A 57,671-nucleotide genomic window follows, 5' to 3' on the forward strand; every position below is an offset into this window, starting at 1 on the left:
ATGTGATAACGGGATCTTTTAGTTCTCCGGTAAGTAACTTTTCTACATACTCTTCTGCTGTTAGGTCTTTTGCATGTTTATGGAAACCTGGCATTCTCCCTCCACCAAGCAGTCGTTCTAATTTTAAGTGCACAACGGTTTCGTACATGGACTGCATAAGCCATTTGCCTAGTCCAAGTTTACGATAACTTGGACTAACACTGATGTCTACTATGTAAAGGGAGTTACCGTTTGGGTCATGGTTTCGAATATAACCATCATCTGTGACTTCAGACCAACTATGATCTGAACTTACACTAAAATAGTTCATGAGTAAGCCTGTCATGGATCCACATATTTTACCTTCTACTTCTACACATAATGCTCCTTCAGGAAATAATCTCACATGATTATCAAGTTGTTCTTGATTCCACAGTAGATCTTCAGGAAAGGGTGGAGGAAAAGCTTCACGTTGAATTCTGATTAACTCATGGAAGTCAGCTTTTGTATAGTTTCTAATGATTGCTTTTAAAGGTTTTCCTTCGTTAAAAACAAATATTTCTTTTTTGTACATGGAACTCCTCCCAGACTTATTTTTCTTTAATTGTAGAATGTTTCAAATTCTCGGTCAAACGTGTGGTCCTCCTTACTAGGCATTTTCCTGCGATACTCTAGAAGTAGTGCCCTCTCAGTCCAAAGGATGAGAAAAATACCATCCAATGATTGTTTTTTATTTTTGCCATTTTTTCTAAAATAAGGTTACAAGGAAACGAAAGGAAGATGAAACATGGTATCAATGATTATAAGTTTCTTGTACCAAGATAAATATATAAATATTAAAAGTAAACAAAGAAATGAACTTTACGAAATTCAAAGCTCATTTATAACTAGAGTATTACACTAATCATGCCCCCCAGAAATATTTTATATAGACAATGGTTCCTAACTTTATTTAGGAACCATTTTTGTTTTACTGGGGGCTAATGTAAGTAATTATAAAGGATTTATACTGGAGGATTTTGTATAATAGGAGTAGTAGTATTATATTCACTATGTTGTTATTGAATATGAAGGGGGATTACACAAATGGATTTTAATTTGAGTGGAAAAACAGCTTTAGTAGTAGCTTCTAGTCAAGGGTTAGGAAGGGCTATTGCAGAGGAACTTCTTAAAGAAGGAGCTAACGTAGTGATCTCCAGTAGAGATGAGAATAAGTTAGCGAGGGTAAAAGAAGAGCTTGAGAAATTGGGTACTGGAAAAGTGCATTATATAAAAGCTGATATATCCAAACTGGATGAAATTGAGAACTTAGTAAAAGGCACAGTAGAAACATTTGGAGACCTTCATATTCTTGTTAATAATGCAGGAGGTCCACCAGCTGGAACGATTGAGTCTATTACGGACGAAGAGTGGCAAAGTGCCTTTGAACTTAATTTATTATCATATATAAGGTTAATAAAAAACTCCCTTCCATTCTTAAAGAAACAAGGTGGGAAAATTATTAACATTGCTTCCTCTTCTATAAAGGAGCCCATACCGGGATTAATTTTATCTAACACTTTTAGAACAGGAATTATTGGCCTATCTAAAACGATTGCCGGGGAGCTAGCTAATGACGGAATATTAGTTAATACGGTTGCTCCTGGAAGAATCGCAACAGATAGGGTTAAACATCTTGATGAAATAAATGCAGGAAAACTAGGAATTAGTCGTGAGGAGATGGAGGAAAAGGTGAAAGGTACGATTCCTCTGAAGCGTTACGGGACACCGGAGGAATTTGCTAAGGTAGTTACTTTCCTTGCATCAGATGCAAATACCTATATGACAGGCAGTGCGTTTTTGGTTGATGGTGGAATGGTAAAATCAATCTAAATTTTAGTACTTCATACAATATTTCAAACGATTCAATGATGTTATCTTTACTGAAGTAAAAACCAAATATAAGAGGTGTGGACTAGTGTTAACAGTTGAAAATACAGTGATTGGTTTTGTAGGTACTGGTGTAATGGGGAAAAGCATGGTTAGAAATTTATTAAAGGCAGGCTATTCTGTTATCGTTTACAACCGTACAAAGGAAAAAGCAGCAGACTTATTGGATGAGGGAGCTAAGTGGGCCGATTCACCAAAGGAATTAGCAGGTAAGGCAAATGTTATTATAACGATTGTTGGATATCCTTCTGATGTAGAAGAAGTCTATTTAGGGGAAAATGGGTTAATCCCAAATGGGAAAGAAAATACATACTTAATTGACACGACAACATCAACGCCTAGTCTGGCTGTCAAAATTTTTAATAAAGCAAAGGAACACAATATGAAAGCCCTTGATGCTCCTGTATCTGGAGGAGATATTGGTGCTCGTGATGGGAAACTTTCTATCATGGTAGGGGGAGATGAGGAAGATTTTATAGAAGTGAAACCTATCTTCCATGTACTTGGAGCTAATATTGTTTTTCAAGGAAAAGCAGGGTCTGGGCAGCATACAAAAATGTGCAATCAAATTACGATTGCATCTAATATGATTGGTGTTTGTGAAGCCGTCATTTATGCTGAAAAAGCAGGGTTAGACCCTAAAAAAGTATTGATGAGTATATCTTCAGGAGCGGCAGGAAGTTGGTCACTATCTAATCTTGCACCTAGAATGATAGATGGAGACTTTAATCCAGGTTTTTATATTAAGCACTTTATCAAGGATATGAATATAGCATTACAAGAAGCTGTTAATATGGGAATGGACACCCCAGGATTATTATTAGCTAAAAAAATGTATGCCGAGTTAGCTGAACAAGGTGAGGAAAATAGCGGTACTCAAGCATTATATAAGTATTGGAAGTGATCTTGAGAATCCCTCACTATGAGGGATTCTTTTTTACGCTACTTTAATAGCTTTACCAAAAGGAACTCTTGGCAAGAAATCATCTGGAACTAGCCAAAACATTTCATAGTCTACATTGTTCATGTCTTCTGCAAAATAACCAGTTACATCTGTGATATAAAATAAAGTATCTATTTTTTCCTCTGCTGCCCACTCAAGCACCAATGTATATGAAGCCTTCCCATGTGTATAATATTTAATTGTATCACTTTTTACTGGTTCAACACTTCTTATTTTAAAGTCTGCTTGAACCAGGAGCGCATCAGGTTTTACTTGTTCAAATAATTTCACTATGTTATTAATCAAAATGGTCGGGACCTCATTCGTAGAAGTGTCTACAGCTAAAGCAACTTTTTTTCCTTGACGCTGTTGTAGCATGGATAAAATGGTTTTATGCCATCGCACGTTTGACCAACTCCTTATGTTTGAATGAGCAAGCCATATTATTTTGGGTTTTATAGGTACAGTTTATGATTGGGTAATATCGGTAAATCACAACATTAATAGAAACCATATTTAATTAGATATACGAAGATTAAAAAGTGGATAAACAGCAATAGACTGCCATGTATAGAGTGTTTTCTGGAACTCCAAACTAATAACGTGATATAAGTCAAAGTCACAAAGGAGGAATATACATGGCTAAGCGCACAAAGAAAAACGACCCTCAGCAAAAGAACAAAAAAGGGTTTGATTCCGCTGTACTAAACGAAGAGTTTGCACACGAAACAGGTAGTGCTGCTACAAATAAAATTCATAAAGATAAAGCAAAAAAGGAAAAAGCTCCAAAGAACAACGGAGAGTATAAAGGCCAATAAAAAGGGAAAGCTGATCGCTTTCCCTTCAAAAACATGTTTTATCGATTATTATTTAAGTATCTCTCCATCCGATTTAAACCCTCTTCTAAAGTTTCCATTGAATAAGCAAATGAAAGTCTGAAATAACCTTCACCTAATTCCGAAAAAGCACTCCCAGGTACAACTGCTAATCCAACCTCTTTCACTAATGCGAGAGCAAAATCAAATGATGAAAGCTGTATGTGACTAGGTATCTTTACGAAGAAATAAAAAGCTCCATCAGGTTTAACCACTTCAAAATTCAGCTTTACTAACCGATTATAAACATATTCTCTTCTCTGTACATATTCACTTTTCATAACTAATGCATCATCAATCCCAACTGTTAAAGCTTGTAAAGCAGCCATTTGTGAGATAGATGTTGCACAGGATACGTTGTATTGATGAACTTTTAATATATGGTTACATACATATTCAGGTGCAAAAATGATACCTATTCGCCAACCCGTCATGGAATGAGATTTAGACAATCCATTAATGACAATCGTTTTTTCCCTAAGAATGGTTCCTATTGAAAAGTGTTCTTGGTCATAAACGAGCTCGCTATAAATTTCATCAGCTAGTATAAATATATTTTTATTAGAAAGTAATTTTGCAATCTCAGTTAATTCCTCTTTCGTTAAACTAGCTCCTGTAGGATTAGATGGGTATGGAAGTACAATACAACGTGTTTTTTCCGTTATGTATTTCTCAATGACAGAGGCAGTCATCCGGAATTGATTTTCTCTAGTATCTGCATATACCGGTGTCGCACCACATAATTTAATGATGGGTTCGTAGCCTGGATACACAGGACCAGGTAAGATCACCTCTGTACCAACATCTAGAATTGTCCTGAAGGTAATATCAATGGCTTCACTGGCACCAGTGGTGATTATGATTTCATTCTCGGGGTTATATGTAAGTTGATATTTTTTCCCAACAAAAGCAGCAGCAGCCTTACGCAACTCAAGGACTCCAGCATTATGTGTATACGAAGTGAAGTTCTCATCAATGGCCCTTTTTCCAGCTTCTTTTACATGTGCTGGTGTAGGAAAGTCAGGTTGGCCAATGGTTAAAGAAATCATATCTTTTGTATCAGCTACCATATTGAAAAACTTTCGAATACCAGATATTTCAATGTTCTTTACCTTTTTGTTAATTAAATGTTCCAAAGTATTCATCCTCCTATGGCATACCTTATTTTATCATGTTTGAAAAAAAACGAAAGATGCTGAATTGTATAATTAAATCTAAAAAGTCTATTATGTATAATTTATCTTCTGTAAGATTTTTTACAAATAATTTTATATAATCATTTTGTACGTTATAATTAGAGTTAAAATGTGTCATTTTATCATAACATTGTACAGTAGTTGATTAATTATTTAGGAGGTTATTAGGTGGAAAATCAATTTGAAAGTGAAAAAGGGTTATTCGAAGAACCAAAAGAATACGCTAGTTTTTGGCAGCGCTTTGTTGCTTACTTAATCGATGGTGTTGTGTTAGGGATTCCATTAGCTATTTTAACTATTATCATTATTACTATTTTCTTTGGATCTACTGGAGCAACAGACATCTTAATGAGTAGTGCCTATGGGGGAGAGTTAACAGATGAAGAAGCATTAACCTTTTTGGGGACATATCTTAGTGCTGTTTTTGTCTCCATTCTTATTAACTTTGTTATAGCTGTTGCGTATTATGCTGGCTTACATGCTTCTAAATGGCAAGGTACAGTTGGAAAGAAGTTACTTGGAATTAAAGTGACAGACTTACATGGAAATCGAATTTCATTCTGGCGTGGGCTGGGTCGTTATGCTGCAATGGGCTTTTTGTCCGGCATTTTTATGATTGGTTTTATTATGGCAGCCTTTACAGAGAAAAAACAAGCTCTACATGACATGATTGCTGGTACATTAGTAGTTAAAAAATAATAGTATTAGGTAAAAAAAAGACTGCACCGTTTAAATCTGAACGGAGCAGTCTTTTTCTAAAATTGAACCATTTGAAATATAACAGCTTTGAGTGTTTGATTTACAAAATCCTTTTAATCTAGTGGCTTCTTCACTAATTTCTTCAATACTTTTAAAGTCCTTCCATTTGTTCGTAATGACAGCTATAGATAAAGAACAAAGAGGAGTTTGTTCTACTATACCCTTTCTGTTTTTAACCGTCACATAGCCATTTTTTAAGTCTTCTTGATCGTAATAATGAAGAACAATTTGTTTGAACTCCTCAAGAATAGCCTGACAAATGCTTTCATACTCGTAGTGAGGAAGGATAGCGATGTAATCATCTCCACCAATATGACCAACAAAGGCTTTTTCTCTTTGCTTTAACAAAACATACTTATTTAGGAGATTACCAGTTTCTCTTATTAAGTCATCTCCTTTAGAAAAACCATAAATATCATTATATGCTTTAAAATTATCCAAATCAGCATACATTATAGTGTAGTTCCTCTGACTGCCAAGGGTTTCATTAAGCTGTTCTTTAATTAGAGTATTACCTGGTAGCCCTGTTAATGGATTCGTATTATGTGCAATAAATACTTGGTCCTCTGCTATTTTTATTAAAAGGTTCTTAATGTTTACAACTCCATAGTATTCTTGATTCTTCACAACAATAATAGAATCATAAATGTCGTCTTGTTCTCTTGCCATTGCAAGTGAACTGACTTCTGTTACCTTCATATAATAATCGACTATAAGCGGTGTCTTTTCCATTAAGAGTTCGACATTTCTTCCCATATAAATGTCGAATCCATACTTTGAAGATAACTTGTGATAGTATTTAGTCTTCATTACTAAGCCTACCGGCTGGCTCTGATTGGTGACAACTAGTCCTTCTAACGACAGGTCTCTTTCAAATAGGTCATATATTTCGGAACTTTTTTGATGTGCTTCTACGCATGGGACACTTTCAGCTATATCTCCAATAAAGGTGATCACACCTAACACCCCTTAAAAACTAGTATTAGCTTTAATGTATTGATTGATACTATTTTACTATGAATCTAACTATTCTAAATGTTAAATATATGTAAATTTGCAATAGTTTGACTAATGGTAGAGGATTAATATAACTGTTGTTGAATATTTTACAGTAAAGAAAATTTTAAGGAGATGAAAAAATGGAGGTTGAAACAAAGACATCTCAAAAAAATAAAGAGCTGAATTCATGGGGATTATACTTCTCTTTACCCATTCTTTCGTGGGCTTTTTATGATTTTGCAAATACGATTTTTTCTTCTAATATTAACACCATCTTTTTTCCGTTCTACCTACAGGAAGTAATTGGAGAAAATGAAGTATTAAATCAAATTGCTAGTACATTTGTTTCCTATTCAAATGCCATTGCCAGTTTCTTTTTAGTTATTTTTTCTCCTTTATTTGGAGTAATGATTGACCGAACAGGTAAGAAAAAGAAGTATATTGTAATATTCACTTTTATAACCGTTTTAGCTACAGCCTTGATGGGGGTCTTTGGTCAAGGAAATTTATTTTCGGGAACTATATTTGGCCTCCCTATTTATTTAGCAGCTGTCATTCTCTGTTTTATTATTGCAAAGTTTTTCTTTCATTCTAGTTTAGTATTTTATGATGCTATGATTTCCGATCTAGGTACAAAAAAACAAATCCCACTCATTTCAGGTTTTGGTGTAGCAGTCGGTTATGTTGGTACGTTAGTGGGTCTAACCGTTTATCCTTTTGTTGGGGATTCAGGCTTTCATAACGCATTCATCCCTACAGCCGTATTGTTCTTTGTGTTTTCATTGCCCTTATTTTTCTTTGTGAAAGATAGGCCACATCCTGAGCCTAAAAAAGGTTCTTTTTTATCAGGGTATAAGGAAATCATACAAACATTTAAAGAAATGAGAACTTATAAAGCCGTTTTTACTTTTATGATTGCGTATTTTTTCTTGAATGATGCGATTGCCACAACAATAGCTATGATGGCCGTGTATGCAAAGGCGATTATTGGCTTTTCAACAGGACAATTTATTTTGCTTTATCTTGTTTCAACGGTTTCAAGTATTATTGGCTCATTCATTTTTGGCTATGTGACAAAAGCAAAAGGGGCCAATAAAGCAGTGAAATATGTAGGGATATTATTACTAGTGGCTCTCGTGATTGCGACTCTAGCTGTTAATGAACCGATGTTTTGGATTGCAGGAAGTATGTTTGGAGTAGCACTAGGTTCTATGTGGGTAACGACACGAACGTATATCGTGGAATTGACACCAGAAGACAAGAGAGGACAGTTCTTTGGATTATTTGCCTTTTCCGGGAAAGTTTCTTCCATCTTAGGCCCAGCTATTTATGGAACCATTACACTTGTATTTGCAGACTATGGTAATATAGCAAGTCGTCTAGCACTTGGATCGTTAATTATTCTCACTTTAATTGGTCTACTTATTCATAGAACCATTAAAGAGGATCATAATGTAAAGCAAGCGTAAATTAGCTTGCTTTTATTTTATCGTATTAATAGGTAAAAATTCCTATCTGTAATTTTTCACGAAATCTTAAAAATGCTCTAAGCAAATCTTACTATTAAGTGTTATAGTATTGTATATACTATTTATTTTTGATAAAAGGAAGGTAGAAGGGGAATGGATAATCATAAAGGGATTCTATTAGAAAGTGGTACCAATGAACTAGAAATTGTTGAGTTTGGTATTGGTAGAAATAAATTTGGAATAAACGTTATTAAGGTAAAAGAAATTATTAATCCTGTTCCTGTTATTCAGGTTCCACATGCCCATCAAAATGTTGAGGGGATTATTGAACTCAGAGGTGAGGTTCTACCAGTTGTAAATGTAGCAACTGCTTTAGGTTTTCCTCCTTCAGAAAATCCTCAACAAGATAAATTTATTGTAGCAGAGTTTAACAAACAAAAAGTTGTTTTTCATGTACATACGGTTACACAAATTCATCGTATTTCTTGGAATCAAATTGAAAAACCGTCTGATATGTACCAAGGTTCTGAAAGTCAAATCATTGGAGTAATTAAACTGCATGGTGAAATGATTCTATTACTAGACTTTGAAAAGATTGTAGTAGAAATTAATCCAGAATCAGGTATTAATGTTCAACAAGTAAAGAAATTAGGTAAACGTGAGCGTTCTAATAAAAGATTAGTCGTAGCGGAAGATTCACCTTTACTAAGAAAATTACTTCATGACACGTTAACAGAAGCAGGCTTTCAATATATAGAATTCTTTGAGAACGGGAAAGATGCATTAACATATTTAGAAAACCTATCTGTCAGTGGTAAAAATGTAGCTGATGAAGTTCAGTTAATCATTACTGATATTGAGATGCCACAAATGGACGGGCATCATTTAACGAAAAGAATTAAAGAAAACAAAGAGCTTTCAAAATTACCTGTTATTATTTTCTCTTCGTTAATTACAGATGATTTACGTCATAAAGGACAAATGGTTGGGGCTGATGCTCAAGTAAGTAAACCAGAAATAGCTGAACTTGTTCTATTAATTGACGAGCATGCCTTATAAAAATCAACCTCAGGACATAGTTAAAATGGCTACTGAATTCATAATACTGCAAAATAAATTAACAAAAAAAAGCTGATTTTTTAAAATCAGCTTTTTTTTGTGCCATCTTACCCTTAGTGTGGCTTAATAATAACTCTCACCCAGTTTTTTAAATACTGGTTTTTCATATACTCGTTTTTGAGTTTTAACAGCCATTTCTTTTTCCTTCAAACCAGTAAAAGACATTAATAACTTTTTTGACTGATTTAATGAAATACTTGCTTTAGGGTTTCTAACCCTATTATCTAACTTTCCTAAATGAGGTAATGATGAAAAGTCATTTTTTGATGGAGGTAGGTGGAATGAATATTCACCGCACACTACTAATACATCAGACTGTTGTTGACTATATTTAGGATTTTCTGAGAAATGTAGGCCGACTTTTTTAGCTTTTCCTTCTTTTATAAGCCTTTGTAAAGCATCATGCTTTAATTTATATAAAAATTTTGGGTTTGGAGCAGTTTTGGCATGACGGTTCACAATGAAGATTGCTTGTGAGAGGTTCTCAATCGTTGGATTTAATGGAGGAGTATGATTCCTTTCCCGATTCAAAAGTATTAGCTCCTTTCGAGTATTAGTACTTGCCTCGATATTAAAATATGTTCCATTATGTATTATAACCTTATTTAACAATAAAAGAAAAGATAGTTATAAATAATCATGAGTCCTCTCCTTAAAATCAGTACGAAAAAGTGGAAAGGAAGGATTCTCCCAGTCCACTCATCCTTCGAGACCTTTTGCTTTTAAACTGGTTGTTGCATGTTTTTTTAAGATGAATAATAGGACCATTAATCCTAGACAAATGGTGATGACACCAGCAAATATCATAACAAGTGAAACACCAATTGCTTTAGCAATTAAAGCACCTATCGCTGGGGCGATTAACATAGAGAAAGTTTGAATGGCCATTGCAGCAGATGAAACTCTCCCCATCATTTCTTTTGGGGTTTCCGACTGAAGTACATATCCATAAGGAATAGATTCTCCTGATGCTAGTAATCCTAAGCAGAAAGCACCGATGATCCAAATAAACTTAGGAAATATCATAATTCCCAGACTACCTACCCCTATTGAAATAATTAATAAGCCGCTAATAACGGAAGAGCTAGACATGAAGTGTATGGGTTTATTCTTCCAATTAGTCCATTGTCCTAATAATAATGCACCAACGACACTACCTAAACCTACTGAACTAACAAGTAGACCATAACTAGTTTCGTTAAAACCTAGTTTTTGTCCAACAAATATTAGAAGGCCATCGTAAAGGAAGATAATAAATAGCGCAATGGATGAAATGATGATGGATAAGTATAATAATTTTGTTTGTTTTATATGGTTTAATCCCTCTAATAGCTCTTTCCAAAATTCTCTCTTTTTACTATTGTTTTGCGAAGTTCTTCCCCATTCTTCATCTATTTTTGGCATCATTAGTAAAAATATAATGGCAATGGTAAAACCGATTATCTCAAAGACCAAGGGGCTCTTAATTCCAAAAAGCGCAATCATGCCGCCACCGAGGGCTGGACCAATAATTTTCATCGTGTTAACAGAAAGTTGACTTAAAGTTACCGCCTCGGGAAGCAGTTTCTCTGGGACGGTTAAACGGATGGCACTCTGCCTAGCGGGATCAAATAGGGAAGAGACCGTTCCTTTAAGAAAAACAAATAATAGTAGAACATAGAGATTGGGTGAGTAATATAAACCGACAACAAAGATAATTTTAAAGAGGAGACTTAATATCATAATAGTCTTCTTCGGTAAACGATCAACAAATACACTAGCAAATGGACCAATTAATACCCAAGGTAACCCTATAACGATAATAACGGAGGCTATTGCTGAAGCATCGAGTCCCCAATGGTATACAACAATAATCTGTAAAGTTAAAAAATCAAGCCAATTGCCTAGGTCTGAAAACACCTGTGCTCCAAAAAGTGAACGATAGGAACGAGTCTTTAACGGTTTAAAAATACCAGGCTTCATGATTTCAACTCCTACTCTTGAAGAGTCTTTCTTCTTCGTGTAATCATTTTTTCTGCGTTTCCTCTAGTATCCTGGGCTTTTGGTAGATCTCCCGATTGAATCATTTCTATTGTACGATCAATCCATAATAACTCTGTTTCTAAGCGCATTTTAGCATACTGAATGGCTAGCATACCGACTTGGTCAATATAGGAGACCCCATTTTTAGGCCATTCAGTCACAAACCTCAATAAATGCTCAGATTGTTTCTTTCGTTCTAAAAGATGGTTAACAAGTATTTTTAAATCCATATCACGATGCCAAGAGCCCATTTTCATGAATAATTCATCTTTAATAATGGGGTACGAGGGAGTTTCACCTAGCCACTGTTCTAACTCAAGCCAGCCCTTTTTGGTTAGTTCATACAGTTTTTTCTTCCTACCTTCATCCTCTTCTTCCAGTGCAAAAATATAGCCAGTTTCTTCTAACTTTTTAAGTTTAGGGTAAATACTTCCATAGCTAGCGCCCCAAAATAAACCTGATGCTTCATGTTCAAACTCTGACTTAATATCATATCCAGAACTAGGACCAAAGCTTAATACAGCTAATATTGAATGTTCAATACTCAAGTAGTAGCCCCCTTCAATAATGTATCAATCTGATATATCAATATGATATATAAAAAAGTGAAGGAATTCAATGGTTTATGGAAAAATAATAAAAAATAGGCAATTAATGAGGATCTAATGCGAATACAAAAAAAGAGAAGGATTTCTCCTTCCCTTAACGATGAATAATCACTCTTGTTCCGTTTGGTACGATGGATGAGAGTTCCAATACATCTTTGTTATACATTCTTATACAACCTTTTGAAACGGATTTACCAATGGATGATGGATTATTGGTGCCATGTATGCCATAGCCAGCTTTTGAAAGGGTAAGCCACATAGCACCATAGGGGCCGCCTGGATTTGGGGCGCGATTGACGATGACATATTCTCCAACTGGAGTGGCCGTTAGCATTTTCCCTGTTGCAATGGGATACTTTTTAATCATGGTGTTATTTCTATAAAGAGTTAAAAGTTTACTATCAACTGAAACATCAATTCTATAAGGGATAGAATTAGGATCAGGCAAGCCAGGGATAAGAATTAATTGGTTAGGAACAATGATATTTGGATTGATGATGTTAGGGTTTGCCTTCAGAATCTCTTGTAATGTTCGACGGTAGTTAACAGCAATTGTAGCCAAAGTTTCCCCAGGCTTTACTTTGTGATACAACATTAAAAATCAACTCCTTTTCAAGGGAAACAGAGCAAAAATAGGTTTTTGTTTAATGTATAAATATTCTAGCTTCATAACATTTGTGTAATATTTAGAGGATATTTACTAAGAGGGAAATTTTACTCAGTACTAAAAATTATATAAAATAAAGAAATAATTTATTGATTAAGGAGAACTTTCAATGGATCTCACCAAAAAATGGGCAATTATTGATATAGGTTCAAACACCATTAGACTCGTTATTTATAAAGAGAATAATTCTGGTATTTTAAAAGAAACGAATAATATAAAATCTCCGGCAAGGCTAAGACGTTATTTGAACGAGGATAATGTGTTAATGGAAAAGGGGATAAAAAAACTGATTGAAATCTTAACTGGATTTAAGGAAATATTAGCTTATCATGAAGTTGAGAATGTACAGTGTGTTGCTACAGCAACTATTAGACAAGCCGTCAATAAGGAACGCATATTAAAGAATGTAAAAGAACAAACAGGCTTAACAATAGAGATTTTTACAGAAGAAGAAGAAGCCTATTACGGCTTTTATGCGGTAACCCAAACAACACCGATTGCAGAAGGTGTAACGATTGATATCGGTGGTGGAAGTACAGAAATTACTTATTATAAAGACAGGAAGCTAAAGCACTTTCATAGTTTTCCTTTTGGTGTTGTCTCTCTGAAGGAGCAGTACATAAAAGGGGATACCGTAACAGAGGAAGAGAGAGAGACATTAAGTCAGTTTATCATCCATTCTTTACAAAGCTTACCTTGGTTAAAAGATCTCCATGTGCCTATTGTAGCAATTGGAGGCAGCGCTAGAAATATAGCTCAAATGGATCAACATTTAAAGAAATACCCACTAGCTGGAATCCACCAATATACCATGAATATCAATGACTTATATGGAATACGTTCTTATATGGAATCTTTAAATTTCTCCGAATTAGAGAGGTTAGAAGGACTATCAAAGGATCGGGCAGATATCATTTTTCCTGCACTGGAAGTTTTTATACATCTATGTGAATATGTTCAATCAAAGGCGTTTATGTTTAGTCGCAAAGGATTGAGAGACGGAGTTTTCTTAAAGAAGTTCGGTGAAAAGCTTATTTTAACAAATACAGAAGAGATTATCAGTAGAAGTATCAATCAATTACGGCAGGACTATGACATAGATGAAGAACATTCTAATCATGTAGCTTTTTTAGCTGGCCGGCTTTATAAAGAAGTGATTGCACTATGTAACAGAAATGAAAGTTTAGAGCACTTAAAGATTATTGATAGGAGTGCAAGAGTCTATTTTATTGGTGAATACATGGACGCTGATATAAGCAGTCAACATACATTCTATCTACTAGCTAATCAGTCGATAGATGGTTTAGATCATAAAGAACGTCTTAAACTGGCAATGGTCTCTTCATTTAAAAATAAGACTCTGTTAAGACAGTATATCGAACCTTTTTTAGACTGGTTTACTAAAGAGGAATTAGAAGAGATACGAATAGGTGGAGCGCTGACAAAACTTGCATCCTCCCTTGATGCATCTAAGAGAGGAATTGTAAAGGATGTTAAATTATCATTTGAAGAAAATGGAGATGTTACGCTTACTGTTCTATGTACAGGGAACTTCTTTGTAGAGAGATATCAGGTCGAAAAACAAATACGTCATCTTGAAAAAGCAATAAAACAAAGCATCTTAATCAAATTTATACTCAGTCCATAAATTTACAAAATATATACAATTCTGTAATAAATTTAAGGAATTTGTCTGTTAAGATAAAAACAAATAATGACGAAGTAGACAAAAGGTGTGAAAGAATGATACTAGAATCCACGTTAAACCTTCCCTCCTACTATAATAACCGGGAATTAAGCTGGCTTGCTTTTAATAAACGTGTGTTAGAAGAGGCATTAGACCAAAGGAACCCATTATTAGAACGTCTAAAGTTTTTATCCATTTTCAGCTCAAACTTAGATGAGTTTTTTATGGTGAGAGTAGCAGGATTAAAAGATCAAGTGAAAGCCGGATATAATAAACCTGAAAATAAAGCTGGAATGACTCCAAGAGAACAATTATTAGAAATTTCTGAGCGAACACATAAGTTAGTAAAAGTTCAATGCGAAACATTAATGAACGTCATTTTACCTGAGATGAAAACGGAACAAATTCAATTGTTAAAGATGGAGGAATTGGAAACGAATCAGCTTTCCTATTTGGAAAACTACTTTGATGAACAAATCTTTCCAGTCTTAACTCCAATGGCTATTGATGCTTACCGCCCATTTCCCATGCTATTAAATAAAAGTCTAAATTTAGCCGTTTGTATTGAAGAAGATGATTATGGGATAAATAGCAGTAGATTAGCTATCGTTCAAGTTCCATCCGTGTTAGAACGATTTGTAGAGCTTCCTACAACGAACGGGACGTCTTCCTTCGTTTTATTAGAAAATATTATTTGTCACTTTATTAAGAAAATGTTTAGGGGCTATGATGTCCATTCGGTCACACAATTCAGAATTACAAGAAATGCTGATTTAACGATTCATGAAGAGGGTGCTCGCGATTTACTATTAGAAATTGAAAAGGAACTGAAGAAACGGAAGTGGGGAGCAGCCGTTCGGTTAGAAATTAAGGATGAAGACTATGATGAAAAAGTGGTATCTTACCTGCTAGAGGAACTAGAAATTACAGAGGAAGATACTTACTTAATCTATGGTCCTCTTGATTTAACCTTTTTGTTTTCTTTATATCGCTATTTAGGTAAGAGAAGAGAGGACCTTTGCTACGAAGCTTTTATTCCTCAGCCTCCTTTAGATGGGAATTATGAAAATCTGTTTACTAAACTATTAAAACAAGATATCTTGTTACATCATCCTTATGAATCCTTTCAACCAGTCATTGATTTTGTTACAGAAGCGGCTGATGACCCAGATGTACTTGCAATTAAACAAACCCTATATCGTGTAAGCGGTGATTCACCGGTCATTGAAGCATTAAAAAGAGCTGCGGAGAAGGGGAAGCAAGTCACTGTGTTGGTTGAGTTAAAGGCCAGATTCGATGAAGAGAATAATGTGCAATGGGCGAAGGAGCTAGAAAAAGCAGGCTGTCATGTTATCTATGGTATGACCCATCTTAAAACGCACAGTAAAATCACTTTAGTAGTAAGACGAAGGAATGGTAATATTGAGAGGTTTGTTCACCTCGGTACAGGTAATTATAATGACCAAACGGCAAAAATATACACGGATATAGGATATCTGACCTCCAAGAGGAAGTTCGGAATTGATGCAACCAACTTCTTTAATTTTCTAAGTGGTTATACGGAAAAGCCACACTATAATCATTTGGTTGTTGCTCCATATGATATACGTGGAGAGTTCATCAATCTCATTAATAAAGAAATCGAGTTCCATAAAAAATATGGGAACGGGAGAATCATTGCCAAGATGAATTCCCTTACCGATAAGCAGTTAATAATGAAATTATATGAAGCTTCCGTTACCGGAATAAAAGTCGATTTAATCATTAGAGGTATCTGTTGTTTAAAGCCTGGAATAAGTAAAATCAGTGAGAATATTAGAGTCATTAGTATAGTGGGGCGGTTCTTAGAACATAGTAGAGTTTATTATTTCCATCATAACGGTGAAGAAAAAATGTATTTATCTTCCGCAGATATGATGACCAGGAACATGGAAAAAAGGGTAGAAATCCTATTCCCCATCTTTGAAGCCGATTTGAAAAAGAGATTGAAACAAATATTAGAACTGCAAATGAGCGATAATGTAAAAGCACGAGAACAAGACCACACGGGAAAATATCATTATGTTGACTGGGATGTTAATGGTGTAATAGATAGCCAACTTCAGTTAATGGAGGAAGCTTACAGACTCAATGAAGATGAAGAATAATGTAAAAAAGACTCATCGTAGACTAAAACGATGGGTCTTTTTCATTTGTTAGTTTAATTCATTACCAATACTATTCAAATTAAGGTAATGTATGAACTATTTTAGTAAATAATCTTTATCATTCATCAGTTTTCGTATATAGTTATAACTAAAAGAATATTTAAAATATTATTTTAATAACATTTGGTTACTTTACAGCTGTCAGAATGAGAGTGATGAAATGGATCATTTAAAAGGAATTATAGCTGCAGAAATTAATAATGAATTAACTGAAAGAAAAATTGAAAAAGTAATTTTTAATATTGTCTTCAATCATATTAAAGATATGATTTTTATAATGAAAGTAGAAGAGGGACCTATATTTACATACATATTTGCTAATGATACCGGTTCTAAATATGCTGGGCTCACTGCTGATTCAATAGGAAAAGGGATCGAGGAAGTTCTTCCTTACGAAAGGGCTTTTTCACTACAGAAAATCTATGAAAGTGTTTTAGTTACTAGGAAAACAAAAACTTTTTCGGACGAAATAGAATTACCCGATGGAAGGGTTTCCTATACTGAATCGATTTTAACACCTGTTATCGATCAAAATAATCAGGTTCGTTTTGTCGTTTCGGTAACTAGAGATGTAACGGAAACCGTAATGGAACGCAAAAGACTAATTCTAACCGAACAACGTTACCGATCGATTGTAGACCATAATTTAGATGGTGTATTTGTCGTCTCTTTAGATGGAAAAATTCTTGAAGTGAATCCAGCTGGGCAAAAATTATCAGGATATACTGAAAAACAAATGACATATAGATCTATTTATGATCTAATAGCTGACCAAGATCATCATGATTTTAAAGAGTTATTTCAAAAAACGATAACGGGATTAGCACTAGAATCACTAGACTGTCGATTTGTACATTCCAAAGGTCATACTCTTGCCGCTCATATTAAAACGGTTCCAATTGTTATTCACTCAGAAATTCAAGGGATATATATGATTACACGTGATATTTCCGAACAGGCTTCAAATATTGAAACCATTAAATATATGGCATTTCATGATCAACTAACAGGATTGTTTAATAGACGAGCCTTATTAAGCGACTTAGAGAATCAAATTAAATTAGGTAAGAACAGCAATGAGACCTTTGCTTTACTATCGATCGATTTGGATCGATTTAAACATATAAATGACTCTTTAGGTCATTTAGCAGGTGACCAAATTTTAACAAAGGTAGCGGATCGTTTAAGTGAGTTAAAGTCGGATCACTTAAAGGTGTATAGACAAGGTGGAGACGAATTTATTATTTTATTACAGGGAAATAGAAATGATGCTAGTCAGCTTTCGCAAAGTATTTTATCGAAGTTTGCCAAGTCCTTTTATTTAGATAGTAATGAATACTATATTACTCCTAGTATTGGAATAAGTCTGTACCCGAATGATGGTAGGGATGCTGAAACTTTAATAAAAAATGCCGATGAGGCATTATTTAGGGTAAAAGAAAAAGGGAAAGCTCATTTTCAATTTTATCGTTCTGAAATGAACTCCTTAATCTCAAACCTAGTTTCACTGGAAACTAGGCTAAGAAAAGCCATTGAACGGAAGGAACTCATCCTTCATTATCAACCACAAGTGGATTTAAAAACGGGAAATATTGAAAGCTTTGAAGCTTTAATTCGCTGGGATTCAAAAGAGCTGGGCTTAATTTCTCCAGGAGATTTCATCCCATTAGCTGAAGATACAGGCTTAATTATTCCAATTGGCAATTGGGTTATTGAACAAGCTTGTAAAAAGATTAAAGAATGGGGTATTCAATTTCAAAGAGATTTTAGAATTGCCATTAATATTTCACCAAAACAGTTTCATCAGCCGAATTTAGTTAAAACGATTAAAAAGTGCATTAAAAAATATCATATAACACCATCTCTATTAGAAATTGAAATCACGGAAGGGGCCATGCAAGATACATCTGAAACCATCCCTATTTTAAAAGGCTTAAAGGAGTTAGGTGTTACGATTTCTATCGATGATTTTGGGACAGGTTATTCATCCCTAAACTACTTGAAACAGTTTCCAATTGATGTATTAAAAATCGATCAATCGTTTGTTAGTGATCTTCATATCAATGCTAAGGATGCTGCTATAACAACGACTATTATACATTTAGCTGATAGCCTAGGGTTAGAGGTAGTTGCTGAGGGAATTGAGAAAAAAGAACAGGTAGAATTTCTATTAAAGGCCAACTGTCATAAAGGGCAAGGGTATTATTTTTCAAGACCCGTTAGTGAAAAGGAAATTAAAGAAAAGCTATTATACTAACAAAAGAAGCAGCTGATGTAGCTGCTTCTTTTAATGTCCATTATTTAAAGTAAATACGGTCAATTCAGGTCTTGATAAAAATCGAAAGGGAAGCCTAGTGGTGCCTAATCCTCTATTTACGTATAAAGTCAAATCTTGTTTTCCCTTAATTTGATAAAACCCCTCATAATATTTCTCCGCATATGGTGGCTTTACGAGTACCCCTAGAAACGGAATTTGTATTTGTCCGCCATGGCTATGGCCACTTAATTGAAGTTGAAAACCGAAGTTTACTGCATCATCTGCTAAATCAGGAGCATGAGATAGTAGTATTTTATAAGAATTTTCAGGTATTTTCTCAGCTATCTCACGTATATTTGGTTTACCAAGCATAGCATCATCAATACCAGCAATATAAATTCTCTCGTTATCAATTAATTTGATTTCTTCAAATGAATTAAATAAGAGTTTAAAACCAGATTGATTGATAATCGTTTTATATATGTCTGATCCGTATCCGCCATGATCGTGGTTCCCGTATACTGCGAATTTACCTAGGGGAGCTTTTAGACTACTTAAAATAGGAATAATTGATTCAGCCTGTGTGTATTTATTAGGCTCATCCATTAGATCCCCTGTAAAAAAAATGATATCAGGATTTATAGTATTAATTTTATCCACTAAGTGTATAAGATCATTTAAATCATAGTGAAAACCTAAATGAGTATCACTAAATTGAACAATTTTTAATTGATTAAAGCTCGTGGGAATATCTTTATGAATAATATTTTCATAGCTTGTTTGCAACAGTTTAGGTTCAATTTTCTTGGCATAAAAATATCCACCAGAAGTCAATCCGATTGCTGCTAGAAATGTACCAAAAGATTTCTTTAAAAAAACGCGTCTAGAAACTTTTTTAGGCATATAAATTACCAACCTATCTAACTAATTATCTTTTTTATACTAACAAACAATAACAATAAAAAGAAGTATGAAAATTAAAAGTAATATAAAAGTAATGTTATTCTTCTAATATATATTTATATATTTTCATAAATTGAAGTATGACTTCTTTGACTTTTCTAGCTTAGTAGAGTAAATTATAACAAACAATAAAACAAGTAATATTTCTTTATGGAATTTTAGATAAAATGCCATTTCCAACGAGAAGGAGATGCCCAACAGTATGAGAAAGAAGCATCAAACTATGGAGTTGTTAATTTTACCATCATTGAGCGGTTTAATAAAAGTACACATATATGGTTTTCGTGAACAAAGAGAGTGGGGGCAAGTTTTTGCTGAGTTAAATGGGACAGTTGTGTCAGCAAAGGGCTACCATCGTAAAAAGACCATTATTCGTACTTTAGCAAAGCTAAATGAATCCTTATTAAATCCTGACCATTAATTTAAAAGATTAAGATAGGTGCCATAAACTGTAGATAAACTCGGGAAATGAAGAGTTTTTATCTACAGTTTTTTTATAGGGATTATAAACAGGCCAGTTGATTTTCCTCTTCAAATCTTTGTACAAAGTTGTACATTTAATATTTTACACTGAGTTGATTGGAGTGGAAGGCGCGTAGACTCCTACGGGAGGACGGGGCTGGGGTGACCCCACAGGAGCATAGCGACGAGGGGGCTCCCCGGCACGCCCGCGGAAAGCGAAGCGCCTGGAAAGGAAATCAACAGACAAGGTTCAGTGTGATAAACAAAATATAATAGTAATAATTTTGGGGTACCAAAAATAAATTTGTACGAAAATTCAATAAATAATGTTAAAATAGATATATGAATGACCATTCATTTTTGATAGGGGGTTATTGAATTGAAAGATAAAGTTGTCATTGTAACGGGTGGATCTAGTGGAATGGGTTTGTATATGGCAAAAAGGTTTGCGCAGGAAGGAGCCAAAGTTGTCATTACGGGTAGAAGTGAAGAAAGGCTCGAGGAAGCAAAAAAACAAATACAAGTAACAGAAGGCCAAGTATTGACTGTACAAATGGATGTAAGAGAAATTGAACATGTGACGAGAATGGTTGAAGAAACGGATAAGGCATTTGGAAGAATAGACTTTTTAGTAAATAATGCCGCTGGAAACTTCATTTGTCCCGCAGAAAAACTATCTGCAAATGGCTGGAATTCAGTTATTAATATCGTATTAAATGGTACGTTTTACTGTAGTAGTGAAGTAGGGAAGTACTGGATTGAAAAAGGCATTAGGGGCAGTATTATCAATATGGTTGCTACATATGCTTGGAATGCTGGAGCAGGGGTTATTCATTCAGCTGCTGCTAAAGCAGGCGTTCTATCCATGACTAGAACATTGGCAGTAGAATGGGGAAGAAAATATGGGATAAGAGTAAATGCAATAGCTCCAGGTCCAATTGAACGAACGGGTGGGGCTGACCGTCTATGGGAGTCAGAAGAGGCCGCAAAAAGAACCTTACAGAGCGTACCACTTGGTCGTTTAGGTACACCTGAAGAGATTGCCGATTTAGCTTACTTTTTATTTTCCGACAACGCAGGATATATTAACGGAGACTGTATTACAATGGATGGAGGACAATGGTTAAATCAGCATCCATTTTAAGAAGAAACGGCTGAACTTATTTCAGCCGTTTTCTCATAAGGTAAGAAAGTATAAGCTTTTTAAGTTAGACTACTGTCTAGCTCCAGCGGGGCGCTTGCGCTTTTCTTATTTATAGCTTACTGCTCTATTTTTTAGAGCCTTCCATGAAGCAATAAATCTCTCCTTTGAAACTTTGACTTGTTTCCTACCTGAAAGTGGGTCATTTAAATAGACATTTTCCGTATCGTATCCAACCAACACGACTGCGTGAAGATCCAGGGGAGTTTTAATCCTAACCCCTTTATGAGTCCATGACTCCCATCTATCAGGAAGGCGATAATCCCCTGTAGTCCATATAACAACAGGATTCCTATTCGAGACATGGGTTAAGATTTCTTCAAAGTTTTTATTTGTTAAGTTAACCGCCCTCCCAGGGAGGTAATCATTTACTAAATCAGCAATAGGTCCATCAAAGACGGCATAACCTGCTGATTTACCTGTCATATCCCCCACAAAACCATCGGCGGGGTTCCCCCATTTTAAAATGTCCCCTTTAGACTTTAGAATAGGGTCAGGATCTTTTTTTATTCTTTCATAAAGCTCCATTTTATCGGTTTGGACTCCAGTATACTGAAGAACCATAGCTAGACTCGTTACTTCACACCCATACCTTAGTTCTGGATTCTGTTTAATTAATGGTACATCAAGTAAAACTTTAGCTTTTTTTTCAGCATTAACTTCTTGATCTATCTCTTTTTTATCTGTAATTTTTTTATCATATACTTGTTTTTCAATATTTTTTTTAAGGTTAGTTTGTTTTTTATCTTTTGAATGAGCGTCATTTACATTTGTTACTGATTGTTTATAAAATATTTTGTTTGAATTTTGTGTTTGAAAATGCTCACTTTCAACGGAATCCTTTTGAAAATTAGGCTCCTGAAATGTATCATAGTGACTACAACCTAATAAGGGAAAAAGGGCGGCTACGAAACAGAGTTTATTCTTCATAAAACCCCTCTTTCTTAATAAGCTATTATTAGGTTCTCTTCTATCGGTAATCATTATGATGGTATGATGTTGGCAGTACATACATTAATATATAATAAAAACAATTTTTAATTTGTCCTTATTAACTTAAGACGAATATTATTATTAAAAATTTATTCTGTGGTATAATTATTCATCTGAAAGGAGGGTTTTACATGGATGCATTGGATATACTAACAGATTTGGACAATGTTGTTCCTTTTTTTCAACCCATTTTCAGTGCTGATGAGCATCGAGTAATTGGTTATGAAATTTTAGGAAGATATAGAAAAACAGAAGGAGAATACATAAGTTTAGGCCCTTTTTTTCATGATGACTCCATTCCTGAAGAGTATCGACTCGAGGTTGATAATACAGTCCTTAGAAAGGCATTAAACCTATGTCTATCACTTGAAAAAGATGAATTGATCTTTGTAAATAGAGATGCTGACCTTCTAATGCATGGTGATGGCGAAATCTTTCTGGAACTTCTCCAAGATTTTCAGGAGAAAGGAATTCAAATCAGTCGGATAGTACTTGAGATCTCTGAGAGAAATTATAAAGGCGACATAGGTCAACTAGATAACCTTTTAAATTATTATCGTACTTACGGTTTAAAAATCGCTATTGATAAGATGGGTAATGATAGCAGTCATTTGGACCGAATAGCTAGGCTTGAGCCGAATCTCTTAAAAATAGATCTCATGTCTATGCGTTCGAATAACAATGCCGCGGCACTTCAAGATATTTTATATTCGATATCAATGTTAGCAAGAAAGCTCGGAGCCACTCTTCTGTTTGAAAATATTGAAATGGAGTATCAACTTCAATTCGCCTGGAAAAACGGTGGTAGATATTATCAAGGATATTATTTGCAAGTTCCTCAACCTGAATTTGTTCATAGGGATGTTCAAAAAAACTACCTGAAAGATAAATTCCATAAATTCATTGCCCATGAAAAGAAGAAACTTGAGACAGTTCATAAGCTAACGGAATCATTTCAAATTAAGCTAGTTGATTTACTGAATAAATATAAAAAGTATCTAAACTACGAAGAGCTCCTCGTATGTCTTGGGAAAGATTTAGATCATGCTGCTTTTCGCATGTATATTTGCGATGAAGATGGTTTCCAGGAATCAGCCAATATTTTTAAGTCACAAGAAGACTGGATTATTCAACCGGAATATGTAGATAAGAATTGGAGTTGGCGTTCGTATTTTCTTGAAAATATTTTTAAAATGAGATACGAGAAAAAGGGAATACTTTCTGATTTATACAGTGACATAGAGACTGGAGAAACTATTCGTACATTTTCTTATCCTTTAAGTTCAAAGCATTATTTATTCATTGATTTATCATATGGATTTTTGTATGAAAATGATGGTTTACTGTAAATGGAAATGGTTTTTTGTATAATTCATCTTCATTAGAAGATAGTAATAGTATCTTACCTCCTTAAAGGAGATGAAAATCAATGAGTATGTACATGACAATCTTGTTAATCATATCCATGGGAATCTTACTTTTTTCCCTAGGTTATACATTATCCATTGCAAGAGCACAAAGAGCGGTTAAAGGAACACAAGACACCGCTATTCCTGATAAAGTAAAAGATCATGCTTATATTAGGAATCCTGTATTTTTGACATACTTAATTTGTTTTGCCTTACTAGCCTTAATCATTACATTTGCTGCTTTAACTATACGTTGGTAAAAGGTCTTGGTGATCCAAGACCTTTTTCTCATTTCTGTAAGGGAAAGTATATGCCTCTTGAAGTTAGACTACTGTCTAGCTCCACAAGAATACGCTACGGAAGCGATACCTCGCACGAAGGAAAGTGGTCTTCTTTCCGAGGAGCGCCCAGCGACTAGTGTACTTCGCTCCTCTCCCTACGATAAGTCAACATCGAATCGCTCACGCTCTTCGTGTTTCCTTTATCTCAGTCGAGGCGCTCTAGTCCATACGTCGCTAACCGAGGCGCTTGCGCTTTTATAATTTTAGGACTATTTATTCGTTTTCTCGCTAATAACCGAGGATAATGTTAAATTCTTTGTCAGATGGGGTAATTTTAAGAAAGGAAAGGCTTTTTTCTGTCAGATAGGCTCACAATTTTACGAACGATTAAAGACATACGAAGGGAAGTTTGTTGATAAAATGGGAGTTACTTACATAATACTTAAAATGCAAAATTTTTAATGAAATGGAAGGGAGAGAAAAGTTCATGCGACATCCACTTCTTATGATTGTATTTACTTTTGTAATCATTCTAATTTTTCCAGTTCAGTTAATGGCAGCTCCAAAACTTGAAGCCAAAGAGGATGTCATGCTGTTCTTAGAAGAAGCTTTTCATGCTCAGGTTGCTTTAAGTGAGGAAGAGAGGACATTGAAAGAGGTTAAGGGCATTTTATCTCCTTACTTTTCAAAAAATTATGAAAAAATGTTTCTAAATGAAAACTTAGTGAAGATGAATGGTAAATATATTATTTTTGGGTCAGATTTTGCATTATACTATGTTCCTTTCTTTTCAGATGAAGCGCAGGTTGTTTTTAAAGAAAAGGAAATTTACGTATTTGAGTTCTTTCCAGCGAATGAAGAAGGACCTGTAACTTACAAGGATCATTATGAAGGCTTACTATTAACAAAAGTAAAAGATAAATGGAAAATTACAAAGTATCTTTACGATAATATTCCTGAGGATATTTTAATGGCTGAAGATGTTAGTAATACTGAAATAGAGAATGTAACGACCTCAGTAGAGAATCTTAATTTAACAACAATAAATTTACCGGTAATGCCTTTAACTATTTGTACAAATCCAGTTTTTACTTTTTATCAATATGCTATGTTGCCTATAGGGGATAGTAATAATAGCATATATGCCTTTTTGAAACAAAATCAATATGCAAAAAGTTTATAGAAGAAAAAATGACGTGTCCCTAGGACATGTCATTTTTTTGTGTAATTAAATATACAAAATCATTTACTAATCTTGAATACTTAATACTTCTTTTAATTTTTCAATATCAAATCCTGTAATCACTACATCGTTGATAACAAATGTAGGAGTAGAGTAGGACCCATATTTTTCCGTTAATTCTTTTCTGGCTTTTGGATTCTTTTTAATGTCCTTTAATTGGTAGGTGAATCCATATTCAGTTAAAAAACGTTTTGAAATTTCACAAGGTGGACAGTCTGGTTGTGTGTATACCGTAATGTTATGCAATTGTTATTCCTCCAAAAAACTAGTTCGAATGTTGTTGTTTATGAAAATAATCTACTAATCCCATAGCGCAAACTTCCATATCCAAATTTAAAACCTTATACACTTTATGTGTTGGTTTAATGCCTTTGTCATTTAGGAAACTTTGAATATTATTAATCAGGAGATTAGCAGTAACTTTTACTTGTTCCTCGAAAGTGTCTCCTTCTAAGATAGCTTGTTGAGCAGTATCTAGAAATTTAGGAAGCCATTCTATAACCTGGGTAAAAACTTCATTTGGATTTTCAGACATTCCATAGTGGCCAAAGAAAATATATTTTGGACTTAAACTTCGGTAAAGCTCAATGGATGCTATCATTTTGTTCGGATCAAATTGATTAGGTGAAGTGGATGGTAAGTATAATTCTATGTTATCTTCTAGCAATTGTGGATAAAAAACGCCTGATGTATCACCGGTAAAGATCCCTTCGAGCTTGGAATGAAAAATACTGAAGTGGTGATTGGCGTGTCCTGGGCTATCATAAAAGGTTAGAGTACAACTATCACTTAAGTGTAGTTTAGAAAGGTGGTCCATTGCAATTAATCGTTCTTCCGGTATTGGAACGATAGGGTCAAAAAGTGTATCAAACTGTTGTCCATAGACTGCTCGAGCTCCTGCAATTAGTCGAGAAGGATCCGCTAAATGTCGTTTTCCCTTTGGATGAACAACAACCGATGCGTTTGGACAATCCTTTAACAACAAACCTGCACCACCTGCATGGTCTAAATGAATATGGGTAACAATGATATATTTAATATCTTCTAGTGTATATCCGAGTTCTTGAATACCATTTTTTATGTAGGGAATGGAGGGGCTTGCACTAGTTTCAATAATCGTTAATTCACTTTCAGTTAAAACATACGTACCCGTTCTTTCTTCTACATTTAAATCAAAATCGTCGATTAAATACAGATTTTCAGCAAGTTTTTCTGTTTTTTTCAAAAAAATTCACCTCTTTTTTTAGTTTTTACTTGGACAAATACCTGACATTATTTTATGCTGTTAATATTGGCATGTAAAGTTAAAAGGGTGAATTTTCTGAATTTATTCTAGATGGATAGAAACATGCTATTAGAGAAACCTATAAGTAATAGATTAGGTTTTGTTTTGGAAAGGAGAGGGAGCATGTCACAGCTTCAAGGCATTATTACACGTTTAAAGAACCTTCAAGAACAAGGGAGCGGGGGTGAACCGGCTCAACGTTTCTTTGAAGTTAATGGAGAAAGAAAATGTCAAGTTACATTTCATCCAAAGACGGAAACTTTTGAGTTAGAAGTATACAACGACAAGGAAAAGCCGAAAAGATATCAATTCGATAATATTGATATGATTACAATTGAGATTTTCGACCTAATACAATAATTTTTACATAAGGGGCTCATATTTGAGCTCCTTTTCCTTTTTTATAAGCCATTCTGTAATTCTTATTCTTCCTTTTGAGAATTATATACTTGAGGTGATAAAAATGAGGATACCAACTGTAAAATGTCCAAACTGTTCAGTAGAAGAACCAATGGACCACGTCTTAACGGCTCAATCAAACCAAAATGTGATTTATAAATGTGAGAGCTGTCATTATGAAGTCAAAAATATCCAGACGAGCAAAGGGTAATTGAATTGGAGCGGTAATCAACGGGCAATAAATGAAAAGGGCTTATGTATATGAACCTTTGAAAGGCGCTAAATCAGAAACTGTGTTAGAATAAAATAGAATGAAAACATTTTAGAGGGGTTTTCGACTATGATTAGTCTTCACAGTGGGGAATTTTTAGAGATAAATATTAGAGATCTTATGATTCCATCTGAACGAGTAGCACATGTACAGGTAAAAAATAATCTTGAGCACGCTTTACTTGTCTTAACGAAGAGCGGGTATACGGCCATCCCCGTTTTAGATCCACACTATAAATTACACGGCTTAATTAGTACTCCTATCATTATGGACGCCATATTGGGATTAGAGAGAATTGAATTTGAAAAATTAGAAAAAAAACGAGTGGAAGAAGTAATGACTCGTAATGTACCAACCCTTTCTGATAATGCAACAATAAAAGCATGTCTGGAATTACTAGTTGATCATCCTTTTCTATGCATTGAGAGTGATGAGGGACTTTTTGAAGGAATTTTGACTAGAAGAACAGTCTTAAATCAGTTGAACAAACATGTTAGAAGATTAAACAAATAATCGTTACGGAAGCCTCCAGATTGGGGGCTACATTTTTTTAGTGCTTCATTCTTTATTGATGGGTTTTAAGTGCTGACAAAAAAGGATTTCTGAGTGTTTATGGCCAATTCATACATATCGTTTTTTATTGAGGTGTTCATATGGAAGAAGGTAAAGTAAGGTCTGAAAAGAAAGTAACAAAAAGACCATTTGTGCTGGCAGCTGTCATGCTAGCAATGTTTATGGCAGCCATCGAAGCGACGATTGTGTCTACAGCCATGCCTGCAATTGTGGGAGATCTTGGAGGATTTTCGTTGTATAGCTGGGTATTCTCAAGTTATATGCTAATGAATGCCGTTACAGTCCTTATTTACGGAAAGTTATCGGATTTATTTGGACGTAAACCTATTATTACAATCGGGATTATCATTTTTTTAATCGGATCTATTTTATGTGGCTTTGCCGAGACGATGACGATGTTAATTATTTTCCGTTTCATCCAAGGTTTTGGTGCGGGTGCTGTAATGCCTATTGCTAGTACGATTGTAGGGGATATTTACACGAAGGAAGAAAGAGCAAAAATCCAAGGGTATTTATCAAGTGTATGGGGAATTTCCGCTGTTATGGGTCCTGCTCTTGGAGGGTTACTTGTAGAGTATGTCAGTTGGAGATACGTCTTTTGGATTAATGTCCCACTTGGAATTTTAGCCATCGCTGTTTTATGGACTTACTTACATGAAAATGTTGAAAAGAAAAAGCATGAGATTGACTATCCTGGTGCCATATTCTTAACATTAGCGATTACTACCCTAATGGTTTTATTGGTTGAAGGGGGAACTCATTGGGATTGGATATCTACGCCTTCCTTAAGTCTATTAGCTATTAGTGTGATTGCTTTTGTTCTCTTTGTCATACAGGAACAAAGAGCCTTAGAGCCGATGATGCCTTTTTCCATCTGGAAGGAAAGATCTATTTTTATTGCGAATATTGCCTCTTTAACAACGGGTGTGATGTTAATAGGGATTTCTAGCTTCTTACCTGCTTTTGTACAAGGAGTGATGGAACGTTCACCGATTGTTGCAGGTTTTACTCTTACAACGATGTCGATAGGCTGGCCAATCGCTTCTACTCTTGCAGGAAAAATGCTACTCAAATTTGGATACAGACCAACTTCTTTAATCGGTGGGGTGTTTCTAATTGTAGGTAGTGTTGTTTTTGTCACACTATCACCTGAAGCAGGTCCTGTTTGGGCTGCCACAGGGTCATTCTTCGTTGGTTTGGGAATGGGACTAACGACAACTTCATTTATCGTTTCTATTCAGAGCACGGTTAGTTGGCAACAACGTGGAATTGCAACAGCTGCTAATATGTTTATGCGGAATTTAGGGAATACAATAGGAGCAGCACTATTGGGAGGAATCCTTAATAGTCAAATCCAATCTTATATTAAAGAGAACGGAAATGGACTAGGTAAAGACCTTACAATTGATTCAACTAATATTCTGCTGAATAAAGAAGAAAGAGAATTGCTGCCTGAGGCTGTTAAAAATTTGCTTCAAGATGGGTTGACGTTCTCTCTACATTCCGTTTATTATGCCGTATTAATTTTTGCTATTTTAAGCTTCTTGTTCATTATTTTTCTTCCTAAGAAGGAAAGTTAAAAAAACATTTTCCCCCTTATGCAAAGGGGGAAGGTTATATCGAGTATCATAGAACCACTTTTAATGTTAACTGTACGATTAGAATGACTGTTACGATATGAAGTAGCCTTTTTAAATAGAGTACCTTCATTCTTTTTGCTACCCTTACAGCTAGCTGCGCACCTATAATGGCACCTAGAGCATAACTAAGACCCACTTGTATGTTAAAGTGACCAGCTGATAGAAATAGAAAGAAGGAGCCGAAGCAACTTAGAAAAGTTTGAAATCTAGTAAACGCCATAGCTTTTAAGTAAGTAAAGCCCTTATGCAAATAGGTGTACATTAATAAAGTGGACTGTCCAGGACCGAACATGCCATCATATATACCGATTCCAAATAGATAAGGGAATATTTTTTTATCTATTTTCATAAGGTCGGCTGAATCTTTTTCAATAGGTTTTCTGATTAATGCTAAAACTAGAGCTAATGACAATAAGAAAATAGCCATTATAGTCATCGTCTCTTCCGAAATGGAGTTAGCCAATATTCCACCTGTTATTCCGCCGCCTAAAGCAAAAGGGGCCGTTTTCAATGCAGATGAGAAACTGATTTGTTTGTTTTTTAGAAGAAAATAAAAACTAGAAAAAGAGCTAAGTGTATTTGAGAATTTAGCTGTAGCAATGGCAGAATGAATGGGAAGACCCACTAGTAGCATGGAAGGCATACCAATTAACCCACCACTCCCTGCAAGTGTACCAACAAAAGTCGTAATGAATCCTATAACCACTAACATCCATAAATCCATATAAATTCCACCCTTCTACCATGCATTATATTCCTAGTAGAGCAATAATGAAATTCTATTATTTTTAAGATATAATATAAGGAAAACTTATAAAGAGAGGTCTGGAAGCTTGTCTACATTGTCCGAGTTTCATTTACTTTCTGTCCTTGCATCCGAGATGAATATGAGAAAGGCTGCAGAAAGGTTGTTTGTGTCCCAACCAGCTTTGTCACAGCGCCTTCAAACGATTGAAAAAGAGTGGGGAACCAAACTATTTATTCGTTCTCAAAAAGGACTGTCATTAACTCCTGCTGGGGAGTTGGTGATTAAATTTGTAAATGAAGTAATATCAAATGAAGAAAAGGTTAGGGAATCTATAAATGCTTTAAATACGGAGGTCCATGGTACATTAAAGATTGCTGTAGCATCCATAGTAGGGCAGAATTGGCTTCCACAAGTTTTGAAAAAGTTTGTTACACGCTATCCTCATGCAAAAATTTCATTAATTACAGGATGGAGTAGTGAAATTCTAAAGGCTTTATATGAGGATCAAGTACATATTGGGATTATTAGAGGAACTCCTGACTGGAAAGGTGTTAAAATTCATTTATTTGAAGATAGTCTATATTTAGTGGATAAAGAGATTACAAGTCCAGAACAAGTCTTAAAAACGGACAGGCCCTTTATACAATTTAAAAGTGATTCCAACTATTATCAGGAAATCCAGGATTGGTGGCATAGGCAATTCCAAACGGCTCCTAAAAGAACGGTTGTTGTGGACCAAATTGAAACATGTAAGCAAATGGCTTTTAACGGGATTGGGTATGCTATTTTACCAGCCATTACGTTAGGGGGAGCAGAACAAGATATTTTTAAAATCCCTTTAATTGATGAAAATAATGAACATTTAAAACGTGATACGTGGCTCTTGGGGTATGAATCTGCCTTTCAGTTAAAACAAGTTCAGGCGTTTGTAGAAGTGATAAAAGAGCATATTAAAGAAGAGAATCAATAAGTACTTTTTTTCTTGTCTTGAATGCTTTTGTTTGTTAAAGTAATTCTAGATTGTACATATTAGGAGGTTATACATATGAAAATGATGGATGCAAATGAAATTATTTCTTTTATTCAAAATAGTAAAAAGTCAACACCTGTTAAGGTTTATGTAAAAGGAGATTTAGAGGGAGTTGATTTTGGAGCTGCTTCTAAAACTTTTATTACTGGAAATACGGGAGTAGTATTCGGTGAGTGGAGTGAAATCAGTGCTGCACTTGAAGCTAACCAAGGTAAAGTTGAAGATTATGTAGTAGAAAATGATCGTAGAAATTCAGCTATTCCATTATTAGATATGAAAAATATTAAAGCGCGTATTGAGCCTGGTGCCATTATTCGTGACCAAGTTGAAATTGGTGACAACGCAGTTATTATGATGGGTGCTTCTATTAATATCGGAGCTGTTGTTGGTGAAGGTACTATGATCGATATGAATGTCGTTCTAGGTGGCCGTGCTACAGTTGGTAAGAACTGTCATATCGGTGCAGGTTCTGTTTTAGCAGGCGTAATCGAACCGCCTTCTGCTAAACCAGTTGTTGTTGAAGACGATGTGGTAATTGGAGCAAACGCAGTTGTATTAGAAGGTGTAACAGTAGGAAAAGGTGCAGTAGTTGCTGCCGGTGCTATTGTCATTGAGGATGTACCTCCATATACGGTTGTAGCTGGTACGCCTGCACGTGTTATTAAAGAAATCGATGAAAAAACAAAATCAAAAACAGAAATTAAACAAGAATTACGTCAACTGTAATCATTTAGAGCGTGGATGCCCATCCACGCTTTCTTATAAGGTAAGAAAGTATAAGTTTCTGAAGTTAGACTACTGTCTAGCTCCAGCGCCCAGCGACTAGTGTACTTCGCTAAACGGGGCGCTTGCGCTTTTCTTAGTAAATGGGGGATGAAAATGAGTACAACTATAAGTCCTTTTGTTAAAATCAGAAGAGAACTTCATCAGATTCCTGAATTGGGGTTCCAGGAGTTTAAAACTCAAAAATATTTGTTAGATTATTTACAATCCTTGCCTCAAGAAAGGCTAGAAATAAAAACTTGGAAGACTGGCATATTGGTGAAAATCAATGGGCTAAAGCCCTCAAAGATGATTGGCTACCGAGCAGATATTGATGGGCTACCAATTGTTGAAGAAACCGAATTGCCATTTTTATCGGAGCATCTAGATCAAATGCATGCTTGCGGTCATGATTTTCACATGAGTATTGCTCTAGGGTTAGTTACATACTTTACTAATAATGCGGTTAATGATGACCTTTTATTTATTTTCCAACCTGCAGAAGAAGGGCCTGGTGGAGCGGAACCAATGCTTCAGTCCGATATTATGAAAGAATGGATGCCAGATCAGATCCTAGCTCTTCACATCGCTCCAGAGTATCCTGTAGGTTCAATTGCAGTAAAAGAGGGGCTATTATTTGCAAACACTTCTGAACTATTTATTGATTTAAAGGGTAAGGGTGGCCATGCTGCCTATCCACATAAAACTAATGATATGGTTGTAGCGGCTTGTTCCTTAGTTACACAGCTTCAATCGATTGTTTCACGAAACGTGGATCCGCTAGATAGCGCGGTTATTACTATTGGAAAGATTACGGGTGGAACCGTACAAAATATTATTGCAGAAAGAGCAAGGTTAGAAGGGACCATCCGTACACTTTCGGTTGAATCAATGGCGAAGGTTAAAAAGCGTGTAGAAGCACTTATTAAAGGAATAGAGGTTGGTTATGAGTGTGAAGCTCAAATCGACTTTGGTTGCATGTATCATCAAGTATATAATCATGAGGAATTAACAAGGGAATTTATTGGTTATCTAAATGAAAATACCGATGTAAATGTGATTGAGTGTAAAGAAGCGATGACCGGAGAAGATTTTGGCTATTTGCTGGAGCGTATTCCTGGATTTATGTTTTGGTTAGGCGTTGATTCTGAATATGGGCTTCACCATGCGAAGCTAAATCCTAAAGAAGATGCTATTGATTATGCCATTTCTTTTATATCAAAGTATATTCAATATAAAGGGAATGAATAAAAGAAACCGGTGGTAAATTCCGGTTTCTTTTTTATCGTTTAGGAAAGTATAAAATACTTCGCATTGTGGATAACTCTTTAACATTGAGTGTCCCCGTCCAGCTCCAGCGCCTAGCCCCTCGAGGTCAAATAACCTTCAACCCTAAAAGTCGAAAATCAGACTTTTAGGGTTGAAGAACATTTGCTTGTCGGGGCTGACCGAGGCGCTTGCGCTTTTGTTATAGGATTTATTATTCTGTTTTTTGTATGAACACCTGATGGGGAAATGGAATCTCCATATCATTTGCCTCTAATGCTTCTTTTTATCATATGTACTTTATGTTTTAATTAATGGTTTTGTAATAAATAGATCAGCAATTTATGTGCTTTTAATTTATTCCCAAAAAAATTCGTGTTAAACTATAATTATTCGAGAAATTATTACCAATTTAATGAAAATCTTTATATTTCCGACAGTATATTTTTACTAAACAGGGAAAAGGATGTAGTTAAATCAACATCATTAGGAAAAATTTAATAATTAATAATTACTATTTAATTAAATTTATTATAATCATTTGTTGACGCTAATTGTTAAAACGCCTATAATTAGTGTTGGTAATGATGAGAGCAACTGAGAAATAACTATACATATTCTCATTTATTTTAAATTTTGGAGGGATTAGACATGGCTGAACGTTTAGTTGGTAAACAAGCACCACGTTTCGAAATGGACGCTGTATTAGCAAACAAAGAATTTGGTAAAGTTAGTTTAGAAGATAACATGAAGAATGGTAAATGGACAGTACTTTACTTCTATCCAATGGACTTCACTTTTGTATGTCCAACTGAAATTATCGCCCTTTCTGATCGTTATGATGAGTTTGAAGATTTAGATGCAGAAGTAATTGGTGTATCTACAGACACAATCCACACTCACTTAGCTTGGATTAATACAGATCGTTCTTCAAACGGTCTTGGAGAATTAAGATATCCTATCGCTGCTGATACTAACCACGTAGTTTCTCGTGAATATGGAGTTCTAATTGAAGAAGAAGGTATCGCACTACGCGGATTATTCATCATCAGTCCTGAAGGTGAATTAATGTATGCTGTTGTTCACCATAACAACATTGGCCGTGATGTTGATGAGACTCTTCGTGTTCTTCAAGCACTTCAAACAGGTGGTCTTTGCCCAGCAAACTGGAAACCAGGTCAAAAAACATTAAATGTTTAATTTTTATTAATTCGCATGTAGACCTAACTTTATGTTAGGTCTTTTCTTGCAATTCTAATTTAAGAGGTGGGGGAGACATAATGAAATTACGTGAGCCAATGCCAGAACTAACCGGAGCAACTGAATGGTTAAATGGAGAAGTAACGAAGGATCAATTAGTCGGTGAAAAACCTACACTTATTCACTTTTGGTCTGTAAGCTGTTATTTATGTAAAGAAGCAATGCCACAAGTAAATCAGTTTAGAGATGACTATAAAGAAAAATTAAACGTTATTGCTGTGCATATGCCTCGTTCAGAGGAAGATTTAAACATTGAATTAATTAAATCAACAGCAGCAGAACATAACATTACACAACCTATTTTTGTTGACAGTGAACATAAATTAACAGATGCTTTCGAAAATCAGTATGTTCCTGCATATTATGTTTTCGACAAAGATGGAAAGCTTCGTCATTTCCAGGCAGGCGGAAGCGGTATGAAGATGCTAGAAAAGCGTGTTAATCGAGTTTTAGATGAAATGGAAAAAAGCGAATAGTGGTTTATAGGTGGTCAGGCATATGCTTGACCTCTTTTTTATTAAAGGATAATTAAAATTTTCAAAAAAAGTAGAAAATTCGAATAAAGGGGTAGAAAAATATTTCGAAAACCGATATATTTATATTTATGTTCTCTTATTATATGTTAATAGGATTATGTAAAGTTAATTACGTCAGGAAAAGCTTGATGCATCATGAAAGGAGGAAAATACCTTGGAAACTTTTAAGAAGTTAAAAGAATTTTATTGGCCTTTTAAGAATTATTTCTTTTGGTCAATGGGTTTCCTATTATTAATTACGGGGATCACCGTTATTTATCCTATGATACTTCAAATTACCATTGATGATGTTGTCATTGGCGGTAAGTATGAATTGATCCCTTATTTAGCACTTGGTTTTATTGGAATTATGGCAGTAAAAGGAATTGGGACCTTCATCCATCAATATACCGGTGATTTATTTGGAATCACAAGTGTATATAAACTTAGAAACTCGTTATATGAGAAACTGCAATTTTTACCGTTTCGTTATTATGACAATGCAAAAACGGGGGACCTAATGTCACGCTTAACAGCTGATGTGGAAGGGTTTAGATTTTTCCTATCGTTTGGTTTTGCCGAGTTAGTTCGGTTTATTTTATTAATTGGTATCAGCGTTTCAGTCATGTTTTATTACTCAATCCCATTAACCATTGTAACGCTAATTACTTTACCATTTTTAGCTTTCGTTACTTTTCGCTTTGACAAGGCCGTTCACCCTGCGTTTCGTGGTATTCGTAAGTCATTCGGAAAGCTCAATACGAAAGTACAAGAAAATATTAGTGGAATCAATACCGTAAAGTCATTATCTAGAGAAGATTTTGAGATTAATAAATTTAATGATTCAAACGGGGATTATAAAGATAAGTATATCTTCACCTCTAATATTTGGGCGAAGTATTTCCCTCTAATGGAGTTCTTAGGAAATGTAAGTGTTGTCCTTCTGCTTGCTTATGGCGGTTATTTAGTCATTAATGGACAGTTAAAACCTGGTGAATTGGTCGCGTTCTATAGTTTAGTGTGGTATATAATGTGGCCGATAATGAACCTTGGGTTTGTTGTTAACTTATTCTCACAATCTAAAGCTTCTGGTGAAAGATTACTTGAAATATTGGAAGCGGAAAACGAAATTAAGGAAAAAGACGGATCGGTTTACCTTGAGAGACTTCAAGGTGATGTAGAATTTAAAAATGTTACTTTGAAATACACAGAAGATGATGCAGAAGCATTAAATGAAATCAGTTTTAAAGCTCATCCTGGGAAAGTAATTGGTTTACTTGGGTCAACAGGTTCTGGTAAAACAAGTATTACTCAGTTGATGACAAGGTTTTATGAGCCAACAGAAGGTGATGTACTCATTGATGGCATCAATGTGAAAGAATTCTCATTGCGTTCATTAAGAAGCAATATCGGGTTTGTTCTTCAAGAATCATTTTTGTTTTCATCGACCATCAAAGCCAACATTTCATACGGTCGACCAGAGGCAACGATGGAAGAGATTATAGAGGCAGCTAAGAAAGCCCAAGCACATGACTTTATAATGGAGTTACCAGATGGATATGACACCATGCTTGGTGAAAGAGGAATGGGCTTATCTGGTGGACAAAAGCAACGTATTGCCATTGCTCGTGCGATTTGTGTAAATCCTAGCATTTTAATTTTGGATGATGCTACAAGTGCTGTAGATATGGAAACAGAATTCAAAATTCAAAAAGCACTGATGGAAGTCATGAAGGGTCGAACAACTTTTATTATTGCCCATCGCATTTCTTCATTAAAGCATGCAGATGAAATATTAGTTTTAGAAAATGGCAGCATTGTTGAACGAGGTAAGCATGAACAACTTCTTAAAAATAATGGACCATATCAACGTGTATACGATATTCAATATCAGGACCAAAAAGAAATTCTTCATTCGCATACAGGTTAAGGGGGTGGCAAGATGAAGAATAGAGAACAAAAAGTTAACAGCAATGCATTAAAAAGATTTCAATATTCGACGGAACAAGTGATTGAAAAACCTTTTAACTGGAAACAAATGCTGAGGTTGTTCAGTTACATGAAGCCTTATCGTAAGAATTTACTTCCACTATCCATCATAATGGTTATTATCAATACAGCTATCAGATTAATCATCCCAATATTAATTGGGGTATACACATTAGATAGAGCAGTGGTTAATAAAGACACTGGGTTGTTGACTACATTAGTATTAATTATCGCAGGCTTATACATTGTTTCTTATGGAGCTAACTTTTTTAGAATTAAATGGATGAATCAGCTTGGGCAAAGTGTCATTTATGATTTAAGGAAGCATTTATTTACACACGTGCAAAACTTATCTCATCGATTCTTTGATCAACGTTCGGCAGGTTCTATTCTTGTACGTATTATGAATGACATCAATTCTCTACAGGAACTTTTCACAAATGGTGTCATTAACTTATTAATGGATGTCATCCTTTTAGTTGGGGTTTGTATTATCCTATTCTCTTTAAGTCCAGAGTTAACACTGGCCATTATGGTTATTTTGCCAATTATGTTCTTTATTTCAACTAGCTTACGTCGAAATATTCGTCGTTCTTGGCAAACCGTTCGCTTAAAGCAATCAAAACTTAATTCCCATTTAAATGAAAGCATCCAGGGGATACGAGTTACCCAATCATTCACTCAAGAAAGAGAAAACATGGCTTTTTTTGATGGGGTAAACACAGAAACTTTTGAAAGCTGGAGAGATGCTTCGAAGAAAAATGCCATGTTTAGACCATTAGTGGAGTTAACGAATGCACTAGGGACAGCTGTTTTGATATGGTATGGTGCTCACCTAATACAAGGTGGGAACATTAGTATTGGAGTGTTTGTTTCTTTTGCTTTTTATTTAGGAATGTTCTGGGAGCCAATTTCTCGTTTAGGAATGGTTTATAACCAGCTCTTAATGGGAATGGCTTCTTCAGAAAGAATCTTTGAATTCTTAGATGAAAAGCCGATTGTGGCGGAGAGCTCCAACCCTACGGAATTAGCAGATATTAAAGGTCATATTCAATTTGAAGATGTAGTCTTCTCGTATGATGAGAAGAGAACGGCACTTAAAGGAATTTCTTTAGAAATGAAGGAAGGCCAGACAGTCGCTTTAGTAGGGCACACAGGTTCTGGTAAAACAACGATTGCTAACTTGATTAGCAGGTTTTATGATCCTACTAGTGGTACAGTTAAAATTGACGGGATTGACTTAAAGGACGTTTCACTTAAGAGCCTAAGACATCAGATTAGTGTTGTTCTACAAGATACTTTTATTTTTTCAGGGACGATTATTGAAAACATTCGTTTTGGAAATCCTGCCGCAACTGATGAAGAAGTGAAAAAAGCTGCTGAAGCGGTTGGGGCTAATGCTTTTATTGAAAAACTTCCAAAAGGCTATGAGACAGAAGTAGAGGAGCGAGGGAATATTCTTTCTGTAGGAGAACGGCAATTGCTTTCCTTTGCAAGGGCGTTGTTAGCTAATCCTCGAATTCTCATTTTAGACGAGGCAACAGCAAGTATTGATACAGAGTCGGAAATGAAAATCCAAGAAGCATTAAAGACATTGTTACAAGGCAGAACGGCTATTATCATTGCCCATCGCCTATCAACGATAAGAGAAGCTGATAAGATATTTGTTTTAGATCATGGGGAAATCCTTGAACAAGGCAACCATACTCAATTGATGGAACTTAAAGGAGAGTACTATCACCTAATTAAAGCACAATTTAATATGTTAAATGCAGGGTAGTACAGAAAGTCTCCATTTGATGGGGACTTTTTGTATTTCTGTAGTAACTTTTTTTTCTATTACTCGTCGAAGTATATAAGAACTAAAGATTATTCTACGGAAAAACGAGGTGTTAATGTGAAAGTAAAAACGAGTGTCTTTATTAGCTTTCTTCTAGCTTGTACTCTTATTTTTAGCGGTTGTAGTAGTGATTCAAAGTCGAGTGAGTACAAAGAAGCATCGAAAGCGGATATGGCGGAGGACCGCGCTGTTGAAAGTGAAAACAACTCTGTCTCAATTGCTGAAGGGGAGAAAAAAGAAATAAGTGCTGCTACTAGTAAGGCCAATCAAACTGATTCATCTAGGATGGTGATATATAACGCTCATTTAAGCATACTTGTAAAAGATTTTCAAAAGGCTGTCTCGAATATAGAAGAGAAAATCAAAGGTTATGGTGGCTATGTAGTAGACTCCAATGTGTACAGAGACGGGGAAACCTATTTAAATGGGACAATCACGGTCAGGATACCATCTGAGAACTTTCAAGCATTTATTAGCGATACAGAAGGCATAGCAGTAAAAGTAAACGAGCGTACGATTACAGGTCAGGATGTTACAGAGGAATATGTAGATTTAGAGTCTAGATTAAAATCAAAACGAGTAGTCGAAGAAAGATTACTTGATTTTATGTCTAAAGCTGCAAAGACAGAAGATTTACTAAGAATATCTAGTGATTTATCAGCAATCCAAGAAGAAATAGAAGTGATACTGGGAAGGATGAAATTCTTGAAAAATCAAACTTCCTTCTCTACAGTGACATTAAATTTAAACGAGGATCAAGTGAAAGTTCCTGCGTTTAATGATGAAAAGTTAAATACATGGGAAAAAACAAAGAAACAATTTGTTAGCAGTGCAAACTTCATTATAACGATGCTATCAGGATTGGTGATTTTTATATTTGGAAATGTACCTATTCTTCTGTTCCTAGGCTTCATTGGTGCATTTATATATATTGTCATTAAGAGGATTAATAAAAACCGTTCACAAACTCCACCGGGAAGCTAACTTTAGAATAGAATCTTTTATAATAAAAGTCTTTTCATTTATCGTTATTATGCTAAAATGAGGGAGATTTAAAAAGGCTGTTTTGTAAGACTTATATCGATAGGGAAATAGTTTTAGCGGATAGCCTTTAAAAAAGTACTTCCGGGGGATTAATGATGAAAAAAGAGTTTGCAGTAATTGGTCTTGGTCGTTTCGGCGGGAGTATCTGCCGTGCACTTGCTGAGCAAGGAATGGAAGTAATGGCGATTGATAACAATGCTGATAGAGTAAATGAATTTGCCATGATCGCTTCTCATGCTGTTATGGGAGATTCTACAGACGAATCAGTATTAAAAAGCTTAGGGATTCGCAATTTTGATCATGTTATTGTCGCAATTGGTGACGATATTCAAGCAAGTATACTAACTACGCTGATATTAAAAGAACTAGGGGTAAATAACATTACGGTTAAAGCACAAAACGATTATCACGAGAAAGTGTTAAGAAAAATTGGTGCGGATCATGTCGTACACCCTGAGAGAGATATGGGCAAGAGAATAGCGCATAATATAGTTTCGAATAATGTATTAGATTATTTAGAGCTATCTGATGAGCACAGTATCGTAGAGATAGTAGCGAATGACCGACTAGCTGGACATACAATTATTGATTTAGATATCCGTGCTAAATATGGAATAAATATTGTAGCGATTAAAAGAGGCAAAGATATTATTGTTTCTCCTCAAGCAAATGAAATGATTTATGAAGCGGATATTTTAATTGTAATTGGGGCAGATGGAGATATTTCTAGGTTTGAAAAGAAAGTGATGATCTAACAAAAAAAAGCACTCGGAAATCCGAGTGCTTTTTATTATACTTCCATAATTATAGGAAGTATCATTGGACGGCGTTTTGTTTTTTCATATAGGAATGGAGTAAGTGTATCTGTAATTTCATTTTTAATTTCAGACCACTGAGTTGTTTTTCTCTCCATCACTTTATTTAAGTGTTTAGAAATAAGTGTTTGAGCATCATTGATAAGATCTCCTGATTCTCTCATATATACAAATCCTCTAGAGATAATATCAGGCCCTGCAGCGATCTTAAAGTCTTTCATGTTAATGCTCACTACCACAACAACTAAACCTTCTTCAGAAAGGATCCTACGGTCTCTCAGGACGATATTACCAATATCCCCAATACCGCTTCCGTCAATATAGACATTACCTGAAGGGATTTTACCTGCCACTTGTCCAGTATCTTCACTTAAGGCAAGTACTTCTCCGTTGTCCATAATAAAACAATTTTCTTCTTCCACACCACAATCCACCGCATGTTTCGCGTGCATTTTTTGCATACGATACTCACCATGTATTGGCATGAAGAATTTAGGTTTCATTAGGCGAAGCATAAGCTTTTGCTCTTCTTGACCACCGTGACCAGAAGTGTGAATATCACTTAGTTTGCCGTGTATAACATCAGCACCGGCACGGAATAACATATTAATTGTTCTACTTACACTAATCGTATTTCCTGGAATAGGTGAAGATGAGAATACAACTGTATCACCAGGAATAATTTGAATTTGACGGTGAGTCCCATTCGCGATACGTGATAAAGCAGCCATTGGTTCTCCTTGGCTTCCTGTACAAAGAATCGTAACTTTATTGGCAGGAAGTCGGTTGATTTGTCCGGAGTCAATAAAAGTATCTTTAGGTGCTCTAATATATCCTAAATCTTGGCCAATCGAGATAGCTGCTTCCATACTGCGACCAAAGACGGCAATCTTTCTTCCGTGGGCTACAGCCGCTTCCGTTACCTGTTGTAGGCGGTGAATATTAGATGCAAAAGTTGCAAAGATAATACGTCCTTCTACTTTTCTAAAAATCTCATGGATGCTTTCCCCAACACGACGTTCCGACATAGTAAAGTCAGGAATCTCACTATTTGTACTGTCTGATAGTAAGCAGAGTACTCCTTCTTTTCCGATTTCAGCCATCTTTGTTAGGTTAGCAGGCTCTCCAACTGGAGTAAAATCAAACTTGAAGTCTCCTGTGTGTACAACTTGTCCTGGAGGAGTCTTAACAACGATACCATATGAATCAGGAATACTATGGGTTGTTCTAAAAAAAGTTACCGATGTTTTTCTAAATTTAATAATATCGTCTTCTTGTATTTCATGAAGTTTTGCTGTTCTTAATAAGCCATGTTCTTCTAATTTATTACGAATGAGTCCTAATGCAAGCTTCCCTCCGTAAATGGGAACATTTACTTGACGAAGTAGATAGGGAATCCCACCAATATGGTCCTCGTGACCATGAGTGACAAATAATCCTTTGATTTTGTCTTCGTTCTTAACTAAATAAGTGTAATCCGGTATTACGTAATCGATTCCAAGTAATTCATCCTCAGGAAACTTAATTCCAGCGTCAATAAGGATAATTTCATCTTGGAATTGAACACCATAAGTGTTTTTACCAATCTCGCCAAGTCCACCCAGGGCAAACACGGCAGTTTGGTCGTTCTTAACAAATTTCATAATCTATTCAATCTCCAATACTGTAAAATCTTCGCTTTGTTGCTCGTATTCTAAAAATGCACCTGTTACAGGTGTTACAAACTCAATATTATAAGGTCTATCGGCTAATTTATTTCGTACGTCTTTTTCTGAATCCCCTTCAACGTAAACGGTTTTTGTTTTCTCTCTAACAGGGACTTGTTTAATCGATTCTTGATAATAAACTTTAAAAATCATCATATTTCGCTCCTTCTTCCGATAATCGCTCTTTCTATTATATAAAAAAAAACAAAGGATTACATGTTTTTTCTTTAGAAGTTGTTACATACCTTAATTGGTAATTATTTTATTTTATATGTTAGCCAGCATTTAACCTTATTTTATAAGGGAAAACAGAGGTTAAAACTAAAATAAATTTATGATTAAACGCATACTTTTACTAAGTAAGTACAATTATGCAGTTTAGACGTTTTAAAAAATATAATAAAAAATAGAACTTATCTTCTATAAAGATAATAAATATGAAAAAAGATACTAATTACCAATTTACAATAAGGAAGGAGCCCTTCGCAAGTTAGAAGGGCTCATTTTTATCATTTTTATTTTTAATTAGCGAAATTAGAGACAATAGTACTAAGCAATCGATTTCTTGCGAAGTAAATCTTTCCACTGTTTAGCTAGTTTATCTTTTATCTTTTTTAACATCGGATCATCTCCTTATACTAATTTCTAACGTTCAAAGTAGGAAATTAAGGGTTTTCTTTCGTCTACTCTTTTTATTACTAATAGTATATGGAAAAGTAGATTTTTCTCTCATGGATAAAGATGGAACAAAATACATATTTCTTTAGCAATCCTAAATAATTTTAATTAAAAAAGTTTAAATGTGCTGTATAATATACATTATTTGTATTTGATAAATATAACTAGTGTTATTTGGACTATCATTACAAAAATATAATAGAGAGTTTAGTTAGCGAGGGATCGAGTTGGGGAAGTTATATAGTGCACTTATTATTTTAAGTTTGATCTGGGGGACCTCATTTTTATTTATAAAAATTTTATTAGAATCTATGGATCCTTCAGCTGTGGTGTTTGGAAGGAGCCTTTTTGGAGCTGTAACTTTACTAGTCGTAGCTCTGTTCATTAGGAATAAAGGGGTGTTTACGAATATCCCATGGAAGATGTTAATATTAGTGAGCTTATTAAATAATGCTCTTCCTTGGTTTTTAATTTCTTCTAGTGAGACTAAAATTTCTTCTGGATTAGCCTCCATTATTAATGCTACTACACCAATTTGGACTTTGCTTATCGGTTTTCTCTTCTTCTCATCTTCATTAAAGAAAAATCAATGGATTGGTGTACTAGTAGGTTTTGTTGGTATTTTTATTCTTTCAGATATTAAACCGGGTGAATTTTATTCTGGAAATACCATCGGTGTTTTGTTAATGTTAGGTGCAACTGCTTGCTACGGCCTAAGTGGCCATCTAACCAAAAAATATTTAACCGGTTTATCGGTTTTAACGATATCTTTGTTTACATTAGTCTTCTCAACGATAATTGGATTAATTATGATGATTGTTCTATCACCACAATCCTTTGGAGTTTTTTCTAAAATAGAAGTAATTCTGCCACTGCTCGGCCTAGGGTCCCTTGGTTCCGGAATTGCCTATCTGCTGTATTATTATCTCGTACAAAAGGGAAGTGCCGAGTTTGCTGCATTAGTAACCTACTTAGTTCCTGTTTCTGCTATCATTTGGGGAGTACTCCTACTTAAAGAAGAAATTCATATGAGTATGATTGTAGGTCTATTAATTATTTTTGTTGGAATATACATTTCTTCAATGAAAGTTAAAGAAAATAAGAAGAAAGCGGCAGTTGCGTAGAGGATATTTAGTCCCTGAAAGGAAGAGTCACAACAACATGAAAAAAATCGTATTCTTTGATATAGACGGAACTTTACTTGATCACGAAAAGAATCTTCCTTCTAAGACGAAAGAAGCTCTTAATCAATTAAAGAAAAACGGGGTCTTCGTTGCCATTTCAACGGGGAGAGCTCCATTTATGTTTGAGAACTTAAGAAAAGAATTAGATATCGACTCATATGTAAGTTTTAACGGGCAATATGTTGTATTTGAAAATGAGGCTATTTATAAAAATCCATTAAACAGCCAAGAATTAGAAAGATTGTACGAACATACAAAGAGAAATAATCATCCGCTTGTCTTTATGACAGAGAAAACGATGAAATCGAGCGTGCCTTTCCACCCGTATATTGAGGAAAGTATCTCTAGTTTGAAATTCCCTCATCCAGAAGAGGACCCATACTTCTATCAAAATCGAGATTTGTATCAAACACTTATGTTCTGTCCGGAAGAGGAAGAGAATCAATATACTTCGGATTATAGTCATTTTGGTTTCATTAGATGGCATACCTATTCCGTTGATGTACTTCCTAAAGGTGGTTCAAAAGCAGAGGGAATTAAAAAAATGATTGACCGTCTCGGCTTTAAACTAGAAGATGTGTATGCTTTTGGCGATGGTCTCAACGATATAGAGATGCTGAAGGCGGTCGGAACAGGGGTTGCAATGGGAAATGCTGTACCTGAAGTAAAACAACATGCAAACATGACAACCAGAAGTGTAGATGAAGATGGAATTTGGTATGGATTAAAAGAGTTAGAATTAATTTAAATACGCTATAAGGCCAGTATCTATTGATACTGGCCTTTCCAATTTTACCTTTCCAATGCAACTGCATTTTCAGGCGCTTTAAATGGATCTTTCTTATCAATGTGATCATAAAACATGACACCATTTAAATGGTCAATTTCATGTTGAAGAACAATAGACATGATTCCTTTTAGACGTAATTTTAATTCGTTACCTTCTAAGTCTGTAGCTTTTACCGTTATACGGGCATATCTTGGAACAAATCCAGGAATGTCTTCATCAACAGACAAACATCCTTCTCCTGAAGTAAGGTATGCTCTTTCTACAGAGTGACTAACGATTTTAGGATTCACTATCATGTAGCTATGTAAGGTACCATTTTCATCAGGTGAATGTATAGCAATCATTCTTTTAGAAACATTGATTTGTGGAGCTGCAAGTCCAATCCCAGCTCTAAGGCCATATTTACTTGATACTTCTGGATTTTGGCTGTTTTTTAGATACTCTAACATTTCTCTTAAAATCTCTTTGTCTTCCTCAGGTGTAGGAAATGGAACTTCTTCTGCAACGGAACGTAAAGTAGGGTGACCGTCACGAATGATATCTTCCATTGTTAACATATCAAATTCCTCCTATAACGCTAAAGACTCAGGTATGTGTCTTAAGTTTGTTCAACTAGATTTTTAATGATTATATGCGAGGATACGTAATTCTACTATGGTTATTAAGATTTAAGTAACCTTCCTCTTACATTATGCCATTAGTTTAGCAGACAAATGAGTAATTGTTAACTCCCCCTAAATTCTAAAATGATAAAATATTTTAGAAGTCCGTCATATTATCATGTTTATTTGAATAGAACTTATATCAAAGGACAAGCTAATCAAATTTAAATTATACGCCGCACTTTAATCCTTGATTCATTATTCAGATAATTCGACACCATTACGTAGTAGAGGCTATTGTCAAAAGTTCTAGCAATCGATATAGTAATAATTGTAATATTAAGGGGGTAACCACGTGTCGATTTTTCGCAATGCTCGTCTTTTTTTGATAGTAATAGCAGGTTCAATTTTTTTAACAGGCTGTTTGAATACTAAGAGTCCAACAGAAAAAATATATGAAGTATTAGAAAGTGTGGTTCAAACTGAACAGGGCTTTGAAGATCAACAAGATCCCTTAGTCAATCTTGAACAGCAAGAGAAAAAACTGTATGACAAAATTATTGCACTAGGAATGAAAGAGTTTGATCAAATCATTAAACTATCAGATGAAGCTTTGACCATGGTCGATCAAAGAAAAGAACATATGGAAAAAGAAAAGGAAAGTATAAATAAATCATCTGAAGAGTTTAAAAAGATAGTTACGACTATAGAAGATATTGAGGATCCTAAAGTTAAAGAAAAAGCTAGGAACATGTATGCTACGATGATGGAGCGTTATGACATTCATAATGAGTTATACAGTAACTACATGCAAGGTCTCGAATATGACAAAGAACTTTATGAGTTATTTAAAAATAAAGAAGTGTCTTTAGAACAGTTAGAAGAACAAATCAAAAAAATAAATGAATCTTATGAAAATGTCCTTAATGCAAACGAGAGGTTTAATGAACAGACGCAAAAATATAATGAGCTAAAATTAGAATTTTATAAACAGGCAGGCCTTGAAGTGAAATCAAAATAAATTCATAAAAAGAAACCAGTTACAATCTGGTTTCTTTTTATTTTGGAATAATATTTTATAGGTGGCTGTCTAGTAAAGTTGCTAGATTTAATCACTATATTTAATATAGTGAACTACCAAATGGTAAAATTTATCTTTATTAATATAATTATAATTTAAGAATCTTTTTTATAACACAAGCAAAAAAATAATCTTTTTATAGTACAGTTTATGTGGAATGGTGAAACAGTATTGGTTTAACGTTAAAACATTCTCATGGTAAAAATCATAAAAAAAGATAATGCTTAGTGATTGACGATGATATTTTACTTATTGTAAACTAAAAATCGGTTGCATAGTTGTATCAATATAGTTGCAATTTCGACTGATACAGAATATGATAGTCATTGATTAGAGGAAATACGTTTTTAATAACGGAATATGTGGAAAACTATTCAAAAGTATGTTTGCTTAGTCATAGAAATCAATTCTATATATGGAAGAAAAACGGCAGTTGATCAAATATGAACGAAACAACATACAGCTAATATGTTTTAGTTTTGGGCATCCTATTTTTGTGATGGCTCTTAAATTAATTCTTTTTTTATATGAAAGGATAGGTGACTCGCATGGCTTCGAAAACGAAGGCACAGCAACTTGATGCGAAAAAACAACTTGAAGCAGTGGAAGAACAATTTCAAATGTTTCAAATTTTAAATGAAGAGGGAGAAGTGGTTAACGAGGCAGCAATGCCAAACCTAAGCGATGAGCAATTACAAGAGTTAATGCGTCGTATGGTTTATACTCGTATTCTTGACCAACGCTCCATTTCTTTAAACAGACAAGGACGTTTAGGTTTCTATGCTCCTACAGCAGGGCAAGAAGCTTCTCAATTAGCTTCACAATTTGCTTTAGAAAAAGAAGACTTCATCCTACCGGGTTACCGTGATGTACCTCAAATGATTTGGCACGGCTTACCTTTACACCAAGCATTTCTATTCTCTCGTGGTCACTTCCTAGGAAATCAAATTCCTGAGGGTGTAAACGTGATTGCACCACAAATCATCATTGGTGCACAAATTATTCAAGCTGCTGGTGTTGCACTAGGAATGAAAAAACGTGGGGCAAAATCTGTTGCTATCACTTACACAGGTGACGGCGGAGCTTCACAAGGTGATTTCTACGAAGGAATTAACTTTGCAGGTGCTTATAAAGCTCCAGCAATTTTCATTGTACAAAATAACCGATTTGCTATTTCAACTCCTGTTGAAAAACAATCTGCTGCAAAAACAATTGCACAAAAAGCGGTTGCTGCAGGTATTCCTGGAGTTCAAGTAGATGGAATGGATCCATTAGCTGTTTATGCTGCTGTAAGTGATGCACGTGAGCGCGCTATTAATGGGGAAGGTCCAACATTAATTGAAACTTTAACTTACCGTTACGGTCCACATACAATGGCTGGAGATGACCCTACTCGTTACCGTACTTCTGATTTAGATAACGAATGGGAAAAGAAAGATCCTCTAGTTCGTTTCCGTAAATTCTTAGAGAACAAAGGATTATGGACTGAAGATAAAGAGAATGAAGTGATTGAACAGGCGAAAGAAGACATTAAAAACGCTATTAAATTAGCTGATGATGCACCAAAACAAAAAGTAACAGACTTAATGTCTATTATGTACGAAGAAATGCCTAATTTCTTAAAAGAACAATATGAAGTTTACAAGGAAAAGGAGTCGAAGTAAGCCATGGCGCAAATGACATTGATTCAAGCAATCACGGATGCGTTACGTACTGAACTGCGCAATGATCCGAACGTATTACTATTCGGGGAAGACGTGGGCGTAAACGGTGGGGTTTTCCGTGCAACTGAAGGTCTTCAACAAGAATTTGGTGAGGAGAGAGTATTTGATACACCACTTGCTGAGTCTGGAATTGGTGGTCTAGCAATCGGGCTTGGTTTACAAGGTTTCCGTCCTGTAATGGAAATTCAATTCTTTGGATTCGTATATGAAGTAATGGATTCAGTTTCAGGTCAAATGGCTCGTATGAGATATCGTTCTGGTGGACGTTACAATTCACCTGTAACCATCCGGTCACCATTTGGAGGGGGAGTACATACTCCGGAACTTCACGCTGATAGCTTAGAAGGTCTTGTAGCTCAACAACCTGGATTAAAAGTAGTTATTCCTTCAACTCCTTACGATGCAAAAGGATTATTAATTTCTGCTATTCGTGATAACGATCCTGTTATTTTCTTAGAGCACATGAAATTATACCGTTCTTTCCGTCAAGAAGTACCTGAAGAAGAGTACACAATTGAAATCGGTAAAGCAGATGTAAAACGTGAAGGTTCTGATCTTTCAATCATCACTTACGGAGCAATGGTTCATGAATCATTGAAAGCTGCAGAAGAACTAGAAAAAGAAGGGCATTCCGTGGAAGTGGTAGATTTAAGAACGATTGTACCTTTAGATATTGACACAATTATTGCTTCAGTTGAAAAAACAGGTCGTGCAATTGTCGTTCAAGAAGCACAAAAACAAGCAGGTATTGCTGCTAATGTTGTGGCGGAAATTAACGATCGTGCAATCCTTAGCTTAGAAGCTCCAGTATTACGTGTAGCAGGTCCAGATACGGTTTACCCGTTCTCTCAAGCTGAAACAGTATGGCTTCCTAACTACAAGGATGTAATTGAAACAGCGAAAAAAGTACTTAACTTCTAATAAGTATGATCATATGTTTTATTTTAAGGTACAAATGAAACCTTTATCATAAAACAACCAATACTTAACATACGCAGTTATTTTGACTAAGGGGAAAATGGTTACATTTGCCCTTTAGTTTATTGATTATATTGATGTTTTAGCATATAGGAGGGTGAATCCATTGGCATTTCAATTTAGATTGCCGGATATTGGTGAAGGTATCCATGAAGGTGAAATCGTAAAATGGTTTGTTAAACCTGGAGATAAAATTCAAGAAGACGATGTACTATGTGAAGTACAAAACGATAAAGCAGTAGTAGAAATTCCTTCTCCGGTTACTGGTACGGTCGAGGAGATTTTAGTTGGTGAAGGAACAGTCGCTACTGTAGGTCAAGTTCTTGTTACTTTTGACGCTCCTGGTTATGAGCACCTTAAGTTCAAAGGTGATGATCATGCTGAAGAAGCACCAAAAGAAGAAGTAAAAGAAACAGTAAATGTTGAAAGTACAACGGACAATGGAATTGCTGACACACAAACAGCGGTTGATCCAGCTCGTCGTGTTATTGCGATGCCATCTGTTCGTAAATATGCACGTGAAAAGGGTGTAGATATCCGCCAAGTATCAGGTTCAGGCAATAATGGCCGAGTACTTAAAGGGGATATTGATGCCTTCTTAAGCGGTGGAGCACAGGTAGCAGTGGAAGCACAAGCTCCACAACAAGAAGCGGCTGTTGAAGCAGTAGAAACAAAAGCAGCAGCACCTGTTATTCCACAAGGTCAATATCCAGAAACTCGTGAGAAAATGAGCGGTATCCGTAAAGCAATTGCTAAAGCGATGGTTAACTCTAAGCATACAGCTCCTCACGTTACTTTAATGGATGAAATAGACGTAACGAAACTAGTTGCACACCGTAAGAAATTCAAAGAGGTTGCTGCAAACAAAGGAATTAAGTTAACGTTCTTACCATATGTAGTAAAAGCATTAACTAGTGCTTTACGTGAGTACCCTGCGTTAAACACATCTATTGATGACGCAGCTAGCGAAATCATTCACAAGCATTATTTTAATATTGGAATTGCAGCAGACACAGAAAAAGGATTATTAGTGCCAGTTGTTAAGGATGCTGACCGTAAATCAATCTTCTCAATCTCAAATGAAATTAATGAACTTGCTGGTAAAGCACGTGATGGTAAACTTGCTGCAGATGAAATGAAAGGTGCTTCTTGCACGATTACAAACATTGGTTCTGCTGGCGGTCAATGGTTTACACCAGTAATTAATCACCCTGAAGTGGCGATACTAGGGATTGGACGTATTGCTGAAAAGGCAATCGTTAAAGATGGAGAAATTGTAGCTGCTCCAGTATTAGCATTATCTTTAAGCTTTGATCATAGAATCATTGACGGTGCAACAGCTCAACATGCTCTTAACCATATTAAGCGTTTGTTGAATGATCCAGAACTATTGTTAATGGAGGCGTAATAAATGGTAGTTGGAGATTTCCCAATTGAAACTGATACTCTAGTCGTTGGTGCGGGCCCTGGTGGATATGTAGCTGCTATTCGTGCAGCTCAACTAGGACAAAAAGTAACCATTGTTGAAAAAAATGTTTTAGGTGGCGTTTGTTTAAATGTTGGATGTATTCCATCAAAAGCATTAATCGCTGCTGGTCATAGATATGAAACAGCAAAGCATTCTGATTCTATCGGAATCATTGCAGAAAATGTAGTTGTTGACTTTTCAAAAGTTCAAGCTTGGAAAGCGGGAGTAGTAAAGAAGCTTACAGGCGGAGTTGAAGGACTTTTAAAAGGAAATAAAGTAGATATCGTTCGTGGAGAAGCATACTTTGTTGATTCAAACACTGTTCGTGTAATGGACGAAAACTCTGCTCAAACTTATAAATTTAAAAATGCTATTATTGCTACTGGTTCAAGACCAATCGAATTACCTGCGTTTAAATATACAAAACGTGTGTTAGATTCTACGGGTGCTCTTGCTCTTGAAGAAATTCCTAACCACATTGTTGTAATTGGTGGAGGTTACATTGGTACTGAGCTTGGTGGGGCATATGCTAACTTCGGTACGAAAGTTACAATTCTTGAAGGTACAGATCAAATCTTAAATGGATTTGAAAAGCAAATGTCTTCAATCGTAGCGAAAAACCTTAAAAGTAAAGGTGCAGAAATTATTACGAAAGCACTTGCTAAAGGCGTTGAAGAAAGAGAAGACGGTGTAACCGTTCGATACGAAGCTAATGGTGAAGAGAAAACGGTTGACGCTGATTACGTATTTGTAATGGTTGGTCGTCGTCCTAACACTGATGAGCTTGGTTTAGAACAAGCTGGTGTAGAATTAACTGACCGTGGAATTATTAAAATTGATAAAAAATGTCGCACAAACGTAAGCAACATTTTTGCGATTGGTGACGTAGTAGAAGGACCACCGTTAGCACATAAAGCTTCTTATGAAGGTAAAATTGCTGCTGAAGTAATTGCTGGTCATAACTCTGAAATTGACTATTTAGGTATCCCTGCAGTAGTATTCTCAGATCCGGAACTTGCTTCTGTTGGTTATACAGAACAACAAGCGAAAGAAGAAGGTATCGATGTGATTGCTGCTAAATTCCCGTTTGCTGCAAATGGTCGTGCTCTAGCACTAGACAACACTGACGGCTTCGTTAAGCTTGTTACACGTAAGGAAGACGGATTAGTAATTGGAGCTCAAATCGCAGGACCTAGTGCTTCTGATATGATTGCTGAGCTTGGTTTAGCTATTGAGGCTGGAATGACGGCTGAAGACTTAGCGATGACTATACACGCTCATCCAACACTTGGTGAGATTACAATGGAAGCTGCAGAAGTAGCTTTAGGTAGCCCAATTCACGTAGTTATGAAAAAATAAATGATTAAAAACCCTTTTCCAGTGAATGGAAAAGGGTTTTTAATTGTAAATAGATAGTAGCAAAAGGAAGAATGTTTAACTAGTAGAAATCATATGTTATTCTAATCATTCTTTTATGAATCTTTAGAAAGTACTTTGGCGATAGGTTTAATAATTTTATCACTTGATGTAGCTCCGTCCACTTTAACGACAATCTTTTCATTATATATAACGATAATGGCGGGACAATCTTTAACCTTAAAAGTGTCAAAATGTTCTTTTCCTTTTGAAGGTGTTAAAACAATCATATTCTTAATTTCTTCGGGAAACTCTTTTTTCAGCTCAATGATCGCATCATAATAAGAGGCTTCAAACTCGTATTCCGATTCATTAGAAAAGAAAATAACTTGTTTTATGCTATTGTCAATTTTTAAGCCTTCGTCTTCTTCTGTTCTCGAACAAGAGGTAGTAATAGTTAAAAGAGAAAAGAGTAAGATGATTGGCAAACCTTTCATTTTTTTTGCCTCACTTTTTCTGTAGAGTAAGAAGTGTATTGTCAAACTATTAAGTTTTTTTAGGACAAACGTTATTTATTTACGTAGAGTTTATGTAAAATCATAATTTAGCCATATTTTATCACACGAATACACATATTCAGCTAATGTCATGCAAATGTTACAAAAATGAAAAAGATAACACAATCTTAATAAAGGGTAAATTAAATAAACCGTAACAATAATTTTACAAAATAAAAATAGGTTAATGATCTACTCTATTATAAAATATAATATAATGATAAAATTCCATTTGACCATCAAGAAAAAGTGACACAATTTTATTGAATTTGGTGGTGTTCTAGTTCTATGAAGACATATACTGTAATATTAATACAGCTAATCATATGGAGTGGGTATTCCCTTTTAGAGTGGCTATCTAAGCATGATCAAGTTATTTTTAATATTCTAATGTTTTTTGTTTTTTTCTACCTAGCGATAACAGTAGGAAATTACATTCTAAAATCTTCGAAAAAAACCTTTCTACTCACTTTTGCTAGTCTTACGATCTACTCATCATTTCACTTTACCATGTCGTTAATAGCTCATTAGTACAAAATAAAATGGGCGACCATGGGCCGCCCAATCCGTTTATTTTCTTGGGTAGAAGTACATTACTCTACCATTAAATAAGTGTAATTCGCCTTGAAGTTTCTTTGCTAGAAACTTGCAAAACTCATTTGCTTTTCCTTTATCTCCGTATGTTGAAGACTCTGGAAGTGTAACTTGTATGTAGCTTTGTGCTTGCTCGGAGCCGTCCTCGAGTGTTACAACTTCTGAGTCAACACCTAAAAGAATAGCATGGTATCGATCCTCGTTAGAGTATAGATAGAACCATGATCCTTTCGCTTCTGGCTTTTCTTTTATCTCGTAAGGAAAAGACGCTTCGTCATATTGCCAATCTACTTGCTTACCTGTTTTTGTAGTAATTTCTTTATAATAGTGAAATAGCTCTTTAAGTTCATCAGTGGTAACGCTTTCTTTTGCTGATGATGGCACGAGTTTTATATATGCATTACTTGCCATTCACCTATCCCTCCAACTCCCATTGATCTTATGCCTCTTTATAGTGTTTAAAAGTTACTAATAAGAAGGTCATTTCCTTTATTCTAGCACTGATTAAAAAGAAGTGACAACAGTTAGTAGAGATTTTGTATATAATCTTGCCAAATTTTGAAATTTGAATTATAATAATATTCTAAATATTAAAATAAAAGGAGGAGTTTTATGGAACTTTTTGATAAACTTTATGATGAGCATGAAAAAGTTAAGGTACGGTTTGTAGGATTTACTACAGAAGATACCCGATTTGACTTTGGTATTGTTTATACAAACATGTTTTTTGGAAAACCCCTTGTTATATGTATGCAGACTGGCCGCTCCACACTCCTCGATCCTAAAGACCTCGAAGACATCGAATATATCCAGTCATCTTTCCGTATTAAAGACAGCAAACAAGCTGCTGACCTTGTAGAATTTTTCTTAGACGCACTCCCACAAATTCCTTTCGAAACCCAATACGAATAAGTATTATCTAATCACACCTCCAATTGTTAAGTGAAAATAACAATTGGAGGTGTTTTTTCTTAAGAATAAAAGAATTAGTGTAGCATAGTATGAGAAGTCCGTTAATATATGATAAAGAAACAGTTGATTTTTATTAATATTTCCTTAATGTGTTATACAAAATAGGCTTGAAAAACTAATAGTGTTATATTATTATATATTTAAAGATATTAAAGCGCTTACAACTTAAATGAGATTACTTACGTAAAGGGGATTGAAAAAATGGGTACTATTGTTTGCCAAGGTTGTAACTCAATCATTGATCACTTTGAGGACGATAAAGTAACGGTACTTTATGCTGCTAAATGTGAAGATTCTTGTGATAAGCATGGTGTAGAAGAACATTAATATTATCAATTATAGATTGAGCATACTCCTTTTGAGAGTATGTTTTTTTATTATTTGTAAAAAACAAACAAAAAAAGAACTCCCTACAACTAGGAAGTTCTTTTTGACTACTTTATTGCTCTATGTTCTTTAATGACCCTTAACATCTTTAGGTCATAATCTTCTGGTCCTTGTACAGGAAGACCCGCATCCATGTTTTCTCTAATATAACGAAGATTATCCTCAGTGATAATTTCACCTGGAATGAAAATCGGAATACCTGGTGGATATACCATGATGAATTCGGCAATAATTCTTCCCTCTGATTGATCAAAAGGAACTAGCTCTGTTTCAGCATAAAATGCATCACGAGGAGTTAATGCTAAAACAGGAATATCAGGCAGTAATACTTTTGCATCTACTTTTTCTGGATGCTCAATTGGATACTTAGCCAACTCCTGTAGAGCATTAATTAAAATGTCTGCTTCGTTCTTTGTGTCCCCAGGGGTAACGATACAAAGGATGTTATATAAGTCAGACATTTCAACTTCTATATTATATTTTTCTCGTAGCCATTTCTCTACATCAAACCCAGATAAGCCTAACTCCTTTACAGAAATAATGACTTTTGTTGGGTCATAGTCATAAGCGGCTTCTAGTGCTAGTATTTCTTCACCCACACAATAAAGATGATCAATTTCATTCACTTGTTTTCTAATATATTGTGCTAACTCAATGGTACGTGTGATTAATTCTTTACCCTCAGTTACTAGACGCTTTCTAGCTACATCTAAGGAAGCAAGTAATAAATAAGAAGTAGATGTGGTTGTTAACATACTTAATATCGATTGAACTCGCTTTACAGATACCCGATTTCCTCTAACATTAAGAATGGAGCTTTGCGTCATTGAACCACCTAATTTATGAACACTCGTTGCTGCCATATCTGCACCCGCTTGCATCGCAGACAAAGGTAGTTCATCATGGAAATGAATATGAACTCCATGTGCCTCATCCACTAAAACAGGTACATTGTAGGAATGAGCTATTTCCACAATCTTCTTCAAATCAGCAGAAACCCCGAAATAAGTAGGATTAATCACTAGAACACCTTTAGCATCGGGATGTTGCTCAAGTGCTCTTTCTACTGCATCTGTTGTAATTCCATGTGAGATTCCAAGCTTTTCATCAATGGCAGGATGAATAAAGATTGGAGTAGCACCTGAAAAAACAATGGCAGACATAACCGATTTATGAACATTTCTTGGTACAATTATTTTATCGCCAGGTCCACAAACGGCCATAACCATGGTCATGATTGCACCGCTTGTTCCTTGAACAGAAAAAAACGTGTGCTCAGCCCCAAACGCCTCTGCAGCTAGATCTTGAGCTTGTTTAATGATTCCTTTTGGTTGATGTAAATCGTCTAATGGACCGATATTAATTAAATCGATAGACAAAGCATTTTCCCCGATAAAGTTTTTAAATTCAGGGTCAATTCCAGTTCCTTTTTTATGACCAGGAATATGGAATTGAATTGGATTTTTCTTAGCATGTTCAAGTAAACCGCTGAATAACGGTGTATTAGATTGAGACAACTTTATTACACACCTCTTTGATATCAAAATAAGTCTATTCATAAAAGAACTTTAATAAAACAAATGAATTATAGCACTATTCATTTTCTTTGCATAGGGACAAATGAAAACTACTTGAAAATAACTAATGTAGATGAATATTTACATGGTCCCTCTTAATAATTAATTAATTAATTAATCATAAGCTTTTTTAGTTTTAGAAGATAACAGGAAAATAAAACACAAAAATAGAAATTAATATTAAGTAATTGTATGGAGGGGTAAAAATGAATTGGAAAACAAGAGTATCTGAACTTCTAAATATTAAATATCCGATTATCCAAGGTGGGTTAGCTCATCTGGCTTATTCCGATTTAGCTGCAGCTGTTTCAAATGCAGGGGGATTAGGGCAAGTAACGGCTATGTCTTTGCCAAATCCACAATCACTAAGAGAAGAGATTAAAAAGGTTAAGTTACTAACGAATAAACCTTTTGGAGTCAACTTTGCCATTGGACAACATGGAAGACCTTTTTCCGATTATTTAGAAGTAGCTATAGAAGAAGAGGTTCCGGTTATAACGATGACAGGAGGCAATCCTAGTCCTATTTTTGAGCAGCTAAAAGGTACAAATATTAAAAAACTTGTTTTAGTTGCTGCTAAAAGGCAAGCAGTAAAAGCGGAGGAACTCGGTGCTGATGCTGTAATGGTCGTCGGACAAGAGGGTGGAGGCCATCTTGGAAGAGATGACATTGGGACGATGGTATTAATTCCTCAAGTAGTAGATGCTGTTTCTATCCCAGTTATTGCTTCAGGTGGTATTGGGGACGGCAGAGGCTTAATGGCAGCATTAAGTTTAGGGGCGGAAGGAATAGAGATGGGGACTAGGTTTATTGCGACAAAAGAATGTGTTCATGCAAGCGATGAATATAAGACTCGATTAGTGAATGGAACGGAAAATGACACAGTAGTAATTAAACGTTCAATAGGTGCTCCGGCAAGGGCCATCTCTAATTCATGGACTGATAAAATATTGGAACTTGAAAAAGGACAGGCTGGATATGAGGAATTAAAGGATTACGTCAGTGGAAAAGCAAATAAACGATATATTTATGAGGGAAAAGAGGATGAGGGGTTCGCCTGGGCGGGGCAAGTGATGGGACTAATTAAAGATGTTCCAACGGTAGAAGAACTATTCCATCGTATGGTGAGTGATGCTGAGAAAATTAGACGCAACTGGGCAAACTAAACTCTAAATAGTTGTTTCATTTGTAATCTAGGTTTAAACTGTATAAGTTAATTTACAGGAGTAGGTGATTATGTGGAATATCAATACCCTATTGATCATGAATGGTCAACAGATGAAATCATTGATGTCATTAACTTTTTCCAACA

The 57,671-nt window shown here is 35.2% G+C and carries 57 protein-coding genes (2 of these 57 running past the window's edge); 38 read left to right on the forward strand and 19 right to left on the reverse strand.

What is annotated here, in order from left to right:
• On the reverse strand, positions 1-553 hold the 5' portion of the coding sequence (locus SM124_RS02325) for a GNAT family N-acetyltransferase (RefSeq protein WP_322444875.1). The gene continues 119 nt to the left of window position 1, outside the view; only the first 553 of its 672 coding nucleotides appear in the window; its start codon is at positions 551-553; its stop codon lies beyond the left edge, outside the window.
• A 512-nt stretch (positions 554-1,065) separates the two neighbouring features.
• On the opposite strand from SM124_RS02325, the gene SM124_RS02330 reads away from it, so the two are divergent.
• Complete coding sequence (locus tag SM124_RS02330) at positions 1,066-1,851, forward strand: SDR family oxidoreductase (protein WP_322444876.1); 786 nt, start codon at positions 1,066-1,068, stop codon at positions 1,849-1,851.
• An 85-nt stretch (positions 1,852-1,936) separates the two neighbouring features.
• Positions 1,937-2,812, forward strand: a complete 876-nt coding sequence (locus SM124_RS02335) for an NAD(P)-dependent oxidoreductase (protein WP_322444877.1) — start codon at positions 1,937-1,939, stop codon at positions 2,810-2,812.
• A 33-nt stretch (positions 2,813-2,845) separates the two neighbouring features.
• Here SM124_RS02335 and SM124_RS02340 read toward each other — a convergent pair whose 3' ends face one another.
• A complete protein-coding gene (locus SM124_RS02340) occupies positions 2,846-3,256 on the reverse strand; it encodes a vWA domain-containing protein (RefSeq protein WP_322444878.1) in 411 nt (136 codons plus the stop codon).
• A gap of 233 nt (positions 3,257-3,489) precedes the next feature.
• Between SM124_RS02340 and SM124_RS02345 the strand changes: the two genes are divergently transcribed.
• On the forward strand, positions 3,490-3,669 hold the full coding sequence (locus tag SM124_RS02345) for a hypothetical protein (protein WP_322444879.1): 180 nt from the start codon (positions 3,490-3,492) through the stop codon (positions 3,667-3,669).
• A gap of 38 nt (positions 3,670-3,707) precedes the next feature.
• Here the strand turns inward: SM124_RS02345 and SM124_RS02350 are convergent, their stop codons facing one another.
• Positions 3,708-4,862 carry an aminotransferase A gene (locus SM124_RS02350; protein ID WP_322444880.1) on the reverse strand — a complete coding sequence of 385 codons (1,155 nt, stop codon included), beginning with the start codon at positions 4,860-4,862 and terminating at the stop codon, positions 3,708-3,710.
• Positions 4,863-5,090: 228 nt separating this feature from the next.
• On the opposite strand from SM124_RS02350, the gene SM124_RS02355 reads away from it, so the two are divergent.
• A complete protein-coding gene (locus SM124_RS02355) occupies positions 5,091-5,621 on the forward strand; it encodes an RDD family protein (RefSeq protein WP_322444881.1) in 531 nt (176 codons plus the stop codon).
• A 30-nt stretch (positions 5,622-5,651) separates the two neighbouring features.
• On the opposite strand, the gene SM124_RS02360 is transcribed toward SM124_RS02355, so the two are convergent.
• Positions 5,652-6,638, reverse strand: a complete 987-nt coding sequence (locus SM124_RS02360) for a GGDEF domain-containing protein (RefSeq protein WP_322444882.1) — start codon at positions 6,636-6,638, stop codon at positions 5,652-5,654.
• A 182-nt stretch (positions 6,639-6,820) separates the two neighbouring features.
• Here SM124_RS02360 and SM124_RS02365 point away from each other — a divergent pair, with 182 nt between their 5' ends.
• The gene (locus SM124_RS02365) at positions 6,821-8,149 is read left to right on the forward strand and encodes an MFS transporter (RefSeq protein WP_322444883.1); all 1,329 of its coding nucleotides are present in this window, start codon (positions 6,821-6,823) and stop codon (positions 8,147-8,149) included.
• A gap of 153 nt (positions 8,150-8,302) precedes the next feature.
• Positions 8,303-9,208, forward strand: coding sequence for a chemotaxis protein (locus SM124_RS02370; RefSeq protein WP_322444884.1), 906 nt, complete (start codon positions 8,303-8,305; stop codon positions 9,206-9,208).
• Positions 9,209-9,331: 123 nt separating this feature from the next.
• On the opposite strand, the gene SM124_RS02375 is transcribed toward SM124_RS02370, so the two are convergent.
• The 4 genes from SM124_RS02375 to SM124_RS02390 form a co-directional block, all read right to left on the reverse strand.
• Positions 9,332-9,799 (reverse strand): YkyB family protein, encoded by a 468-nt coding sequence (locus SM124_RS02375; protein ID WP_322444885.1) that lies wholly within the window; start codon positions 9,797-9,799, stop codon positions 9,332-9,334.
• A gap of 168 nt (positions 9,800-9,967) precedes the next feature.
• A complete protein-coding gene (locus SM124_RS02380) occupies positions 9,968-11,230 on the reverse strand; it encodes an MFS transporter (protein ID WP_322444886.1) in 1,263 nt (420 codons plus the stop codon).
• An 11-nt stretch (positions 11,231-11,241) separates the two neighbouring features.
• Positions 11,242-11,838, reverse strand: coding sequence for a PadR family transcriptional regulator (locus SM124_RS02385; RefSeq protein WP_322444887.1), 597 nt, complete (start codon positions 11,836-11,838; stop codon positions 11,242-11,244).
• Between the two features lie 154 nt (positions 11,839-11,992).
• A complete protein-coding gene (locus SM124_RS02390) occupies positions 11,993-12,490 on the reverse strand; it encodes a L,D-transpeptidase family protein (protein ID WP_407691369.1) in 498 nt (165 codons plus the stop codon).
• A 184-nt stretch (positions 12,491-12,674) separates the two neighbouring features.
• Between SM124_RS02390 and SM124_RS02395 the strand changes: the two genes are divergently transcribed.
• From SM124_RS02395 to SM124_RS02405, 3 genes are all read left to right on the forward strand, one after another.
• On the forward strand, positions 12,675-14,213 hold the full coding sequence (locus tag SM124_RS02395; RefSeq protein ID WP_322444889.1) for a Ppx/GppA phosphatase family protein: 1,539 nt from the start codon (positions 12,675-12,677) through the stop codon (positions 14,211-14,213).
• A gap of 95 nt (positions 14,214-14,308) precedes the next feature.
• The gene (locus SM124_RS02400; protein ID WP_322444890.1) at positions 14,309-16,399 is read left to right on the forward strand and encodes an RNA degradosome polyphosphate kinase; all 2,091 of its coding nucleotides are present in this window, start codon (positions 14,309-14,311) and stop codon (positions 16,397-16,399) included.
• 220 nt (positions 16,400-16,619) lie between these two features.
• The gene (locus SM124_RS02405; RefSeq protein ID WP_322444891.1) at positions 16,620-18,716 is read left to right on the forward strand and encodes an EAL domain-containing protein; all 2,097 of its coding nucleotides are present in this window, start codon (positions 16,620-16,622) and stop codon (positions 18,714-18,716) included.
• A gap of 30 nt (positions 18,717-18,746) precedes the next feature.
• Here the strand turns inward: SM124_RS02405 and SM124_RS02410 are convergent, their stop codons facing one another.
• Positions 18,747-19,619, reverse strand: coding sequence for a metallophosphoesterase (locus tag SM124_RS02410; protein ID WP_322444892.1), 873 nt, complete (start codon positions 19,617-19,619; stop codon positions 18,747-18,749).
• A 262-nt stretch (positions 19,620-19,881) separates the two neighbouring features.
• Between SM124_RS02410 and SM124_RS02415 the strand changes: the two genes are divergently transcribed.
• A complete protein-coding gene (locus SM124_RS02415; protein ID WP_322444893.1) occupies positions 19,882-20,100 on the forward strand; it encodes a hypothetical protein in 219 nt (72 codons plus the stop codon).
• Positions 20,101-20,520: 420 nt separating this feature from the next.
• The gene (fadH, locus tag SM124_RS02420) at positions 20,521-21,285 is read left to right on the forward strand and encodes a 2,4-dienoyl-CoA reductase (RefSeq protein WP_322444894.1); all 765 of its coding nucleotides are present in this window, start codon (positions 20,521-20,523) and stop codon (positions 21,283-21,285) included.
• A gap of 105 nt (positions 21,286-21,390) precedes the next feature.
• Here the strand turns inward: fadH and SM124_RS02425 are convergent, their stop codons facing one another.
• A complete protein-coding gene (locus SM124_RS02425; RefSeq protein WP_322444895.1) occupies positions 21,391-22,272 on the reverse strand; it encodes a C39 family peptidase in 882 nt (293 codons plus the stop codon).
• 194 nt (positions 22,273-22,466) lie between these two features.
• Here SM124_RS02425 and SM124_RS02430 point away from each other — a divergent pair, with 194 nt between their 5' ends.
• The 3 genes from SM124_RS02430 (at position 22,467) to SM124_RS02440 (ending at position 25,208) form a co-directional block, all read left to right on the forward strand.
• Entirely contained in the window at positions 22,467-23,684 is a 1,218-nt protein-coding gene (locus SM124_RS02430; RefSeq protein ID WP_322444896.1) for an EAL domain-containing protein, read from the forward strand.
• An 80-nt stretch (positions 23,685-23,764) separates the two neighbouring features.
• Positions 23,765-24,004, forward strand: coding sequence for a hypothetical protein (locus SM124_RS02435; RefSeq protein ID WP_322444897.1), 240 nt, complete (start codon positions 23,765-23,767; stop codon positions 24,002-24,004).
• Positions 24,005-24,512: 508 nt separating this feature from the next.
• Positions 24,513-25,208: a DUF3993 domain-containing protein gene (locus SM124_RS02440; protein WP_322444898.1), complete on the forward strand. Its 696-nt coding sequence runs from the start codon at positions 24,513-24,515 to the stop codon at positions 25,206-25,208.
• Between the two features lie 66 nt (positions 25,209-25,274).
• On the opposite strand, the gene SM124_RS02445 is transcribed toward SM124_RS02440, so the two are convergent.
• Together SM124_RS02445 and SM124_RS02450 are read right to left on the reverse strand one after the other, a co-directional pair.
• On the reverse strand, positions 25,275-25,514 hold the full coding sequence (locus SM124_RS02445) for a glutaredoxin family protein (RefSeq protein WP_322444899.1): 240 nt from the start codon (positions 25,512-25,514) through the stop codon (positions 25,275-25,277).
• Positions 25,515-25,533: 19 nt separating this feature from the next.
• Positions 25,534-26,493 (reverse strand): MBL fold metallo-hydrolase, encoded by a 960-nt coding sequence (locus SM124_RS02450; protein WP_322444900.1) that lies wholly within the window; start codon positions 26,491-26,493, stop codon positions 25,534-25,536.
• A 183-nt stretch (positions 26,494-26,676) separates the two neighbouring features.
• Between SM124_RS02450 and SM124_RS02455 the strand changes: the two genes are divergently transcribed.
• From SM124_RS02455 to SM124_RS02470, 4 genes are all read left to right on the forward strand, one after another.
• A complete protein-coding gene (locus tag SM124_RS02455; RefSeq protein WP_322444901.1) occupies positions 26,677-26,913 on the forward strand; it encodes a YkuJ family protein in 237 nt (78 codons plus the stop codon).
• Between the two features lie 103 nt (positions 26,914-27,016).
• Positions 27,017-27,163, forward strand: coding sequence for a hypothetical protein (locus SM124_RS02460; protein ID WP_322444902.1), 147 nt, complete (start codon positions 27,017-27,019; stop codon positions 27,161-27,163).
• A 129-nt stretch (positions 27,164-27,292) separates the two neighbouring features.
• Positions 27,293-27,736, forward strand: coding sequence for a cyclic-di-AMP-binding protein CbpB (gene cbpB, locus SM124_RS02465; protein ID WP_322444903.1), 444 nt, complete (start codon positions 27,293-27,295; stop codon positions 27,734-27,736).
• A gap of 140 nt (positions 27,737-27,876) precedes the next feature.
• The gene (locus SM124_RS02470) at positions 27,877-29,376 is read left to right on the forward strand and encodes an MDR family MFS transporter (protein ID WP_322444904.1); all 1,500 of its coding nucleotides are present in this window, start codon (positions 27,877-27,879) and stop codon (positions 29,374-29,376) included.
• A 46-nt stretch (positions 29,377-29,422) separates the two neighbouring features.
• Here SM124_RS02470 and SM124_RS02475 read toward each other — a convergent pair whose 3' ends face one another.
• Entirely contained in the window at positions 29,423-30,160 is a 738-nt protein-coding gene (locus tag SM124_RS02475) for a sulfite exporter TauE/SafE family protein (protein ID WP_322444905.1), read from the reverse strand.
• Positions 30,161-30,269: 109 nt separating this feature from the next.
• Here SM124_RS02475 and ccpC point away from each other — a divergent pair, with 109 nt between their 5' ends.
• From ccpC to SM124_RS02520, 9 genes are all read left to right on the forward strand, one after another.
• Entirely contained in the window at positions 30,270-31,154 is an 885-nt protein-coding gene (gene ccpC, locus SM124_RS02480) for a transcriptional regulator CcpC (RefSeq protein ID WP_322444906.1), read from the forward strand.
• A gap of 75 nt (positions 31,155-31,229) precedes the next feature.
• Positions 31,230-31,940 carry a 2,3,4,5-tetrahydropyridine-2,6-dicarboxylate N-acetyltransferase gene (gene dapD, locus SM124_RS02485; protein ID WP_322444907.1) on the forward strand — a complete coding sequence of 237 codons (711 nt, stop codon included), beginning with the start codon at positions 31,230-31,232 and terminating at the stop codon, positions 31,938-31,940.
• 153 nt (positions 31,941-32,093) lie between these two features.
• Complete coding sequence (locus tag SM124_RS02490) at positions 32,094-33,227, forward strand: N-acetyldiaminopimelate deacetylase (protein WP_322444908.1); 1,134 nt, start codon at positions 32,094-32,096, stop codon at positions 33,225-33,227.
• 666 nt (positions 33,228-33,893) lie between these two features.
• Positions 33,894-34,442, forward strand: a complete 549-nt coding sequence (locus tag SM124_RS02495) for a peroxiredoxin (RefSeq protein ID WP_322444909.1) — start codon at positions 33,894-33,896, stop codon at positions 34,440-34,442.
• A gap of 80 nt (positions 34,443-34,522) precedes the next feature.
• A complete protein-coding gene (locus SM124_RS02500; protein ID WP_322444910.1) occupies positions 34,523-34,978 on the forward strand; it encodes a TlpA family protein disulfide reductase in 456 nt (151 codons plus the stop codon).
• 214 nt (positions 34,979-35,192) lie between these two features.
• On the forward strand, positions 35,193-36,947 hold the full coding sequence (locus SM124_RS02505; protein WP_322444911.1) for an ABC transporter ATP-binding protein: 1,755 nt from the start codon (positions 35,193-35,195) through the stop codon (positions 36,945-36,947).
• A 12-nt stretch (positions 36,948-36,959) separates the two neighbouring features.
• Positions 36,960-38,786, forward strand: a complete 1,827-nt coding sequence (locus SM124_RS02510) for an ABC transporter ATP-binding protein (RefSeq protein ID WP_322444912.1) — start codon at positions 36,960-36,962, stop codon at positions 38,784-38,786.
• Positions 38,787-38,903: 117 nt separating this feature from the next.
• Entirely contained in the window at positions 38,904-39,830 is a 927-nt protein-coding gene (locus SM124_RS02515) for a DUF4349 domain-containing protein (RefSeq protein ID WP_322444913.1), read from the forward strand.
• A 155-nt stretch (positions 39,831-39,985) separates the two neighbouring features.
• A complete protein-coding gene (locus tag SM124_RS02520; protein ID WP_322445040.1) occupies positions 39,986-40,645 on the forward strand; it encodes a potassium channel family protein in 660 nt (219 codons plus the stop codon).
• A gap of 35 nt (positions 40,646-40,680) precedes the next feature.
• On the opposite strand, the gene rnjA is transcribed toward SM124_RS02520, so the two are convergent.
• Together rnjA and SM124_RS02530 are read right to left on the reverse strand one after the other, a co-directional pair.
• Positions 40,681-42,348 (reverse strand): ribonuclease J1, encoded by a 1,668-nt coding sequence (gene rnjA / locus SM124_RS02525; protein WP_322444914.1) that lies wholly within the window; start codon positions 42,346-42,348, stop codon positions 40,681-40,683.
• Between the two features lie 3 nt (positions 42,349-42,351).
• Complete coding sequence (locus SM124_RS02530) at positions 42,352-42,564, reverse strand: DNA-dependent RNA polymerase subunit epsilon (RefSeq protein WP_322445041.1); 213 nt, start codon at positions 42,562-42,564, stop codon at positions 42,352-42,354.
• Positions 42,565-43,316: 752 nt separating this feature from the next.
• Here SM124_RS02530 and SM124_RS02535 point away from each other — a divergent pair.
• Both SM124_RS02535 and SM124_RS02540 read left to right on the forward strand, forming a co-directional pair.
• The gene (locus SM124_RS02535) at positions 43,317-44,213 is read left to right on the forward strand and encodes a DMT family transporter (protein WP_322444915.1); all 897 of its coding nucleotides are present in this window, start codon (positions 43,317-43,319) and stop codon (positions 44,211-44,213) included.
• Positions 44,214-44,250: 37 nt separating this feature from the next.
• Positions 44,251-45,021 carry a Cof-type HAD-IIB family hydrolase gene (locus SM124_RS02540; RefSeq protein WP_322444916.1) on the forward strand — a complete coding sequence of 257 codons (771 nt, stop codon included), beginning with the start codon at positions 44,251-44,253 and terminating at the stop codon, positions 45,019-45,021.
• 44 nt (positions 45,022-45,065) lie between these two features.
• Here SM124_RS02540 and def read toward each other — a convergent pair whose 3' ends face one another.
• Positions 45,066-45,620: a peptide deformylase gene (def, locus tag SM124_RS02545; protein WP_322444917.1), complete on the reverse strand. Its 555-nt coding sequence runs from the start codon at positions 45,618-45,620 to the stop codon at positions 45,066-45,068.
• 400 nt (positions 45,621-46,020) lie between these two features.
• Here def and SM124_RS02550 point away from each other — a divergent pair, with 400 nt between their 5' ends.
• From SM124_RS02550 to lpdA, 5 genes are all read left to right on the forward strand, one after another.
• Positions 46,021-46,686 carry a YkyA family protein gene (locus SM124_RS02550; RefSeq protein ID WP_322444918.1) on the forward strand — a complete coding sequence of 222 codons (666 nt, stop codon included), beginning with the start codon at positions 46,021-46,023 and terminating at the stop codon, positions 46,684-46,686.
• Positions 46,687-47,294: 608 nt separating this feature from the next.
• Positions 47,295-48,410, forward strand: a complete 1,116-nt coding sequence (pdhA, locus tag SM124_RS02555; RefSeq protein WP_322444919.1) for a pyruvate dehydrogenase (acetyl-transferring) E1 component subunit alpha — start codon at positions 47,295-47,297, stop codon at positions 48,408-48,410.
• A 3-nt stretch (positions 48,411-48,413) separates the two neighbouring features.
• Positions 48,414-49,391: an alpha-ketoacid dehydrogenase subunit beta gene (locus SM124_RS02560; RefSeq protein ID WP_322444920.1), complete on the forward strand. Its 978-nt coding sequence runs from the start codon at positions 48,414-48,416 to the stop codon at positions 49,389-49,391.
• Between the two features lie 163 nt (positions 49,392-49,554).
• Entirely contained in the window at positions 49,555-50,856 is a 1,302-nt protein-coding gene (locus SM124_RS02565; RefSeq protein WP_322444921.1) for a dihydrolipoamide acetyltransferase family protein, read from the forward strand.
• Between the two features lie 3 nt (positions 50,857-50,859).
• Positions 50,860-52,275, forward strand: a complete 1,416-nt coding sequence (gene lpdA, locus SM124_RS02570) for a dihydrolipoyl dehydrogenase (protein ID WP_322444922.1) — start codon at positions 50,860-50,862, stop codon at positions 52,273-52,275.
• A gap of 113 nt (positions 52,276-52,388) precedes the next feature.
• On the opposite strand, the gene SM124_RS02575 is transcribed toward lpdA, so the two are convergent.
• Positions 52,389-52,769: a small peptidoglycan-associated lipoprotein gene (locus tag SM124_RS02575; protein WP_322444923.1), complete on the reverse strand. Its 381-nt coding sequence runs from the start codon at positions 52,767-52,769 to the stop codon at positions 52,389-52,391.
• 630 nt (positions 52,770-53,399) lie between these two features.
• Complete coding sequence (locus SM124_RS02580) at positions 53,400-53,834, reverse strand: DUF1885 family protein (RefSeq protein ID WP_322444924.1); 435 nt, start codon at positions 53,832-53,834, stop codon at positions 53,400-53,402.
• 201 nt (positions 53,835-54,035) lie between these two features.
• Here SM124_RS02580 and SM124_RS02585 point away from each other — a divergent pair, with 201 nt between their 5' ends.
• Positions 54,036-54,335 carry a DUF3055 domain-containing protein gene (locus tag SM124_RS02585; RefSeq protein WP_322444925.1) on the forward strand — a complete coding sequence of 100 codons (300 nt, stop codon included), beginning with the start codon at positions 54,036-54,038 and terminating at the stop codon, positions 54,333-54,335.
• A 261-nt stretch (positions 54,336-54,596) separates the two neighbouring features.
• A complete protein-coding gene (locus SM124_RS02590; RefSeq protein ID WP_322444926.1) occupies positions 54,597-54,722 on the forward strand; it encodes a GapA-binding peptide SR1P in 126 nt (41 codons plus the stop codon).
• Between the two features lie 107 nt (positions 54,723-54,829).
• On the opposite strand, the gene SM124_RS02595 is transcribed toward SM124_RS02590, so the two are convergent.
• Complete coding sequence (locus SM124_RS02595) at positions 54,830-56,299, reverse strand: aminotransferase class I/II-fold pyridoxal phosphate-dependent enzyme (RefSeq protein WP_322444927.1); 1,470 nt, start codon at positions 56,297-56,299, stop codon at positions 54,830-54,832.
• 266 nt (positions 56,300-56,565) lie between these two features.
• On the opposite strand from SM124_RS02595, the gene SM124_RS02600 reads away from it, so the two are divergent.
• On the forward strand, positions 56,566-57,525 hold the full coding sequence (locus SM124_RS02600) for an NAD(P)H-dependent flavin oxidoreductase (protein WP_322444928.1): 960 nt from the start codon (positions 56,566-56,568) through the stop codon (positions 57,523-57,525).
• Positions 57,526-57,597: 72 nt separating this feature from the next.
• Positions 57,598-57,671 carry the 5' end (the start) of a UPF0223 family protein gene (locus tag SM124_RS02605; RefSeq protein ID WP_322444929.1) on the forward strand. Its footprint extends 202 nt past the window's final position, so the window shows 74 of its 276 coding nt (coding positions 1-74); the start codon lies at positions 57,598-57,600; its stop codon lies beyond the right edge, outside the window.

Origin of the sequence: Robertmurraya mangrovi (genome assembly GCF_034427655.1) — a bacterium.
GTDB lineage: Bacteria > Bacillota > Bacilli > Bacillales > Cytobacillaceae > Robertmurraya_A > Robertmurraya_A mangrovi.

What these genes read in the sequence shown, in the direction of transcription:
- SM124_RS02345 (WP_322444879.1), top strand. Translation starts at nt 3,490, where the DNA reads ATGGCTAAGCGCACAAAGAAAAACGACCCTCAGCAAAAGAACAAAAAA.
- SM124_RS02580 (WP_322444924.1), bottom strand. Translation starts at nt 53,834, where the DNA reads ATGGCAAGTAATGCATATATAAAACTCGTGCCATCATCAGCAAAAGAA.
- SM124_RS02540 (WP_322444916.1), top strand. Translation starts at nt 44,251, where the DNA reads ATGAAAAAAATCGTATTCTTTGATATAGACGGAACTTTACTTGATCAC.
- SM124_RS02590 (WP_322444926.1), top strand. Translation starts at nt 54,597, where the DNA reads ATGGGTACTATTGTTTGCCAAGGTTGTAACTCAATCATTGATCACTTT.
- SM124_RS02425 (WP_322444895.1), bottom strand. Translation starts at nt 22,272, where the DNA reads ATGAAGAATAAACTCTGTTTCGTAGCCGCCCTTTTTCCCTTATTAGGT.
- SM124_RS02560 (WP_322444920.1), top strand. Translation starts at nt 48,414, where the DNA reads ATGGCGCAAATGACATTGATTCAAGCAATCACGGATGCGTTACGTACT.
- def (WP_322444917.1), bottom strand. Translation starts at nt 45,620, where the DNA reads ATGTTAACAATGGAAGATATCATTCGTGACGGTCACCCTACTTTACGT.
- dapD (WP_322444907.1), top strand. Translation starts at nt 31,230, where the DNA reads ATGAAAATGATGGATGCAAATGAAATTATTTCTTTTATTCAAAATAGT.
- pdhA (WP_322444919.1), top strand. Translation starts at nt 47,295, where the DNA reads ATGGCTTCGAAAACGAAGGCACAGCAACTTGATGCGAAAAAACAACTT.
- SM124_RS02520 (WP_322445040.1), top strand. Translation starts at nt 39,986, where the DNA reads ATGAAAAAAGAGTTTGCAGTAATTGGTCTTGGTCGTTTCGGCGGGAGT.
- SM124_RS02460 (WP_322444902.1), top strand. Translation starts at nt 27,017, where the DNA reads ATGAGGATACCAACTGTAAAATGTCCAAACTGTTCAGTAGAAGAACCA.
- SM124_RS02455 (WP_322444901.1), top strand. Translation starts at nt 26,677, where the DNA reads ATGTCACAGCTTCAAGGCATTATTACACGTTTAAAGAACCTTCAAGAA.
- SM124_RS02365 (WP_322444883.1), top strand. Translation starts at nt 6,821, where the DNA reads ATGGAGGTTGAAACAAAGACATCTCAAAAAAATAAAGAGCTGAATTCA.
- SM124_RS02510 (WP_322444912.1), top strand. Translation starts at nt 36,960, where the DNA reads ATGAAGAATAGAGAACAAAAAGTTAACAGCAATGCATTAAAAAGATTT.
- lpdA (WP_322444922.1), top strand. Translation starts at nt 50,860, where the DNA reads ATGGTAGTTGGAGATTTCCCAATTGAAACTGATACTCTAGTCGTTGGT.
- SM124_RS02600 (WP_322444928.1), top strand. Translation starts at nt 56,566, where the DNA reads ATGAATTGGAAAACAAGAGTATCTGAACTTCTAAATATTAAATATCCG.
- SM124_RS02585 (WP_322444925.1), top strand. Translation starts at nt 54,036, where the DNA reads ATGGAACTTTTTGATAAACTTTATGATGAGCATGAAAAAGTTAAGGTA.
- SM124_RS02440 (WP_322444898.1), top strand. Translation starts at nt 24,513, where the DNA reads ATGCGACATCCACTTCTTATGATTGTATTTACTTTTGTAATCATTCTA.
- rnjA (WP_322444914.1), bottom strand. Translation starts at nt 42,348, where the DNA reads ATGAAATTTGTTAAGAACGACCAAACTGCCGTGTTTGCCCTGGGTGGA.
- SM124_RS02490 (WP_322444908.1), top strand. Translation starts at nt 32,094, where the DNA reads ATGAGTACAACTATAAGTCCTTTTGTTAAAATCAGAAGAGAACTTCAT.
- SM124_RS02530 (WP_322445041.1), bottom strand. Translation starts at nt 42,564, where the DNA reads ATGATTTTTAAAGTTTATTATCAAGAATCGATTAAACAAGTCCCTGTT.
- SM124_RS02430 (WP_322444896.1), top strand. Translation starts at nt 22,467, where the DNA reads ATGGATGCATTGGATATACTAACAGATTTGGACAATGTTGTTCCTTTT.
- SM124_RS02395 (WP_322444889.1), top strand. Translation starts at nt 12,675, where the DNA reads ATGGATCTCACCAAAAAATGGGCAATTATTGATATAGGTTCAAACACC.
- SM124_RS02475 (WP_322444905.1), bottom strand. Translation starts at nt 30,160, where the DNA reads ATGGATTTATGGATGTTAGTGGTTATAGGATTCATTACGACTTTTGTT.
- SM124_RS02415 (WP_322444893.1), top strand. Translation starts at nt 19,882, where the DNA reads ATGAGAAAGAAGCATCAAACTATGGAGTTGTTAATTTTACCATCATTG.
- SM124_RS02500 (WP_322444910.1), top strand. Translation starts at nt 34,523, where the DNA reads ATGAAATTACGTGAGCCAATGCCAGAACTAACCGGAGCAACTGAATGG.
- SM124_RS02405 (WP_322444891.1), top strand. Translation starts at nt 16,620, where the DNA reads ATGGATCATTTAAAAGGAATTATAGCTGCAGAAATTAATAATGAATTA.
- SM124_RS02435 (WP_322444897.1), top strand. Translation starts at nt 23,765, where the DNA reads ATGAGTATGTACATGACAATCTTGTTAATCATATCCATGGGAATCTTA.
- cbpB (WP_322444903.1), top strand. Translation starts at nt 27,293, where the DNA reads ATGATTAGTCTTCACAGTGGGGAATTTTTAGAGATAAATATTAGAGAT.
- SM124_RS02410 (WP_322444892.1), bottom strand. Translation starts at nt 19,619, where the DNA reads ATGCCTAAAAAAGTTTCTAGACGCGTTTTTTTAAAGAAATCTTTTGGT.
- SM124_RS02370 (WP_322444884.1), top strand. Translation starts at nt 8,303, where the DNA reads ATGGATAATCATAAAGGGATTCTATTAGAAAGTGGTACCAATGAACTA.
- SM124_RS02575 (WP_322444923.1), bottom strand. Translation starts at nt 52,769, where the DNA reads ATGAAAGGTTTGCCAATCATCTTACTCTTTTCTCTTTTAACTATTACT.
- SM124_RS02330 (WP_322444876.1), top strand. Translation starts at nt 1,066, where the DNA reads ATGGATTTTAATTTGAGTGGAAAAACAGCTTTAGTAGTAGCTTCTAGT.
- SM124_RS02380 (WP_322444886.1), bottom strand. Translation starts at nt 11,230, where the DNA reads ATGAAGCCTGGTATTTTTAAACCGTTAAAGACTCGTTCCTATCGTTCA.
- SM124_RS02470 (WP_322444904.1), top strand. Translation starts at nt 27,877, where the DNA reads ATGGAAGAAGGTAAAGTAAGGTCTGAAAAGAAAGTAACAAAAAGACCA.
- SM124_RS02495 (WP_322444909.1), top strand. Translation starts at nt 33,894, where the DNA reads ATGGCTGAACGTTTAGTTGGTAAACAAGCACCACGTTTCGAAATGGAC.
- SM124_RS02400 (WP_322444890.1), top strand. Translation starts at nt 14,309, where the DNA reads ATGATACTAGAATCCACGTTAAACCTTCCCTCCTACTATAATAACCGG.